The following is a 56,749-nucleotide window of genomic DNA, read 5'->3' on the forward strand; positions in this document are numbered from 1 at the left end:
GGCCGAACGGTTTGGCGATGTGGCCCTGCTCGTCAACAACGCTGGTATTGCCGAATCGAGATCGGTCTCCCAATTCGATATCGAGTCCTGGAACCGAGCAATAGCAGTGAACTTGACCGCTCCTGCCTGCCTTTCCACCTTGCTTTCGTCGACGCTACGACGAAACGAAGGCGCGATCACCAACATCGGAACAGTCGGAGCACTGACCGGGTCAATGCACAGCATCGCCTATGGCTCAAGCAAAGCAGGCTTGATCGGGCTAACTCGGACGCTTGCTCGAATGCTCGCTCCCAGCGTACGGGTGAACTGTGTCTGCCCCGGCCCGATCGCCACCGACATGCTCGAGTCATTGACCGATGCGCAGCTCGACCAGATTCGGCAGGCGACACCGCTGCAACGGATCGGCGCGCCCGAGGAGGTCGCGCAGGTCGTGCTCGACGTATCGGGGTGGCGGTACTGCAACGGACAGACGCTGGTCATCGACGGCGGCAGGGTGATGACATAGTCCCGCGATCAACCTGCGCCAGCACTCCCTGATACCCAGCCATCGAGGCGATCGGCTTCGAGTAACCCAGAAAGGAACCAGATGCGCGCTGCATTGGTAACCCCGTCCACGTCCGGCCCCGAGAGCATCGAGGCGGGGGAGATCGAAACCCCTACGCGAGGTGATGGGGAGGTCCTGATTGAGGTCAAAGCCGCCGGCGTGAACTTCCCGGATTTGCTGCTGTCGCAAGACAAGTATCAACTGAAGCCGGATCGTCCGTTCGTCCTCGGTGGTGAGCTCGCGGGCCTCGTAGTCGACGCGCCGGTGGGCTCCGAGTTCGTGCCAGGTGATCGCGTGGCCGCAACGTCGACGCTGAATGGCTTCGCCGAGTTTGCGTCGGTTCGGCTCGAAGATGTCTTTCCGCTACCCCACAACATGAGCTTCGCCGCAGGGGCGTGCGTGACGATGAATTATCTGACCATGTCATTCGCGATCACGACTCGCGGTGCCCTGAAGCCTGGCGAGACGGTCCTGGTGCAGGGCGCCGCCGGTGGCATCGGGACGGCGACGATCCAGCTGGCCGCGGCGTACGGTGCGCGGGTGATCGGTGTCGTCTCATCAGAACGCAAGGCGGATTTCATCAAGTCGGTCGGTGCTCACGAAGCGGTGCTTGTGGATGGATTTAAAGAAGCTGTGCGTGAACTGACGAACGATCAAGGAGTCGATATCGTCGCCGACCCGGTGGGTGGTGACCGTTTCACGGATTCACTACGCTGCCTGGCTCCGCAAGGCCGCATGCTCGTGGTCGGCTTCACCGCCGGCGACATCCCGACCGTGAAGGTGAATCGGCTCCTACTGAACAATCTCGACGTACGCGGGGTGGGGTGGGGCAACTTCGCATTCTCCAAGCCGGGCTATGTGCGCAAAGAATGGGACAAACTCGTTCCTTTGATGGAGAAAGGACAGATTAATCCGCCGATCAGCGCGACGTTCTCCATCGATGAGGTAGGCGCCGCCGTCGCCGGCCTCGGTACGCGAGAAGTCCTCGGTAAGAACGTGATCGTCTTTGGTGACTAGTAACCGTCAAGATAGATCTCACTCTGCGTACGCGTGGCAGGTGGCCGTCGATGGATGCCGGACTTGCGCCAGTCTATTGATAACGCTCCTCACGGGCTTGACGCCGTGTGGCTGCCGTGAACTTTGATGACTTCATGCTGCGCCAGTTCCTAGTGATGGGATCGGGGGCCGTCGCATTCTCGAAAACGAGGTGGAGGATCCGGTCGATATCAGTCCGTGAAGCGTCTCGAACGTCCACATCGGCGGCCGATGTCGGGTCGAGCAGACGAAGATTGTGGCTCAGGTCATCGATAACCACCGGCGCTACGTAGTTATCCCGGTTGAAATCGATGATCAGGCGAGACACCAGGCTCCACACTTCCCGGTCGTCCGGGCGCGGTACCGCGTGGAGTTCCTCGCGGAATTGCTGGATGCGTTCTGCGCTACGGATGCGACGCGCACGACCTGAACGTCGGTTCCTGGAAAACACGCCTAGGCCGGTCGCGGTGGCTGTCGTGATTGGGTCCATAGCGTCCGTCTTAGCAGCTGCCAGGCGTCGCCGTCGACTGCGCAGGTCGCTGAACGCGGCGCGTTACCTCTCTGATGTCTCTTGAATTGGCAAATGTTGTCGCCGGGTCCGGTTTCGCCGTGAGCACGCACCGTGCCTGTGCACTCGATCCGCCAGGGCGAACGAGAGTTCGACTCCGCGCTGTCGAAACGTTTGTTGTGACCCCTCGAACCGCCGTGGGGCCTGCTAAGGGCGCCGGTAGGTTGCGCCAAGCACTTGGGACCGATGCCAAGACCTAGGCGCCCCAAAAACGCAGGGAAAATGGCTAGGCATCGCACAGAGCGCGATGCGCCCACGATTTTCGTGCGTCTTTTGCGGGGTTCGACGGCACTCATGCGGACCTGGAGGGTGCCGCTACTGTGGGGCCATATATGCGAACAGCGGGGAGGGCCTGTGGACGAACTACTCGCGAAGGCGAGCGAAGTGGCGGCGGCGTTGCGTGAACGCGGCGAAACGATTGCGGTGACCGAGGCGTCCTCGGGAGGGCTAATCTCGGCGGCGCTATTGGGCCAAGCGGGCGCGTCTGCGTACTACGTGGGCGGCAACGTGGTCTACACGAAGGCCGCGTTGAGCAATCTGCTCGCGATAACGCCCTCGGACATGACCGGTGTGCGCCCGCTGTCCGAGCCGCATGCGAATTTGTTGGCGAGTGCAGTGCGGGACCGGCTCGGTACGACCTGGGGAATCGCCGAGTTTGGTGCAGCCGGGCCGTCGGGCACGCGGTACGGCGACCCTGCGGGAACGACGTTCCTCGGTGTGGTGGGTCCGGTCGAGTTGACCCGCACGATTGAGACGGGCTCGAACGATCGCGTAGCGAATATGCAGGCGTTCGCCGTGGCGGCGCTGGAGTTGCTGAACGAGGCGCTCGCGTAGCAGGGTCGACAGGGCACCCGAGGCACTACTCATGAGGCACTTGCGTAACGGCAGCAGCGAGCCACTGACGTGTCGAGCCACTGACGTGTCGAGCCACTGACGTGTCGAGCCACTGACGTGCCGGGGTACCTGATCGCCTCAACCGGATTGGTCTTGCCTTGTCCACTTGCCTAACTGCCACAGGGGCCGGAAGTTCTCATCCGCACATCAGTTGGCGGGGCTGAGATTCTCGCACCAATCCTCGGCGCTGAGCAGACCGTCAGAGTCCTGATTCTCAAGCAGGCAATCGCGATAGCTATCGCGTTCTGCTTCTTCCCTGTTGGCGTCCGATAGCGACAGCAGTAGCGGGATCATCGCGATCAATATGGGGATCACGATGATGCAGACGACGCGAGTCACGGTGAACTGCGTATCGCTGGGGCGGTGCGCCTCGGGGTCCTGGTACCGCCACGCGGTCGTCTTCTCCCACGCATGAGCGGGGCTGATCGCCGACCATAGACACATGACGATGGCGATGACAACGAAGACGATGGCGATACCCATTGGGCACTGAGGCTAGTTGGCCGGGTGATTCGATCGCAACGAAATATTGCGACCACTAGGGTGAATCGTGTGTATATGGCGACACCGTTGATCGAGGCGAAGACTGCCTTAGTGGCCCGATGATGATCGCGTGGTGGATCCTCATCGCGCTCTGCGCGGTAACCTGCGTGATCCGGTATGTCCGGGAACCTCGTCGGCTCAGCAACGGCGTCCTCGTGTTGTGCACCATCCTCCTCGTGCTGATTGTGCTGCCGAGAATGGGTGGTCGGGTCCAGGAGATCGTCGGCGCGTATGTCATCAATCCGCTGTTGATCATTGCGGTGCTGGGCTACCTGGCGATGATCGGATTCCTGCTGGTGAATGGTGTGATCGTGACGCGGCGCGAGGGTCGTTCGTTGGCGATGCTCCTGCCGTTGCTGGTGTCACTGGCGATGATCATCGTACCGCTCGGCGTGCTGTACGGCTTCGCGATCGAGACCAAGCAACCCGGTATCTGGCTGACCTCGGTCACTGTCTTCGTAGTGATGGTCGTCGGGTACGTCGGCTTCGTATTCGCCAGCTTCGCGACCTTCAGCCTGCTGTACCGCTTCCGACGTCCGCCCAAGGTCGCCGGGACCGTCGTGATCCTCGGATCGCGCGTCATCGACGGCGGTGTCACACCGCTACTCGCGAGCCGGATCGAGCGAGGCATTGAGCTCTACCGCACCAGCACGTCACCGGACGGCGGCAAGCCCCTGCTGATCTGTTCCGGCGGACAGGGCGCCGACGAGACGCGATCCGAGGCGTCGGCAATGGCCGACTATGTGCGCGAGCGTGCGGTGCCCGCTGAAGATGTGGTTGAAGAGAATCGCTCCACCACGACCGAGGAGAACCTCGCCTTCAGTTGGGGAATCGCGCGCGAGCACGGCCGCAGTGACGACGCGATGTTGGTATCGACCAATGACTTCCACACATTCCGTACGGCGTTGCTGACGCGCAGGCTCGGGATCGACGCGTACGTCGCCGCGGCGCCGACGGCTCGCTACTACATTCCGGCGGCTTATCTGCGCGAGTTCGTGGCCGTTGTACGTGACTACTTATGGATCCACCTCGGCGTCCTGGCATTGTTCGGTGCGATGGTTGGTTTCGCGGTCTGGGAGTCGTTCCAGCAGCATTGATCGGCGATACGCCGCTGGCTCGCGGTGCGAGCGCCCGCGCCCAATCCCAGGTCCCAGGTCCCAGGCGAGCCGACGCTCACGTGCGAACTCAACCCCAAGCGAGCTCAAGCCCAGCCCCAAGCGAGCCTTGCCCAACCTCAAGCGCGAGGTGAGCGAGCCGACACATGTGTAGTGGTCGATCCACCCGTGCCGTATTGTCCGAAATTGACCGGTATATCAACTTTCGGAGGCCATCGTGGCAGACGCATACATCATTGACGCGGTTCGTACGCCGCGCGGTATTGGCAAGGTCGGTAAGGGCGCGCTGGCGCACCTGCACCCCCAGCACCTTGGCGCGACAGTGCTGAAGGCACTCGCCGAGCGCAACAACCTCAACACCGAGGACGTCGACGACGTCGTCTGGGGCACCTCGTCGCAGGAGGGTAAGCACGGCGGCGACCTCGGTCGCATGGCGCTGCTGGCCGCCGGCTACGACACCAAGGCCTCGGGCGTCACGCTGGACCGTTTCTGCGGATCGGGTATCACCACCGTCAACATGGCCGCCGCGTCGATCATGTCCGGGATGGAAGACCTGGTCATCGCCGGCGGTACCCAGATGATGAGTGAGACGGCGACCCAGTCCCGGGAAAAGATGGAGAAGGGTGTCGCGGTCTACGGCATGGGCGCGGGTAACGCCGCGCTCGACGAGATGCACCCGCAGACTCACCAGGGCATCGGCGCCGACGCGATCGCCGCCAGCGAGGGCATCAGCCGTGAGGATCTCGAGGCCCTTGGCCTGGAGAGCCAGCGCCGCGCCGCGATCGCCATCGAAGAGGGCCGCTTCGACAACTCCGTCGTACCGGTCTACAACGAAGACGGTTCGGTTGCCCTCGACCACGAGGAGTACCCGCGTCCCAGCACCACCGCCGAGGGTCTGGCCGGCCTGAAGCCCGCGTTCGCGTCGATCATTGACGCTGATCAGGGCAACGGTCACACCCCGCGCGAGCAGGTCAAACGTCGCTACCCGGACCTCGAGTTCGAAGCCCTGCACCACGCCGGCATCTCCTCGGGTGTCGTCGACGGCGCCGCGGCGATCTTGCTGGCGTCCAAGGAGTACGCCGAGAAGCACGGGATGAAGCCGCGTGCGCGCATCGTGGCATACGCGAACATGGGTGACGACCCGACCTTCATGCTGAACGCGCCGGTCCCGGCCGCGAAGAAGGTTCTGGCGAAGGCTGGCCTGTCGAAGGACGACATCGACGTGTACGAGGTCAACGAGGCCTTCGCCGTCGTGACCGAAAAGTTCATCCGCGATATGGATGTCCCGCGTGAGAAGGTCAACCCGAACGGTGGCTCGATCGCTCTGGGTCACCCGATCGGTGCGACCGGTTCGATGTTGATCGGCACTGCCCTCGATGAGCTTGAGCGCACCGGTGGCCGCTACGGCCTGATCACCATGTGCGCCGGTGGCGGTATGGCCCCGGCCGTGATCATCGAGCGCGTCGACGCCGCGTAACGAGTTGCACGTCATCAGCGCCGCCCTCAACCATCTCGGTTGGGGGTGGCGCTGAGTTTGCGAGTCGCTATCCGCCGAGCAACGGGGCGCAGGTCGAGTGGGTCACTCGCGTTCGCCGTCGTACGGCGAGACTAAGCGGGAATGATCGACTTCGTGACGGTGGCGGCCGCGACGACGTTTCCGCCCGAGTGCGCCTCCGCGCGTAGGAATGCGAGCGACTTGCCGAGGCGCAGCACTTCCGCCTGCAGTTCGACGACCGAACCGCCCGGGACGCCTTTCATCAGTGAAATGTTCACCGCATGCGAGACGGCGATTTTGTCGGCGTCCAGTCGCGGTATCAGCGCGAGATAGCAGGTCATGTCGAGCAGCGTGTAAATGACGCCGCCGTGCAGCCACCCACCCGGTCCCTGGGTCGGCTCGTCGACAGTGAACGTTGCTCCGGCCGCCGAGTCGGTCTCCTCGATCAGCGAGACCCCGAGAAAGCGGTGTAGCGGCAGGTCCATGACGGCCGTGATGCGCGGATCAGTACTCATGCGTGTCCTTCTGACCGCGGTGCGGTCGACATGGGAAACCTGGCGCCGATCGGCGCCAGGTTGAGGTCCGTGATGGTTCAGCCGATCAGCGCAAAGACCCGCGACCACATGAGCGTGGCGAGTTCCTCGTTGTAATCCGAACCGGTCGGGTCACCGAAGACGTGTCCGCTGCCTGGGTACACGTAGTGCGCGGCTTGGGCGCCGGAGCGTGCCGCAGACCGGACCAGCTCGTCGGGGTTACCCTCGTCAATCCACGGATCGTCGACGCTGTGGTGGATCTGCAACGGCACGTGTGACTGCCACGAGGTCGGTTTCGCTACGCCGCCGGCATGGAACAGCAGCGCGGCGCTGGCGCGCGGATCGCGCTTGCCCATCGACTGCGCCATCGCAGCACCCAGCGAGAAACCGCCGAACACGAGCGGCCCCTCGAGGTCTGCGATCAAATCGGATGCGTGCTGGGCAAGATTGCCGAATCCGACCTCGTCGCGGTACGCCGTACCTTCCGTCGCGTTCGGGAACGTGTGCCCGTCGTAATAGTCGGGACGATGGACCGTGTGACCCGCGTCCACGAATAGGTCCGCCATCTTGTGGAAACCTTCATTGGCGCCAACTGCTGAGTGGAAAAGTACGACATTAGCCATGCCGTAACCCTAGATTGTGTTCCGTGAGGGGCCTACGGGAGATGCAGTCTTCAGACTGCGACCATCTCCACATGCCCTGGCATCCGACCCCACCAGCCCTCACGCGGCGTGCTAGTCGCTCTTGTTGCCGCCCTGGCGGCGGGGATCCGATTTCGCCTGGGGGAGGCGACTGGTTTTCGCAACCCGTGACGGTGGCGGTACGACGGGCCCGATGTCCCCGTCCGGCGCCTCGTCGAGGTCGACGATTACGGGCGCGTGATCACTCGGGCCCTTTCCTTTGCGAGCCTGGCGATCGACCCACGTCGCGGCTACCCGGTCGGCGATCGGATCGCTTGCCAGGATCAGGTCGATGCGCATACCGAGGTCTTTGTGGAACATGCCGGCCCGGTAGTCCCAGTAGCTGAAGATCCGTTCGTTCGGCCACCGCTCGCGTACCACGTCGCGCAACCCTGCCTCCTGTAGCCGACGCAGCGCGGCGCGCTCCGGCTCGGTGACGTGGGTCTGTCCGACGTACGCCGCGGGATCGAACACGTCGCGGTCGGTCGGCGCGATGTTGACGTCCCCGCAGACCAGTTGCGGCCCGCCGTCGGCCACGAGCGCCCGAAGCGCCTCGAGCCATTCGAGTTTGTATCGGTAGTGCTCAGAGTCCGGCTCGCGCCCGTTCGGTACGTACACGGACCGAACCGTGATACCGCCACAGACCGCGGAAACCAGTCGCGCCTCTTGGTCTGGAAACCCGGGACCGCCGGGCAGACCCGCGACGACGTCCGACAAGCCGACCCGCGACAGGATCGCGACGCCGTTCCACTGTGACTGCCCGTGCACCGCCGCCTCGTATCCGCGGGCTGCGAGGTCGGCATCGAGCAGCCTGTGGAACGCGTCGTCGGTGAGTTTGAGTTCCTGGAGACAGACGACGTCCGGCGCACGTTCGTCGAGCCACGGCAGCAGCCGGGCGACGCGTTGCTTGACCGAGTTCACATTCCACGTAGCGATCCGCACCCAACCACCGTAATCGCGACGCGCGCAACCGCGCGATGCCCTGCACCAACCAGCGCAGCAGTGCGGCGCCCGGACCGCTTGCCCAGCGGCCCGGACGCCACACCGACGAGGGCTTAGTTGTTACGCAGGGCTTCCTTGACCGATACGCGGCTGCCCATCCGCAGCAGTGAACCGCTGTAGATCTTGCCCGCGATCGCCATCACGCCGGCTGTGCACGCAACCAGTAGGCCCAGGGAGAGCAGGGGCTCCCACCACTGCGCCTCCCCGAGGAACATCCGTACCGGCATCGCCACCGGGGCGCTGAATGGCACATACGACAGGATCGTCATCACCAGCGAGTTGTCGGCGAAGAACACCACCCCGAAGTACGGGATCATGATCATCATCATCGCCGGGGTCATCACCGAACCGGTGTCTTCCTGACGTGACACCAGCGCGGCACCCGCGGCGAAGACGCTCGCCACCAGAACGAAGCCGAAGAGGAAGAACACCACGAACCAGATCATCGGCGTACTAATCAAACCGAGGATGTCGTCCTGCCCGGTGAGCAGGAGCCCGAGTGCTGCAGCGGCAGCCATCGCGATTGCGGAGGCCACGCCGATCACCGAGTTTCCGAGGATCTTGCCGGCCATCAGCGAACGTGCCTTCACTGCGGCAAGCAAAATCTCCACGACCCGAGACTGTTTCTCTTGAACCGTGTTTTGCAGGATCACCGTGCCGGAGCCAAGGGTCGCCATCATGAACACCAGCCCGAAGGCAAGCGCGATGACGCTTCGTAAGGAGTCAGACGTGTCTTGCGGCTCCAGCAACTCGACATCCGGGCTGACCGACAGCGCGGAGATCACGTCCGTCGGCTGATCGCTGAGCGCGATGACGCGCATGCCGAGTGTCGAGTCGTCCGGAACGATCAGCGCGTCGACTTCTTCGTCGCGCAGCAGTTGTTCTCCGGCCGCTTGATCGGAGACGGCAGTGACGTCCAGATCTTCTGCTTGCTGGACGACGGCCGACGTGTCACCGACCGTCGCGACCGAGACCGAATCATCACCGGAATTAACCGCATTCGCGATGATGATCCCGCCGAGGATGATGATCAGCGTGATTGCGTTAGAGATCAGGAACGACTTGGTGCGGATCTGAGTGAGAATCTCGCGTTCGGCGACCAAGAGGGTCGCCTGCCAACCGGTCAGCGCCGCGGGCTTCGTCGGAGTAGTCATTATGCGGCCTCGGTTTCGCTGGGGGATACGTCGACGACGACGTTGCGGAAGATTTCGCCGAGCGAACGCTGCGCCGGCGTGAACGAATGGACGACGCCGCGTGTCACGGCGCTCGCCAGTACCTGCTGCGCGACCTCCGGCGTACCGCTGAACACGATGCTGTCGCCGGCGAGCTCGTCCACGACGACACCCGGGATGTCACGGACCCAACCGGTGTCAGTCCCGGTACGCATCGAGTATTGGCTTCCGGAGAACCGTGCGCGCAGGCCATCGCGAGAATCGGCGGCCCGGATCTGTCCGCCGCTGATGATCACCAGGTCGTCGCACAGTCGCTCGACGACGTCCAACTGATGCGAGGAGAACAGCACCGGAATGCCGCGGGCGGCATGCTCGGAGATGACGGCGACAACCTCGTCGACGGCGAGCGGGTCGAGCCCGGAGAAGGGCTCGTCCATAACAAGTACATCCGGTTCATGCACTAGCGCTGCGGCGACCTGGACGCGTTGCTGATTACCCAACGACAGCGACTCGAGTTTGTCGCGACGGCGCTCGCCGAGCCCAAACCGCTCCAGCAAGTTGTCAGCGCGGTTGATGGCCGACTGCTTGTCGATGCCATGTAGCCGGGCTAAATAGGCGAGTTGGTCGACGATCTCCATCTTGGGGTACAGCCCGCGTTCCTCGGGCATATACCCAAAGCTGCGTAGATCGGCTCCGGTGATCGGGTGGCCATCTAGGGTGACGCTCCCGCTGTTTGGCTGCAGGACACCGAGGATGATGCGCATCGCGGTGGTCTTGCCGGCTCCGTTGCCGCCGACGAACCCGGTGAGCCTGCCGCGCGCGACATTGAAACTCACGTCTTGGAGCACGGCGCGGTCTCGGAAGGACTTGGAAATCTGATGCAAGGTCAGCATGCCACCTACGCTATGTAGGCGAGTCGCGCTGCACATCCGCCACGTGGCCGAAATCCGCCTCACCCTCCTGGCGGACCAGCTGACGCGCCGAAGACGCAGTCTGAGCGACGACATAGCCACCACTGAGAGTTATCGAGCCGCCCGGACTGCGTTTTCAGTGGAGTATCCGCCGTAGTCGTGTGCGGTCGGGCCATCGGGCCTGCGACGATAGTGGAGTTTGCGATAGTCGGAGTCAGACGGAAGGCCAGACGTGACCTCAGATCTCGCGCAGATCAAGACCTGGTGGCGCGCCCTCGGCAGCGATGGGTTCTTCGTATTGCCGCCGCCGACCCGTAGCCGCTACACGCAAAGTGACGGGCACGACGATGCCGTAGAGCTCCTCGCCGAGCGCGGACTGCCGCCGAGTACGTCGTTCGCGTACTGGCATTGGCAGTCACACGACTCGTTCGAACGCGATGGCTCATTGGCCCATCCGCTGCACCTGCATTGGGGTGGCGACTACGAGGTCGTGCAGCGCGGACTCGGTACCGGACCAGACGGCTACACGCTCGTCGACAACGGCCCGAAAGGGGCCTTCGCGCTTGACCGTGCGACCGCTCGTGATGGCGATGGCTTACCGTCGCCGGACGACGCCGCCGGGGTGCGGCAGTTCCTCGCCGAACTCGACGAACCCATCGACCGGCGGAGCGCGCGGTTCGAATACCGGCAGCTGACCGAGGCGCAGGAGACCTGGTTGCATGACGCGCTCGCCGCCAGCGGCGATCTCAGGCAGCAGGGCGAATACCTCACGACGCTGAGCCTGCGGGATTCCGATCGGCCGCAGGAGGCGGATCTGCTCTATCGCGGCTGGCACGAGCAGTACGCCGACAACCCCACGGAGTACCCGCGTTGGTGGCCTTTGCTGCGCTCGATGCTGCGGCATGAGCACGAGCGGGCGTGGGAGTTGGTTGCCGAGATCGGTCCCCGCACGGCGGGAATCGTGGCACAAGTCCCATCCGAGCGAGCGTTGGATGTGCTGCGCGACTTTGCGCTCGGCGGCGACGCGGAGGCTGCCGGTTACTGGCTGTCGGCGTACGCCGATCTGCACAACCTGACGCCGATCGACGCCGCCGTGTTCGTCGGTGGAGCGCTCGAGGACCAGAGCGGAATCGGCACGGACCTGTGGGAGGAGCTGGCGCAGCAGATCGCCCGGCTATCGCACCTCGAGTGGACACCCGCCGCGCATCAGAAAGTTCTCCTCACGCCGCTGGCGATACTGCGCACCGCGCTTGATCAGCGGCTACCTGCGCAAGTGCGCGCGGCAGCGGCGCGCAAGTATGTCGTGCCCGCCGCGCGGATGCTCGACCCGGTCGCCGAATCCGACCCGATTGACGAGGTCGTTCCTGGCTACACCGCAGGTGAGTTTCGGACCGATGTCGCGCGGTTCGCGGGAGCCACCGCTGAACTCGCCGACACTTTCGGACCTGCGCTGACCGGGTACGAAGGCGCGTTGACCAGCATCTGGCACGAGTACCGCGTGCTGACGCCGGGAAAGATCGCGTGGCTGCATGCACAAGTTGCCGACCCGGCGACCGAGATGCAGGGGCTCGGATTCTGCCTGGAGTTGCTCTATGCCCACGGCGAGGCGACAGTCGCGGACGTCGACGCGCTCCGCAAACGCTGGAAGAAAGTGCTCGCGAAGAAGTACGAAACAACGTACACCGAGTGGCGGCACCCGCTCGTCACGCTGACGTGCCTCGCGCACGACCTCGGCGATCCACTCGCGGCCGATCTCGATACGTGGTGGGCGAAGCCGACACCGAAATGGAAGATCAGAACGCGGTTGCTGACGCTGCTCGGCGCGCCGAACGAGCAGAAGGCCGCGCAACTGTGGGCGTACGTCGAGTCCGGTGAGCACGATGAAGGACACCTATTGACGTGGGTGCTGCTGCGCGCGCGGCTGGATGGCGTGCGCCCGCTCGACATCGCCGATTCGCTGATCGGGTCGGGCATTCGCGATTACGTCCTGCATCGGGTACTTTTTGCGGCGGCCGTTGGCGATCAGCCGCTGTGGCATTACAACGTCGGCGCGGGAAGTTGGCATTGGTGGCAACGGATCGTCGCGGTGGCTGAGGATTCGGGCGTGTCGGCGGCGGCCCGGAAGATCGCGCTCGCTGCGGCGCGCAAACATCGAGTGATTGCGTACCCCGACGATGTGCGTGGGGTTTCGACCGAGGACCTTGCCGCGGCTCAGAGGTGGCTAGCCGAGCGCCAGTACGGCTAGCCCGCCCCGCTAGTTATAGGTCACACCATCGGCGGGAATTTCAGCGCAACAGGCTCGGTTGAGGTCGGGTTGGACCGAAACCGAGCCGAACGGTGAGTACCGCTGTGCCAGACGTTGCTGTCGATAATCCGCTAGCGAGCGCCCCTGCAGGGGCACCGCAGGCCGGCGATCACCAACGGACGACGCAGTCGCGCGCGACAGAAGGACATCGCCGAGTCCGTGTCGGTCTAGCGATACTCGCGCTCGCCGTCGGGGGCTTCACCATCGGGCTGACCGAGTTCGTCACGATGGGCGTGCTGCCGGAGATCGCCGCAGGCGTCGGCGTCGGTACGTCGACAGCGGGACACCTGATCAGCGCGTATGCCATCGGTGTGGTGGTCGGCGTTCCGCTGCTGTCGTTCTTCGTCGCGGGTCTGCCTCGGCGCGCGCTGTTGATCGCGCTGATGGCCGTGTATGCGTTCTTCAACGCGCTCAGCGCCGCGGCAGCCGGGTTCGAGATGCTGATGGTCGCGCGATTTCTGGACGGTATTCCGCACGGCGCGTTCTTCGGCGTTGCCAGCCTCGTCGCGGCGAGCCTGGTCGAACCGAGACGCAAAGGCCGCGCCATCGCGATGGTGATGCTCGGCCTATCGGTCGCGAACGTCGCCGGCGTACCCGTCGCGACGTGGCTGGGGCAGACCTTCGGATGGCGTACGCCGTACGCCGTGTCCGCAATCCTCGCGGTCGTCACCGCGCTGCTGATCCGCCGATTCGTGCCGTACACGCCCGCCAATCCGGACGCCAAGGGACGCAATGAAGCGCGCACCTTCTTCGGTTCGGCGCAGGTCTGGTTGACGATGGCGGCCGGAGCCGTCGGTTTCGGTGGGATGTTCGCGGTCTTCAGCTATATCTCGCCCATCGTCACCGACACCGCCGGATTGTCGGCTGACAGCGTTCCGTTCTTCGTGCTGAGTCTGGGGCTAGGCATGGTATTAGGCACCTGGGTCGGCGGCGAACTCGCGCGCTGGTCGGTGTTCCGCACCCTGCTGATCGGCACGGCAGCGCTGGCGGGCGTGCTGGTGCTGCTGTGGTTGGTGGCGCCGAACGGCTGGTTGCTGTGGCCGACCGGCCTGTTGATGACCACGACCGCGACGATCGTGGTGGTGAATCTGCAGTTGCGGTTGATGGACGTCGCTGGTGACGCGGTAACCCTGGGCGCGGCGATGAACCACGCCGCGTTGAACATCGCCAATGCGCTCGGCGCGTTCGCCGGTGGCATCGCGTTGGATGCCTGGGGCGAGCGTACGACGCCGCTGGTCGGCGCGGTGCTCGCGGTTGTGGGTCTCGGCGTACTGCTGTGGAGCGCGACGCTGCACCGCCGTACGCCGCCCGCGTAGTTCGCGTGACTGCGCGGGCCCATCAGTTCCTGACTCAGGTAGCTCAGTCCGGTGTGACCACGCCGGTCCGGTAGGCGTAGGCCACCGCCTGTACCCGATCGCGCAGCCCTAGTTTCGACAGCACGTTCGACACGTGGGTCTTCACGGTGGCGCGCCCGACCACCAACTCGCTCGCGATCTCCTCGTTCGACAGCCCGGTCGCCAGCAGTCGCAGCACGGCGAGTTCGCGTTCGGTCAGCCCAGCGGGCGGTTCTGCCGGAGTCGGTTCCGTTTTCGCGGAGACGACACGTTTGATCACGGCCATCGTCACCGCTGGAGCCAGCAGCGCCTCGCCGCCGGCGATCGCACGGATCCCGTCCGCGAGTTGCTCTGGTCGGGAGTTCTTCAACAGGAAGCCGCTGGCGCCGGCCTGTAGCGCGGCCATCAGGTAGTCCTCGCGGTCAAAGGTAGTCAGCATCAGCACGCGCGCGGCGACGGTCGGGTCCGCAACGAGTTGTCGCGTGGCCTCGAGCCCGTCCATGGTCGGCATCTCGACGTCCATGCAGACGATGTCCGGCGCGGTACGACGTACCACCTCAAGGGCCTCGGCACCGTTTGCCGCCTGCCCGACCACCTCGATGTCCTCGTGCACCGACAGAATTGTGCGGATGCCTTCACGCATCAGGTGCTGATCGTCGACCAGCACGACCTGGATCGGGGTGCTCATGAGACTCCTCGTGCGCTGGCGGCGGGTGTAGGGATGTGGGCGCGGACGACGAAACCGGAACCACTACGCGGTTCCGCGAGCAGTTCACCGCCGAGACTGGCTACGCGCTCCCGCATACTCGGCAGACCAAGCCCGATGCCGTGCGGTCGTGGCAACCCCCGCCGTCGGCCGTCGTCAGCGACTTCGAGTTCGACGGCGCCGTCGAGGTAACGCACGGTGACGACGGCGCGAGCGGTCTGCCCGGCGTGCTTGGTCGTGTTTGTCAGCGCCTCCTGCGTGATGCGATACAGGTTCAGTCCGATCAGCGGCGGTACGTCGCGGCGCTCGCCTACCTCGACGATCGTGACGTCCAGCCCGGTCGCCTCCGCCTCGGCGACCAGTTGCCCGATGCCTTCGACGCCGGGCAATGGGCGTGATTCGACGGGCTCGGCGCCGTCGTCATCGCGCAGTGTGCCCAGCAGCGCATACAGTTCGGCGACCGCTGCCCGCGCGGAGTCTTCCAGGGCCGTGAGCTGCGCTTGTGCGCCGTCAATGTCACGCGGCAGGATCGCGCGCGCCGCGGCCGCCTGCACCCCCATTAGCGACACATGATGGGCGACCGCATCGTGCAATTCACGGGCGATTCGCAGGCGTTCGATCGTGACTGCTTGCCGGGTGGCGCGTGCCTTCTCCGCGGCGAGTTCTCGCGTGCGCTGTTGGAGAACTGAGCGTTGGCGGGCTGCGTTCCAGGCGTGCTCGCCGAACCAGTACGCGCCTGCGAAGTAGAGCGCGTTGATCAGCAGGTTCTGCAGCATGAAGCCGATATTCGGTGTGAGGGCACCGATACCGCTGCCGTCGGTTCCGAGGTCTTCGCCGGCAATGCGAAACATTCCGATGATGAGCCAGACCGCCATTACCGCGATACAGGCGATCCGGGCCCAGGCCGCCCGAGCGCGATCGCTTTCCCACGCACCTACCGTGTAGATGGCGCAGAACAACCCGATGTTCATCACGATGGTTTCGCCGACCACGAGTTCGCCGGCGACGATGAAGGCGATCGCGACGACTGCGAGCACCGCGGTCGGGAACCGGCGGCGTAGCCCCAGCGGCAGTGTGGTGGCCGCAACGAGGGCGACTGATACGGCCGGGGCAGCGCCGTCGTCGCCGTAAATCCCGATAGCGATGGTCAGCACCACGGACATGATGCCGAGCAAGAACAGGCCAACCGCGCCCAGTAGGTCGTTGCGGATCTGCTCTGAGTCGGCGGCCGGACGGCGCCAGATCGCGAGTTCGGCATCGGAAACGGTCATGTCACGAGCCTAACGATCCTCAGTCGCTCCCGGCGGACGTGAGTAGGTCAGCAATAGTCGCTCTGGGCGCCAGTGATTTCCCAGCAGTGGTAGCCGTAACCGCTGCCGAACTGGACGCTGACGACGGGAACGTCTGAGCCGGTCGATGGCTGCGTGATCACGACGGTCATCCGATTGCGGTCACCCTGTTCAACTCCCGCGTCCGCGGCGGCCAGGTCCACGATTTTCGCTAGTTGATCAGCCGGAATCTCGGCGGCGGAGAACGTAGCAGCGTCTGTCGTGGTCAGTGACGAATCCTGATAGATCACGGGGAACTTCCCGACCTCCACGTTGAGCATATTGACCCCGGCGTAGTCACCATCGGGAATCTTGACCTGTCCGCCGACACCCCCAGACTCCAGGAAAGTGGGTGGGCCCGGGTCGGGCGCGAACGGATCGGAGGAGCGGATAACCATTTCCTGAAAGATCACGTCGTCCTTGCTCAGCCCGACGTCTTCGAGTGCTGCGTAGAGATTCTCGGTGGTGTCAGGAAAACTTTGCGGATCGGCCATGGGCGCCAACTGCCCATCGAGGGTGCCCTGGATTTCGTCGATGCCGCTCACGCCATGAATCTGGTAGGTCACCAGTGGGGTGGATCCGCCAACGGGGATAGCGACGACGGCATCGCCGACGTCGTACTCGTCGACGTGCTCAAGCAGGTCGTCGTACATATCGTTGAGTTTCGGTAGCGACGCACGATCGATGCTGAAGGTGCCGGGAGTCGTAGCGTTGGCGCCATACGACGGTTCGGACTCGCTGTTGGTGATCTCGAAGTCTTGCCCACGCTCGGGATCGAGGGCGGTGAGAGTCCAGCCGATCGAGTCCAGTTCGAAACTGCGGATGAGATCGATGCTGCCGGGCTTGACCTCGGCGAGGTCATCGAGCGCATCCTCGAGGGAGTCCCCGAGGTCGCCCACATCACCACTGCCGGCGACGAAGTCGATGGCGTCCTCGACAGTTTCTTGCACGATCGACAAGTCAGGCAACGCAACAGAGACGCTCGCCGCGGCTATGGCGAATCCAGCGCACATCGCGATCATGGCGCGCCGTCCGCGACCGACCCGACGTGCGACCCCCGGAAGTCGCCCGCTGGTGACGAAGCCTCTAGGATCGGGGACATCGTCGTGACGTTCGGAATCGCGCGCACCGAGCAGGAGCGCACCTGGCGAAGTCCCGGGCAACAGGGCGTACGAGGTAGGCCGCTGCAGATCAGCGAGATCATCGAAGTCGATATCGCGTGCGGCCGTGCTGCGGAAGGGCAGGCCGCCTGGGCCATCCGGGATAAGGACGTCGACCTCGGCGATCAGCGGGTCTAGGTTCGCTCGCGCGGCGGCATCGTCGCTGTTCGCCTTGGCGAATGCGAAACGGGTGGTCCTGATCGCCTCGGGTATCGCAGCGGACTGGTAAACCCGAGAATCGGGGTCGCGAGTCGAGGCGCCCGCGCGTGCATGGTGTTCGATCCGAGCCAACTTGAACCGGACGCCGGAAACCCAGCCGAGGAAGCACAAGCCTGTCACGGTGCCCGCACCGACGGCGAACCAACCGGTCGAATCTGCGGCGAGCGTGATCCCGGTCATCGTTGCGCCGCCCCAGATGACGCCCATGCCGAACCGGCGCACGACGGGCATCGGCTTCGCTTGGCTCATTTCCCAAATTTACTAGAGCGAAACCGTCCGGCTGTAGGTAGTCCGATGGCTTCATTACGATCAATGCAAATACGAACTGTTGGTGAGTCGACGGGAGGCGAGGGCGATGGATCAGCCGGCAAAGATGTACCCGGATTCCTCGTCAGCATCGACGAGCCCGACGGCACCGCCCGAGCGCGATCTATATGTCGTGCGCCTATCGGTGGCAAGGCTATCGACGCCCACGGCGCTGAACGTGTTGTTTCCCCTGGCGGCCGTCGGCGGGGCGGTCGCCTTCCTGATGACACAGGGAACGGCGACCACGCAGAGGCTGGCAGCAGCGGTGTGGCTGATCCTGTGCACCGTGGCCTTCCTCGCATGGCGGATGCCCACGCGGACGATCAGCGTCGGCCTGGGGGAGCGGTCCCTGACACTGAGCCGCGACGGCGATGAGCACCGAATTGCGTTGCCCGAGATCGCGAACGTCGAGATATCGCCATTGCCATACGTGGGCGAGAATCTCGGGAATGCGGAATGCGCATTCCCGCTGAAGGGACAACATACGTTGAGCGTGACCGATAGGGCGGGCAAGCGATACTTCTGCGCTATCGATCTCGCGAATCCCTATGGTAAGCGGATCGTCGATTCCCTGCGAGAGCGGTCGATGCCGATGACGCCCTGGGAAGCACATCGTAAGGACGTACGAGAGCAGGCAGCGAAGCGTCTGGCGATGGAGCATGAGGCGGAGCAACGAACACGCGAGCCACGAGCGTCGCGGGATCGAGATCCGCAGCCGCACGCCGAGACACACGCGAGCCTATGGGCGCAGGCCATTGGTGAGCATGATCGGGTGCTGCTCGCGTATGGCGCGTACGAGACTGATCCGCTGTTATTACTACGATTCCCAGGAATCGTCGACGTCACGATCGATGAGACGGCGGACTTCTTTCACGCACTGGGCGAAGCGGGAGCGCTACGGCTGGACGAGTTCCCCGGCGCAGGTTCCGCGTTCGAGAGTTATCGCGGCTCCGTGCGTACGTTGACCAAAGCGTGGGCCAAGGCAGAGAAGAACGCCCGGGGAATGGGGATATCCGCGCTATCGGATCCGGACCAGCGGCGAATCTCGCAGGCAGCCAAGTTACTGCGGCACGCAGAGGGTGCACAGTCGCAATTGGAGCGTGGCGCCTATCTGCAGCAGGCGCGAAACATCTTGGACAAACTCGTCGAGTCCGGGGCGATCACGCCGCCACCGAAGATGCTGTTCGAGATTCAGCGCGCTGCCGGGGTCGCTCTGGAAGCCGGCCAGTCCGAGTCCTCCTGAAGTCCCGCGTACATCCGGCGGTTACGCCTTCTGCGGAGGTTCGAGGCCGTAGATCGCGTGTGTGACGCTGCGTGCGGTCGCCCGCACCGTGAGGCCGATCGTGTGCACCTCGGCGGCGCTCAGCGGCGCCCGGAAGTCGTACGCGCACACTGCGAGGACGGCGACAGCAGAGTCGTCGAACACCGGGGCATTGATCGAGAACGGCATGTACTGCCGCTCGGGGTCCAGTTCCGCGATGGCCATGTGGGGGCGCATCATCTTGCTATAGACGGATTCGAGGATGCTCTCACGTGCCCCGCCGCGGACATCCTGCAGTTCCTTCTCGACGTGCGAGCCAAGCGCTTCCTCACCCGGAAGGGTGCATTCCACGCCGTATCCCCGTGCCCGTACAGCAGCTAGAACCTCACGATAGTGCGATTCCACAGCTTTGCTCGGCTTGCCCATCACATCTTGGTCCAGCCAGTTGCGGACTGCTCGATCGTCCTGCCAGGCCAGGAAAATTCCCGCGAGTGGCGGCCGAAACTGGATCCTGTCGCCGATCTGCTGGCCCATGGTTCCACGCCGTACGCCTCGGGGCTGCACAAGTTCGGCTACGACCAGGTCGGCACTTGAGGTGACCAAGGCGGCGCATGCGACGCCGAGTTCGTCGGCGAGGCCCGCCAGCGATGGCCGTGCGATATCGACAACGTTGGTCGCACCTCGTGCGGCGTCGCCGATCGGGACCAGCCGAGGTCCGAGTTGATAGGTCTTGCGGTGTGGATGACGTACCAGCCAGCCTCGGCGAGTGAGTTCGATCAGCATCGGGTGGCAGGTGGCTTTGTCGACCTGCAGCATCCTGGCTATGTCGGCGAGCGAGCGCTGCTGCGATGTGTCGGCGGCGAGGAACTCCAAGACCTCTACTAGGCGCGCTGTCTGAGGTGACGGCCTCGGCAATTCGATCACCCCTGTGGTCTTGGTCGGACAACTCCGGGCACTACTCTGCCGAATCGTTTACGAATTGTAAATGTTGACAGGCAATGTGCCACTTCATAGATTGACTCGCATCACACTTCGCCACATGATCGGACGTGCAGTTATGGATCTGGGTCTCCGCGATACCGTCGCGCTGATAGTCGGGGGCGCCTCGGGCATCGGGTGGGCAAGCGCCCAAGCCTTTGCCGCGGAAGGCGCGAAGGTCGTGATCGCCGACCTCAACGGAGAGACTGCTGCCGACCGCGCCGCATCGCTACCACAGGCATGGTCACGGCGCGTCGACGTGACGAGCGAGGACGACATCCAGGCGCTGTTCGCGGCAGTTATCGAACGCGAAGGCCGGCTTGATTCGGTGGTCAGCTGCGCCGGCATAGGACACCTAGGTGCGATTCGGGACATCGAGCTCGCTGACTGGCAGAACGTCATCGACATCTGTCTCACCGGGTCGTTCCTGGTGATGAAGCACGCGGCGCGGGTCATGACAGGCGGCGGATCGATCGTGAACATCGCCTCGCTGAACGCGCGCCAGACAGCCGCGGGGTACGGCGTATACAGCGCTGCTAAGCGTGGGTTGACTGCGCTTGCTGAGGTCGCCGCTCTCGAGTTAGCCGCGGACGGGGTTCGGGTCAATACGATCTCTCCCGGGCTGATTGATACCCCGCTGACGAACACGCTGCGTGCGATCCCCGGCGTGCAGGAGGAGTTCACCGATAACACGCCGCTTAGGCGTAACGGGCGCCCCGAGGATATCGCCGCAACCGCGCTCTTCTTGTGCTCGTCAATGGCCGACTGGACGACCGGCGACACGCTGGATGTCAACGGTGGCGGTCATCTACAGCGCTATCCGAACGTGATGGCAGCCGCCGCCGCGCTGACACCCGAAGAGTTCGAAAAGTTGCAGTCGCTGTGAAGGCGCTGCAGTACTTCGGAGTCAAAGACCTGCGCCTCCAAGAGGTCGCCGAGCCAGAGGTTCGTCCCGGCTGGATCAAGCTGGCGGTCACGTACTGCGGGATCTGTGGCTCGGATCTGCATCAGTACGTCGGCGGCACGGCTCGGCCGATAGATGAACCCCATCCCCACACGGGGATGAGCGGTGCGGTCACGATGGGGCATGAGAATCTTGGGACCATCACCGAACTCGGTGAGGGGGTCACCGGTTTCGAGGTCGGACAGCGCATCGTCGTCGAGGCTTTGCGGGGTTGCGGACAGTGCCATTCGTGCCGCGAAGGCATGCGGAATGTCTGCCATGTGCTGAGCATCCTGGGGGCGGCGCTGCACGGTGGAATGGCGCCGTACATGGTGGTCCCCGAAGACCTCTGTCACGTCGTCCCCAACGGCATCCCCGACGAGGTCGCGGCGCTGACCGAACCGCTGGCGGTCGGCATTCACGCTGTCGCCCAAGGAAACGTCCGTTCGGGTGACGACGTCGTGGTGTTCGGCGCCGGGCCGATCGGCCTGATGACGATCCTGGCGCTCAAGGTCGCCGGCGTACGACGACTCATCGTCGTTGAGCCGAACGCGCTGCGTCGCTCGTCTGCCGAGCGTGTCGGTGCAGACGTTGTCATCGACCCCACGGACCTCGATGTGGTGGTGCACATTCTCGAGCGAACTGATGGCCGCGGCGCGGATGTGTCCTTCGACGCTGCCGGTGCCGATGCCTCGTTTGCCGCCGCGTACTCGGTTATCCGCCGTGGCGGAACTTTCGTCAGCGTGTCTGCCTGGGAGCGGCCGACCGAATTCAACCCGATGGTTTTGCTCGGTACCGAAGCGACGTTTACCGGCGCACTTGGCTACGGTCCACGGGACTTCGGGTTCGCACTGCAGTTGCTGGCCGACGGCACGCTCGGCGACTTGTCCTGGATGGTCTCCTCGGTCGTCGCGCTGGATGACGCTGTCACTGGCGGATTCGAGGAGTTGTTGGCCAACCGGGATGCACACATCAAAATTTTGGTCCGCCCGCAGGGCTGATACACCAGGCCGCTGAGCGGCCGTTGTCGATCACGTAAGGAATCTGCATGTCACGTTTGAAGTTTGGCGCATTCTTGGCCCCGATCCACGATCCGGGAATCAACCCGACGTTGGCGCTCGAGCAGGATCTCGAGTTGATGGTGCATCTGGACCGCCTCGGATTTGATGAGGCGTGGATCGGTGAACACCACAGCGCCGGCAGCGAAATCATCGCCTCGCCGGAAATCTTTATCGCCGCAGCGGCGGAACGTACGAAGCACATCCGCTTCGGCACCGGCGTCACGTCGGTGTCGTACCACAACCCGCTCTGGGTGGCTGAGCGAATGATCCAGCTTGATCACCAGACCCGCGGGCGTGTGATCCTGGGCCTCGGCCCGGGGTCGTTGCCGTCGGATTCGGCGATGATCGGATTGACGCCGACCGATACCCGTGAGCTGCTGGGCGAGAACGTCGAAATCCTCGCGAGGCTGCTGCGCGGGGAGAGTGTCACGAAGCAGACGAAGACCCACAACTTGGTGAACGCACACGTGCACCTGCGTCCGTACTCCGACCAGCTGGAGATGGTCGTTGCCGCGATGGTCTCGCCGACGGGCCCGCGCCTCGCCGGCACCCACGGCCTCGGCATGATCTCGGTCGGCGCCACGCTGACCCAGGACGGGTTCGATGCACTGGCGCACCACTGGAACGTCGTGGAGGAGCGCGCCGCTGCCCATAACCAGACTGTGAGCCGTGACGCGTGGCGCCTGGTCGGCGTGTTCCATCTCGCCGAGACCGAAGAGCAGGCTCGCAAGGACGTGCGCCTGGGCATCAAGCACTGGTTCAACTACTTCCAGCAGATCGCTGCCTTCCCACAGCAGGGAATCGGTACCGAGAGCGAGGTAGACGACATGGTCGACACGATCCTCGCCTCGACGTCCTCGGTGATTGGTACGCCGGAGCAGGCCCGTGCGCAGATCGAGGCGCTACAGAAGCAGTCCGGCGGGTTCGGCACGCTGCTGCTGAACGCGACGGACTGGGCCGATCGCGCTGCGACGTTCAAGTCGTACGAGTTGTTCGCGCGCGAGGTGATGCCCCACTTCCAGGGACAGGCTCAGGCTACGACCGAGGCCGCGGAGCGCGCAGCCGCGCTGCGGGACGTCGGTACTCAGGGCCAGCTTGACGCGATCGCACACATGCAAGCGAAGTACGACGCTGAGGTAGCCGAGGCGAAGGCCGCCAAAGACAAGTAACAAACAGCAGGAAGTTCGAGGGGGACCGGGATATGAGCGAGATGGCAACAGGGCTGAGTCTGCCCGAGCCGACGAGCGATCTGAGGCAGGCAGAACGTGACTTACAGACGCACGGGATCTGCCTGGTCGCTCAGGCGCTCCCCGGTCCCGAACTCGAGCGCGTCCGGGATCGCCTCGTGCAAGCGATGGAGGACGATCACCAGAGTGGATTCACGCGTAGCGACTTCGGGCTAGACAAGGATACGACGAACCAGCGCGTCTGGGGCTTGCTTTCACGTGGTGCCCCATTCGTCGAACTGGTGCAACACCCGACGTCGCTGCGTTTGCTGCGCAGCGTCTTGGGCGCCGACATCGCGCTGTCGAGTATCTCCTCGAATATCACTTTCTCCGGTGGCGGTGAGTCACTGTTGCACGCAGATATGACATATATGCCTGAACCGTGGGCGGGTCCGGAGGGAGCGAATGCGATTTGGCTGGTCGACGACTTCACCGAGGAGAACGGCGCGACGATCGTCATCCCCGGTTCGCACCTGTGGAATCGAATGCCCACGGCTGATGATCAGCAAGCGCAGGGCGTCCCACTTGAGGCCCCGGCCGGCACCCTGGTCGTCATGGAAGGGCGGGTGTGGCACAAGACAGGTTCGAACCGCACCGATGGGCAGCGCCGCGCGGGTATCTTCAGTTGGTACACCAAGCCGATCTATCGGACTCAGGAGAACTTCTTCCTGAGCTTGAACCCGCAGACGCTGCAAACCGCGAGCGACGAACTGTTGCAACTGCTCGGTTACGACATGTCCGGATTAGGCCGCGTGAACGGTGAACCGGCGCGATCTTTCCTGCGCGGCGAAAGCGCGTAGTTCTCGCCTGCGAGGCGGAGAGCGTAGCCCAAGGCTCAAAGCCCAAAGCCGCGGAGCCGACGCTCGACGACCTTGAGGTCGGAGCGATACGTTAACGCCATGCAGATCACCCACCTCGGACATTCCGCCGTACTCGTCGAGAGCGCGGGCGCTCGCATCCTCATCGATCCCGGTGCGTTCAGTGCCGACTGGCATTCGCTCGAGGGTTTGGACGCCGTGCTCGTCACGCACCAACACCCCGACCACGTTGATCCCGCCCACGTGCCGGCTCTGCTAGAGGCGAACCCGGACGCCCGGGTCATCGTCGAGCCGAGCGTGTCCGGCGTCGTGGATTTGGCACGCAGCGAGCCGCTGTCGGCGGGCGGAACGACGACGATCGGCTCGGTCACCATCGAGGCTGTCGGGGGAGATCACGCCGTTATCCATCGCGACATTCCTACTATCGGGAACATCGGGCTGTTGGTGAAAGCCGAAGGCGAGCCGACCTTCTTTCATCCAGGGGACTCGCTCGCCGCTTGCCCGCCCGGTGTCGACGTCGTCGCGATGCCCGCGATGGGTCCCTGGGCTGCACTCAAGGAGCACATCGACTTCGCGCGAGTACTCGCAGCACCGCTTGGCTTCGGCATTCACGACGCCTTGCTCAGTGAACGTGGCTGGGGATTGATGACCGAGCGGGTGGACGCAATGAGCCCTACCGCGGTCCACGACCTGCGCGACCACCGCCCGCGGACGGTGACCGCAGATGGCTTCTCGGCGTGAGAGCCACCCTCGACGCGAGGAGATCGCTCACTCTAGTCGGGCTGGTAGCCTGAAACTGAACGATTGATCATTGACCTCGGGTCGTATGCCGCTCCGGGCCGCGTGAAGTCAGAGTGAACGTGATTGCGCGCCTGTCTTGGGAGCCCCCGTGGGTCCTGATCAATCGTTCACAGCGCGTTCGTGCGTCCACGCAGACGATTTCTCGCGTCGGTGACCCGGGTGGTCGTCTGGCTTCGCCGCGGGACTTGCCGCGGCTGATCCGAACGCGGTGGTACGGAAGTCGATCGAGTTTGGAGACGAAAATGTCTGATATAGAGGCGATCGCCGGATCGCGTCGCATGTCCTTAGGTGAGCAGTTGGCCCGATGGGCACGCAAAGCACCCGAGCGCCCGGCTCTTACGTATCAGGACTCCGACTTGACGTATGGGGAGCTGGACGCGCGCGTGTCGCGCCTCGCGCGCGGACTGCGCGACCTTGGCGTGCAGCCCGGTGACCGCGTCGCCGTATTCATGCAGAACCGCGCAGAAGTGATCGAGTCGTACTTCGCCGTCGTGCGTTTGGGTGCTATCGCCGTACCGGTCAACTTCCGCCTTGCTGCCCCTGAAGCGCAGTACGTCGTAGAAAACTCCGGCTCAAGCGTGCTGCTCGCCGATGACCCGCTCGTCGAAGATGCCGCGAAAGTCCGCGCGTCACTGGAATCGAACGTTACGTTCGTCGTCTGCGGAGGCCGTCACGCCGAGTTCGATGCTCTCGCGTACGAAGACATCTTGTCCGATGACGGCAGCGACCTCGGCGTAGATGTCAACGAACACGAGCCCGCGTTCTTGATGTATACATCGGGAACCACGGGCCGGCCCAAGGGCGCAGTCATTACGCACTTCAACCTCATGATGAACTCCATGAATTCGATGGTGGGCCAACGCATCGAGCCCGAGGGTGAGGTCTGGCTCTCCGGTCTCCCGCTGTTCCACATCGGCGGACTGAACGGCATTCTGAACTACGTCATGGCTGGCGGCCACACGATCCTGATGGCGTCGGGAAACTTCTCAGCCGAGGACGTCGTCCAGCATTTCGAGAAGGATCACGTCACCTCCTGCTACTTCGTGCCGACGCAGTGGAAGGAAATCTGCGAGGTCCCGAACGTGACCGAGCGTTCTAAGTCGCTGCGCCGGATTTCCTGGGGTGCCTCAATAGCACCGCCATCGGTGCTCCAGGCGATGGCCGATGCCTTTCCAGGCGTACCGAACTTCAATATGTTCGGGCAGACCGAGATGAGCTCGGTGACCTGCGTGTTGCGCGGCGAGGATGCCGTCCGCAAGATGGGCACCGTGGGTCAGCCCGTCCCCATGGTCGAAGCGCGCCTCGTGGACGAGCAGATGAACGACGTACCTCAGGGCGAGGTGGGGGAGATCGTCTACCGCGGACCCACCGTCATGCGGGAGTACTGGCGCAATCCTGAGGCGACCGCGGAGGCGTTCCGTGGTGGCTGGTTCCACTCCGGCGACTTGTGTGTGATGGATGAGGACGGGTTCATCAAGGTCGTTGATCGCGCGAAGGACATGATCATCTCCGGAGGCGAGAACATCTACTGCGCCGAGGTTGAGGCGGCCATCGATGCGCACCCGAAGGTATCCGAAGTGACGGTCGTGGCCCGCCCGCACCCGAAGTGGGTGGAGACGCCGGTGGCATACATCGTGCCGGTCGATCAGGACGACGCGCCGAGCGAGGACGAGATCATCGACTGGTGTCGCCAGCGCATCGCCTCCTATAAGAAGCCGTCCGCGGTGGTGATCACCGACGGGTTCCCCCGTAACGCGAGTGGCAAGGTGCAGAAGTTCATCCTGCGCGAAGAACAACGCAAGGCATTCGGCTAGGCGGATCCGATTCTCGCGTACCCGAAGCGGGGAGGAGCTGCGGGAGCGGGGAACCGATTCGAGCGTGGGAAAGTCCCCCACTCTCGATGCTTACATCCGGCGTCGAGGCTGGTCGGCGTTCTCGATCATGAATCCCGCGCCGGTGGAAGTTCGGGCAGCTCAGGTGGCGACGTCGTTGCTCGATTCCGCGGGCGCTGTTGGTGAATCAGCCCTGCGGTATGCCCGCGCTAGGCCGTCGACGGTGATCGCGACGCGAGCGCCCACCGCGGGCAACTGACAGCTCGCGCCGCGGGCGAGTATCGTGCCGCCACCATCTAGTTCGACGCTCACCAGACAGTCATGGCCGAAATAGCGGGTTGATCGCACGGTCGCCCCGTCTGAGCCGACGGCCAGACTGACCTGCTCGGGGCGAATCAGCACCGTGACGGGTCCACCTTCGGTCGGCTGGTGACGGAGCGGACCGATCGCGGTCTGCGCGATGGTGCCGTCGCTGACGGCAGCGAGGGTATTGGCATCGCCGAGGAACTGTCCGGTCCACAGGTCGGCGGGATGCGCGTAGACCTCGTCTGGGGCGCCGGTCTGCCGCACCCGACCGGCATCGATGACGATGAGTTGACGCGACAGCGACAGTGCTTCACTTTGATCGTGGGTGACGAGCAGGGCAGTGGTTCCCGTGTCGGCCAGCGCATTGCGTACGCCGTCCCCCACCTCGCTGCGTAGCGCTGCGTCGAGTGCGGAGAATGGCTCGTCCAGTAATACGAGCCGTGGTCCGGGAGCCAGCGCGCGGGCGACCGCCACGCGTTGTGCCTGCCCGCCGGAAAGCTGGTGCGGCAGCCGGTCGGCGTACGGACGCAAACTCAGCAGATCGAGCATGTCAGCGGTGCGTCGGCCGCGCCGTTGCGCGCGTGGCAGGCCGAATTCAATGTTCTGTACGACGCTCAAATGTGGGAATAGTGCGCCGTCCTGGGGAACCAGGCCGATCTTTCGATGCTGCGGGGCTCTCCCGTCGAGGCGGTTGTCGCCTAGTTGGATGCTGCCGGATGCGTCGCGGTGCAGGCCGGCGATGACGCGCAGCAGGGTGGTCTTCCCGCTGCCGCTGGGCCCGAGCACCGCGCCCAGTTCGCCGGCCGGAATGCTGAAGGCGACGTCCATCAAGGTCGCCGCTCGTTGCCCGCGGGCAGTGTGCCAGGCGTTGAGGTTCTCAATCTCGAGATCCATTGTGCTCCGCTCGGGATAGGAAATAGGCAGGGATGCTGGCGACCAGCACAAGGGCTATGGCGTACGGCGCGGCAGCGGCATAGGCGGACATGGTGGTGTGGCCCCACAGTTCGGTAGCGAGTGTGTTGGACCCGATGGGCAGCAACATGAGGGTCGCGGGCAGTTCCTTCATCGCGGTGACCGCGACCAACAGGCCGCCCGCAGCGATCCCCGGCGCCGACAATCGGGCAGTTACTGTCGCCCAGGTCCGCCCCGGGCCTCTACCGAGGCTGCGTGAGACATCCTCGAGCGCCGGCGGAACCTGTGCGATCGCCGACCTCGCCGAGCCGATCGCCTTGGGTAAGAAGATCACCGCGTACGCCAGAGAAAGTGCGAGTGCCGTCTGATACAGGGCGGGAATGACGTTGAGCGTGAAAAACACCAGTGACAGACCGACGATGAGACCGGGCATTCCGTTTCCCAGGTAGGACACGGACTCCAAGACCGCCGTCGCCTTGGACCGGTACCGGGCGGCGAGTGCGGCGATCGGTAGGCCGAGGGCCACAGCGAGGGCCGCGCCGCCCAGACTAAGGCCCAGTGTGGTGCCGGTGCTTTCGGCGAGGCGGTGCCAATCGATTTCGGCGGCTCGACTTTCCAGACCGCGCCGCGTCAAGGCGAATGCTGGGATACCCAGTCCCAGTACCGCAACGACCAGCATTCCGGTTATTGCGGCGATCCGCGCGCCGAGCGTGGATATCTGTGGCGGCCGGACCAGCTGCGCCGCAGGACTGATACCGCGCCGCGCGCGTGAGCGCACCAGACGCTCAGCGATCACCAGCAGCAGAGCGAGCACCACCAGCACGGCCGCGGTGGCAGCCGCGAGGGTCCGGTTCAAGCCGCCCTCGTACGCGGCGTATACCGCCCAGGTGAGCGTTTGCACGCGCATCAGCGAGGGGGAACCGAAATCGGAGAGGGTGTAAAGCGCTGCCAGTAAGGCGCCGGCGAGGGCAGCGGGCGCGATCTGCGGGAGCATCGCTGCACGAAATGCGCTGGCAGGGCCGCGGCCGAGCGTACGGGCGACATCAACGCCGCGACGATCGGCGAGGCGGAAGGCCGCAGCCACCGGCAGCGTGACGTACGGCGTGCAGGCGAACACCATGACTGCGACCAGCGGCCAGAAGCCGTTCAACCCCGGCCAGGTTGACAGCCAGGTGAATGCGGTGACGTACGAGGGAATCGCCAGCGGAAGTGCCGCGAGCACGCTCCATAATCCCCGGGCGGGAAGCTTGACCCGCACCAGTGCCCAGGCGATCGGGATTCCGAGCAGCAGGCAACCGATCGCAACCAGGACCGACAACGCGAGCGAGGTCAGAACGAGGGTGAGAGTGCGCTCGCGCAACAGCGCGTCGGTGACGTTGGAGCCGTCCGCCTCGACGAGCCGCACGATGAGGTACACCAGCGGTAATGCGCCGATCCCGGCGGTGATGGTCCCAGTAAACAACAGGGACCGGGGAGGTCGCGCGCCGCGCGACCTCCCCGTCGTTAGCTGAAGTAGCCGGTTCAGATCAATCCGACCTTCTGCAGTAGCGCCACGGTGCCTTCGAGGTCTGCCAACTCGGAGTAGTCGAGTTCTGGACCCTGTAGTTCCTCAAGCGTCGGCACGTTGGCCGGTGAGGTGGCGTCGGGCAACAGCGAGTACTCGCCGGTCTCCTCGACGAAGTATTCCTGCGCTTGCTCGCTGACGAGGAACTCCACGAATTCCTGCGCTTCCTCGGAATCCTCGGCTCCGTTGAGGATTCCGGCGCCGGTCACGTTCACCAGCGCGCTGACCGTGCCCGGCTCGCCGAACTGCAGTTGTGCGCGCATCGACTCCGGTCCACCTGCTTCGTTGGCGGCGATGACCCAGTAGTAGTGATTGAGCAGACCGATGTCGAGTGCACCGGTGTTGACGGCTTCGAGGATCGCGCTATTGCCGGTGAAGATCTCCGCGTCGTTCGCGATCATGGCGTTGAGCCATTCTTCGGCCGCCTCATCGCCTTCCAGAACCCGCATCGCGGTCAGGAACGACTGGAACGAGGCGTTGGTCGGGGCGATTCCCACTCGCCCCTTCCACTTCGGATCGGTCAGGTCGTGGACGTCCGTGGGGACCTCGTCGGCCGAAAGTTCCTCCGAGTCGTAGAGGATCACTCGGGCGCGGCCGGTCAGCGCCACCCACGAGTCGTCGGAGGCGTTGTACGCGGACTCGACAGCACCGGTGATGTCGTCGGGCAACGACGTCAGCATGTCTGCATCGCGAAGCGCACCCAGCGCGCCCGCTTCCTGAGAAAGGAACACCTGCGCCGGCGTGCGGTCGCCTTCTTCCAGCAGTTGTGCGGCCATTTCGATGCTGTTCGCGTAGCGGACCTTGACCGTGATCCCGGAGGCTTCCTCGAACTGGTCGATGATCGGTCCAACGAGGCTTTCGGAGCGTCCGGAGTAGACAGTGACGGTCCGTTCGCCGTCCGGTTCCTCGGAGTCCGATGAGCAGGCAGTGAGCAGCATTGCGGGCGCGATCAATGCAGCAAGCAAGGCGGTGCCGGAACGCGGAGAGCGCATGGTTATTCGATGTCCTTCGTGAGGGAGTTCGTGCAGTATTAGTGCGGCCAGATCGGCCAAGTAAGCCTAACCTTGGTCGTGAATCTGAAGATCCCTAGAATTAGGGAATGCCTACCTCGGTCCTCGTCGTCGACGATCATCAGACGTTCGCCGACCTGATGCGTCTGGGGCTCGACGCGCAGCGCGATATTCAATGTGTCGCCGTCGCGCATTCGGTCGCCGCAGCGCGTCGAATCGCCGCGACTGTTGAGTTTTCGGCGGCAATCGTCGATCTGGGTCTGCCCGATGGCGACGGAGCGCAACTCGTCGCCGAGCTCCGCCGGATGGCCCCTGATGCGCGGATCATCGTGTTGACCGCGCACCCTCGATCGGATCTCGCACGCCGCGCGATGGCCGGCGGCGCCGATCGGATACTGCCCAAGCACGGTCGCCTCGACGAGTTGCTGATCGCGTTGCGTGAGCGCAAACCCCGACCGGCGCCCCCGCCGAGCGACAGCGTGCTGTCGCCGCGGGAGCAGGAGATCCTGCGGCTGCTCAGCCAGGGTATGGATGTGCGCGGTGTCGCGAGCCATCTGACGCTGTCGGTCTATACGGTGCGCGACCACGTAAAGTCGATCCTTGCAAAGCTCGGGGCGCGTACCCAACTCGAAGCCGTCGTTATGGCGGCGCGGGCGGGCATGGTGCTGATGGAGCCTCAATGAGTCGTCGTGAGATGAGCCGGTCGGTCAGGCGGGCACTCACGATCCATGCCGTCTCTACCGTCCTCGTCTCACTCATCGTCGCTGCGCTGGCTTCGTTGATCTCGACGGCGATTGCCGTTGAAGCCGCGCGGGACGAGGCTTCCGCCGTTGCTCGTACGGTGGCGCTCGCGGTCGTCGCGCCGCTGACCCTTCTCGATCTCAGCGCGGACAGTCCGGATGTGCGTGAGGCGGCGCTGCTGGAGATCCAAGCATTCATCGACGGAGGCGTGATCGACCGCGCCAAGATCTGGCAAGTCGATGGGGACGAAGTCGTCGTGCTGTACTCCGACGAGCCGCGGAATGAAGGCGCACGCCGTCCGTTTGATCCTGTTATGGGCGAACGCCTGGATGCCGGCGAGGTGGTCATCCTCGACGTCCCCAATGATGACGAGCACCAGTACGAGTACGGCGAGGCTGGGCTACTCGAAGCCTTCATCGGATTCGACGACGCATCCGGGCAGGCGATGCGATTGGAGATCTACCTGCCATCCGTGGCGGATCGGGCGCTGTCGGATCTGCTCAGCATCGTGCTGCCGGTCGCCGTCCTGGGCCCGCTCGTACTCGGTGCCGCGACGTTGCCACTAGCGTTGCGTCTCGCGCGCCGGATGGATGCACGAGAGACAGAACGGCGAGCTTTGCTGCAGACCGCGCTCGCTGCCTCAGATCGCGAGCGCCGCCGCTTGGCCGCACGGTTGCACGACGGTCTGATCCAAGACCTGGCGAGCGTCGGGTTGGTACTCGACTCGCTTGAACAATCGGTGCAGCGAGACCCTGACCGGTCGGCCCAACTAATGCGCGCGATCAACCTGCTCGACTCCGACGTCGCCGGGCTGCGGAATGTGCTGACCGAACTCGCGCCCCCAGAATTCGATGGTTCACTGGTCAATGCGATGCAGGATCTGGCTGACGACATCGGGCGCGGCATGCTCGAACTCGACGTGCACGAACCCGCCGACACGACGCCGGAAGCGGCCGCTCTCGCGTACCGAGTAGCGCGCGAACTCGTTCGAAACGCGATCCTGCATGGTGATCCGAACACGGTACGCGTGCGGCTTCGCGGCGACGAGCACTACGTCACCCTTGACGTCATTGATGACGGCGGCGGGTTCGATCCGACCGCGCCGGCGCCGGAAGGACACTTGGGACTGAGCCTGATTCGACAGGCCGTCGTCGACTCCGCCGGAACCTTCCGAATCACGACGGGAACGTCGGGGACCTCGGCCCACGTACGAATCCCGACGACCCTCTCAGCTTAGTGACGTCGAACTACAGGTTCGAGAGGTCCAGCTTCTCGCGCTCGGCGGCGGGCATGGAGTAGCAGTGCTCGGGCGCCGGGTACTGCTTTTCGCGCACTTCGGTCGCATACGAGCGAAGCGCGTCGACCAGCGGATCGTGTAGCTCCGCGAACCGCTTGACGAACTTGGCCTTACCGCCAGATCCCATTCCGGCGAGGTCCTGCAGCACAAGCACCTGACCGTCGGTCGCCGGACCAGCGCCGATACCGATCACGACAGTGCTGTCCATCAGCGGCATCAGCGCTTCGGTCAATTCGTTGGGCACCGCTTCGAACACAACAGAGAAACAGCCGGCGTTCTGCAGGGCACGAGCCTCTGCCGCTACACGACGAGCAGACTCCGCCGTACGGCCCTGCGCCTTGAATCCCCCGAGGGCTACTGCCGTTTGCGGAGTCAACCCGACGTGCCCCATCACCGGGATTCCCGCGGCGAGGATCGCTTTGGCGCGGGCCAGCGGCACATTGCTGCCGCCTTCGAGTTTGACGGCGTCCACGCCGCCTTCTTTCACGAACCGCATCGCGGTCTGCACCGCGAGTTCATCACTGGACTCGTACGAACCAAACGGCAGGTCTCCGACCAGTACGGGTGTCTTCAGACCACGTCGTACTGCTTTGGTCAACGTCAGCATTTCGTCCACCGATACCGGCACGGTGCTTTCGTAGCCGAGCACCGTCATCGCGCCGGAATCGCCGACGAGCACGATATCGACGCCTGCTTCTTCAGCAGCGAGCGCCGACGGGAAGTCGTATGCCGTGATCATCGCGATAGGCGTACCAGCTTCCTTGAGCGCAAACAGGCTCGGAATCGACAGGGGACGGCGCTGCGTGGCGGCGCCCTCGGCGGGGCGGGGACGAGTCGACATGAGTCAGTTCTTCCTCTCGGGGTCGATTGGAACATGAAGATTGTCGATGAGCCGTACGGCGCCCACGTGGGCAGCAACCACGGCAAGTGCAGACTGGCCCGACTCGACGGGCGCGAAGGTGGCTTCGTCTACCAGCGCGAGGTACTCCGGCTCGACGCCCTCGGCACGCATTGCGTTCGCACCGGCGCGTTCGGCGCCATTGCGGTCCAGCGAATCAAGGTATATCTGCGAAGCAGTTTCCAGTCCGCGCTTCAGCGCCAACGCGAGCGTCCGTTCGTCGTCGCTGAGCCGCACATTGCGCGATGACATCGCCAGGCCGCTGTCTTCGCGCACGGTCGAGACACCCTTGATCTGGACACGCAGTCGAAGGTCGCGCACTAGGCGTTTGACGACGGCGAGTTGCTGCGCGTCCTTCTCCCCGAAGTAAGCGAAATCGGGTTCGGCAGCGATGAACAACTTGGTGACGACGGTGGCAACCCCGTCGAAGTGCACGGCGCCGCGATGGGCACCTTCCAGCGGTTCGCTCACCCCGACGACGCGCAGCGAGGTCGAGTGCCCCTCCGGGTACATTTCCGCCGCGCTCGGTGCGAACAGCACGTCGGCGCCCGCGTCCGCAGCGAGGTCGCTGTCGCGCTGCTCATCGCGCGGGTACGCTTCCAGGTCCTTCGCGTCGTTGAACTGTGTCGGGTTCACGAACACGGATACGACGACGATGTCGCAGTCAGCCTTCGCCGCGCGCACCAACGTCAAGTGGCCTTCGTGCAGCGCCCCCATGGTCGGAACGAGGCCGACGCGAGCGTCGCGTGAACCGCCGAGCGCGGCGATAGTGGCCCGTAGCTCATCGACGGTACGAACGATTTCCATGCAACTCCTCGAATTCCGTACCGTCCAGACTGGCCCGAGTTCACGGCGCAGGTAACACCAAGTGGCCGGTATCACCCGGATCCAGTCGGTTACTCGCGCGTATCGGCGGGCGGCTGTTCGGATGACGCGGACGCCGCGAGCCGCCGGGTCGCTTCGAGCAGCGCATCAAACAGCGATGCGTCATCCGCGACGCGTTCACGCACGGCCTCACGGTGACCGTGCAGCGTCTGCTCATCCCCGCGCACCACCGGACCGGTCAGTGCCCGCGCCGCGCCGGTGGCTAGCCAGTTGTCGACCGTCGCGTGCACGATCGGGCCAAGGTATTTGCGTTCCACGCCCACGGACGAGGCCAACTGCGCCGACAGGTCCAGCACCGCGAGCAACTGGTTGGAGGCCACCGCGGCCGCAGCGTGATAGGCGATCCGGTCGCCGTCCGGCACCTGGACCGCCGTCATTCCGAGGAGCCCGGCGAGGTCGGTAGCGGTCCTGAGCGCCCTGGGTGTGCGCCCGGCGACGGCCGCAGCGGCTCCGGCAAACCGAGCGCCAGTGCGTGGGACCGTCATCAGTGGGTGCAGGCTGAACCCCTCGTGCGGACCGATCGGTGCAAGCGTGGTCGCTCCCGAGCAGTGCCCCACGAGCATGCTTTCACGAGGGTGCAGCGCCGACGCAGCGGCCTCGATCTCGCGGTCGGGCACACACAACAGCACGACTGCGGGGCGGTCATCAGCACCGTCGTACCCTCGGCCGAATGGGCCGAGCACCTCCAGACCGCTGGCACCCAGCGCAGCGGTGAGCGCATGACCGAGTCGTCCCGCGCCCACGATGGCGAGGGGACTGGTAACAGGCAGTGCTGATTCGGGGCCATTCACGGCCGGTCCTTCCGGCGAAGTTCGAGGGCGATCGCATCCAGCGTAACCGCGCACCCACCCGGGCAATCGGTGCACGCCACGGCACCCGTTAATGTCGAGCCGAGCACATTTTCACGGAGGACACATGGCAATGATTCCGCGCACCGGCTACCGCGCGCTGTCCGCGATCGACACCGAAAGCTTGGGCAATGGGCAAGCGCGCGGCACCGTCATCGTCACCGAAGATCACCTCAACCGCAGCGGGATCATGCACGGTGGTGCCCTGGCAACCCTCGCCGACAGCGCCCTCGGACGGGCGGTCGCGACCGCTCTCGAGCCGGGGCAAGCGCCATCGACGGCGTCGATGACGATGAGTTACATGGCGTCGGCGAACCCAGGCGACGCGCTCACCTGCATGGCCACGGTCCGCAAACGGGGCCGACAGACCGCGGTGGTTGAGGCCGATGTCGTTCGGGACTCGGACGGACGTCTGATCGCCCACGCGGTGGCGACCTTCGTCATCGTTACCCGCCGCAGCGATGTCATCGTGGATGCGGAGAAGGAACTGTCGCCGGTCGCCGACCCTGCCTAGAGCCGCCGGCGCAGCGTCAGGTCATGCGCGGCGGTAGCGCCCGTTCTCGAGTACGACACGACCTTCTTCATACAGTTCGTCGAGGTGCAGTTGGGTCATCGCGCGCTCAGAAGTTACGGCGTACGACGGGACGTTCCCAGGACGATAGACGACGCCTTTGCCGACGAGTTCGGACGCGCTCTGCGGCGACGCGAGCAAGTCGAGGACCCGTTCCGAGCGCTCGTCGATCACGTTAGTGAACGCGGCCAGCAACCGCTGGTAGGTCGCTGTATCGCGGACCTCACGCTTGTGGTGGTACGTCGAGTAGACGGCGGCCTCGATTTCCGCGCTGCGGCGCAGTGACTCGCGGAAGTCGATCAACGACGACGAGTGCACGTCGCCGTAGAACGGCCCGAAACTCGACAGGTCGACGTCCGCGGTGAAGAAGACGCCGTCCGGTTCGATCAGGTATCCGCAGTGTCCTGCGGTGTGACCGGGGAGGTGGACTGGCGTGACGATGACGCCGCCGCCGAGGTCGATCGGTTTCATGGCGAGCGCGGTGGCCTGCGGGATCGGGCCGTGCTGATACTTCTCCTGTAGTTCCTTGCGGAACCGCGGCTCGTCAAATCCGCCCGTTTCGAAGAACGCATCGACGTCGCTGACCGGTTTGAGGTCGGCTTCGTGGATCTGGACCTTCAGATCGGGGCGACTGGGCAGGCCGGCGGTGTGGTCTTCGTGGTAATGGCTAAGCACAACGAGGTCTACATCTGGGATCGGGACCGACAGCGCCGAGTCGATCACCAACCGACCCTCGGGACCCTCGACCAGGATGGGATTGCCCGTGGGGTACTTGCCGTTGTCATCGCCGCACAGCATCTGGGTGTGATCACCCAACCGAATCCGCTCAGTACTCATCCCCGGATCCTACGTGCGCCACACAATTCCGTCGGGCGGGGTGATCGACTCTTCGAAGTCGTCGATCACGAACCGGCCACTAGTGGATACGTGCGCGGGTGGTCAGCGCGATACCGGGCCGGAGGGCTTACGGGTCACCGACACGCCGCCCATCAGCGCCAAACCGTTGACGGTCACCGTCGGAGCGGACGGGTCGGGCTGCGGTACTCCGCGCTCCCATTGCCGCGAGTCGTCGAAGGCGCCCATGAACCCAAAGCCTTCGACGTTGACATTGATGTCGTCCGGCACGATGATCTCGACGCCGCCCATGATCGCCGTGACGGTGATCGTCACCTTGTCGGCGCCCAAATTCGCATGCCGCAGATCCAGCACCCCGCCGCCCATCACCGCCACCGCGGTGAACTTCGACGGCACAGTCCACACGCCTTTGCGCTCGAAGCCGGAGAAGATCGCGACTGACGTCGACGGCCCGCCATCACCGGTCACGCGCGAGGATGCTGGCGGTTGAATGTCACGCGACGGTGTATGTGCCGCGGCGTCCAGCCCGGGCCGCGACGGAATCAGGTCGCGAGTCAACACGTCGAGTTCATCGATGTACGTCGCGCCCCACGCCGACGCCGTCCGGTCATCGAACTCGTCGATCGTCAACTGCCCTTTGCCGAGGGCATCGTGCAGCACGGACGCCACGCGCCGGCGGTCCATATCGCCGGCGCGCAAACGGACCTCGGCGGCAGGGGCCGAATCGACAGGTTGCGCTGCCGCGGCCGGCTCGGGCGTGCTCGAAGACTGCGCTGCGTCTACCTCGGCAGCATCGCCGGTCTGCGCAGTCACGTCCGCCGGTGGGGTCGACGGCGCGGCAGTTTCGGCAGGATGAGCTGGGGGCGTAGCGGCCTCAGACGAGGATGATGCGGGTTTTGCCGCGCGATCGGGTGCAGGGGTCGCCGTCCAGCCTGGGCTGATTGGTGCGGGTTTATCCGCGGCCGGTCGCTTAGCGGAGCGTTCGCTCGCGGTCTCGTCCATGCGTTTCAGCCTAGGTGCTGTACCGGCGAACCCTCCAGTGACAAACGTCCTTGATGCGGCGGGAGACCGAAATCCTGGCCTCCGTCGGGGCGCATCAGATCACGATGATCAGGCGGACGACGCCCACTGTTGGAGTTTCTGCAGCGGCCAGGTGTTCACGATCCGCTCGAGGGGTACGCCGAGGTCCTCTGCTCGCTGGGCGCCGTACGCCTTGAATGCCAATTGCCCGGGCGCATGGGCATCCGAATCGATCGAGAATAGACAACCGGCGTCCAACGCCATTGAGATCAACTCATCGGGCGGATCCTGCCGCTCGAGGCGCGAGTTGATCTCCACGGCGACATCATGTTCCGCGCACGCGGCGAACACTTCGGCAGCGTCGAAACTCGACTGCGGACGCGTGCCCCTGCCACCCTGCACGAGCCGTCCGGTGCAATGCCCCAGCACGTTGACGCGCGGATTCTGCACCGCGGCGATCATCCGGCGTGTCATCGGGCGCGAGTCCATCCGCAACTTTGAATGCACGCTCGCCACCACGAGGTCGAGTTTCGCGAGCATCGCCGGCGTCTGGTCCAGCGCGCCGTCGTCCAGGATGTCGACCTCGATTCCCTTCAGCAACCGGAAGTGCGGCGCTACCACCCCGTTGATCTGGTCGATCAGGGTGAGTTGCTGCATCAACCGCGCCGCACTCAATCCGTTAGCGATCCTCAACCGCGGCGAATGATCGGTGAGTACGGCGTACTCGTGCTCGAGGTCGATCGCTGTCATCACCATCTCCTGGATCGGCGCGCCCCCGTCCGACCAGTTGCTGTGCAGGTGCAGGTCCCCGCGTAAGTGCGCCGTGTACGTACTGTCCGTCAGTTCGCCCGAGTCGGTTTGTAGATCAGCGAGGTACGTCGGCACCGAACCGTCGACGGCCTCCGCGATGACCTCGGCGGTCCGTGCGCCGATGCCGTCGAGTTCGCGCAACGTCCCGGCGTCGACACGCTGCGACAACTCGTGGTCGGACAGACCCAGCACGACCTTCAGCGCTGAGCGGAACGCCTCGACTCGATACGTACTTTCCATCTGACGTTCCAGCAGGAACGCGATTCGGCGTAGCGCGGCCTCGGCGGTCATCGGCGCTGTCAACGGCGGCAAGCTGGAACGCATACGGCCAGTCTGCCACCGGGCTGCGGGCGCTTGATGCCAGTACCGCGCCGCCGAAGTGGGAGGCGGGCTGGCAGGTGTACGACGAAGGTGACAGGGTAAGTACATGACTGACGTGTCACCTGCCGCTGTGTCACCTGCCGCGCACGAGGTTGATTTTCACTTCGACCCGATGTGCCCATTCGCGTACCAGACGTCGGTCTGGATCCGCGAGGTTCGCCGCCAGAACAACCTGCAGATCAACTGGAAGTTCTTCAGCCTCGAGGAAGTCAACCTCCGCGAGGACCAGAAGCACCCGTGGGAGCGCGAGTGGTCCTACGGCTGGTCACTGATGCGGATAGGGGCGTGGTTACGCCGCCAGGACCCCGCCCTGCTGGACGCTTGGTACGAGCGGATCGGCCGCGAACTACATATCAACGGCGGTCAGCCACATAATCCAGAAGTCGCGCGAAGGTTGCTCGCCGAGATCGGCGCACCCGAGAGTGCGCTGGACGACGCGCTCGCCGACCCGACCACTCACGACGACGTACACCGCGAGCACCAGCGGGTCATCGACTCCGGCGGCTTCGGCGTACCGACGCTGTTCTTCGGCGAGCAGGTGCTGTTCGGGCCCGTGCTGATCGACCCACCCAGCGGTGCGGACGCGCTCAGGCTGTGGGACCTCACGACGGGTTGGTTACAGTTCCCACACGTCTTCGAGTTGCAGCGGCCCAAATCGCCGGATGACCAGAAGCAGATTCGGCACACGCTGGAGCCGTACCTCGCCGGACGCGACTGGATCAGTATCAACCGTGGCAAAGAGATCAAGTTCGAGGAGCAGGGATGACCAATCGCGATCAGATCGTCGACGCGTACCAGACCCAGTTCGCGGCCACTGCGGCCCTGATGGCCGGGCTCACCGACGAGCAGTGGACCGCGCCGAGCATCCTGCCGGGTTGGCGCGTTACTGATGTTCTCGCGCACTGCCTCGGCACCGAGTACATGCTCCTCGGCGAGCAGCCCCCCGCACTCGACGGCGAACCGCCCGCGCATGTGCACAACGAGATCGCGCGGCGAAACGAAGAATGGGTGCACTTGATGCGCGAGGACACTCCGCAGCAGATGCGCGACCGCTGGGCCGATGTCGCCAAGCGCCGCAACGGGATCATGTCCGCGCAGACGCAGGAAGACTTCGACGCGGAGTCGTGGACACCCATCGGCAAGGGCACGCTAGGCGACTTCATGCGCATTCGCGTCTACGACATCTGGCTGCACGAACTGGACATCCGCGACTCGCTCGGCATGCCGCCGGCCGAGAACAATGCTCCCGCCGAGATTGCCGTCGCAGAGGTTGAGCGCGCGCTCGGCTACATGATCGGCAAGAAGGCCGCTGCGCCGGACGGATCGCGAGTGCGGTTCGAGTTGACCGGACCGGTGCAGCGCGCCTACGGCATCACTGTTGACGGCGGACGCGCCAAGTCCGGCGAACCGATGGACGATCCCACGGTGACCGTGCGGATGAGCAGCACCGATTTCGCTCGCCTCACCGGAAACCGCGGTGATATCGAAACCGTCGCGCAGCGTGTAGACGTCAGCGGCGATACCGAGTTGGGGCAGCGGATCGCTCGCAGTCTCGGCTACACAATGTAACGAAACCTCCCAACCGTTCAACCGAAAGGCAATCCACGTGTACGCAGCCGAATTCGCCCGTACGACGCCGGACAAACTGGCGATCGCGATGGCGTCCTCGGGTGAAAGTTTCACCTTCCGCGAGTACGAGCAGCACGCGAACCAAGTCGCGCACCTGTTCCGTGAAATCGGCCTGCAGAACACCGACACGATCGCGCTCGTGCTCAGCAACACCCCTACCTACATCTTCGCTAAAGCCGCCGCAGAACGCGCCGGATTGCGATTCGTCTGCATCAATACGCATTTGCAGGCCGACGAACTGCAATACATCGTCGCCGACGCAGAAGCATCCGTGGTGGTCTGCGACGACACCACTCTGGAGTCGATGCTGTCGTTGCCCGAACGGTGCCCCGGCGTACGACGCTGGCTGGTGGCCGGTGCGCCGTCCAGCGGAGTGTTCGAGAACTTCGAGGAGCTGGTCGACGGTAAGCCCACCGAGCCGATCGCTGACGAACGCCTCGGCGGCGGGATGCTCTACAGCTCGGGCACAACCGGGCGCCCGAAGGGCATCATCCGGCCGATTCCGGACGGCGAACCGCAGTACAACCTGCCCGTCTACCAGTTCACCAACGAAATCTTCCAGCTCAAGCCCGGGATGGTGTACTTGAGTTCGGCGCCCCTGTATCACTCGGCGCCGCACAGCTCGTTGCTCGGCGCGGTCCGCCTCGGCGCGACCTCCATCGTGATGGAGAAGTTCGATGCCGAGCAGTTGCTGGAGCTCGTCGATAAGTACAAGGTGACCACGATGCAGGTCGTGCCGACGATGCTGAATCGGATCATGCGACTGCCCAAGGAAACCCGAGACAAGTACGACATTTCCTCGCTGACCCATGTGGTGCACGGCGCCGCGCCCATGCCGCCGCAGCTCAAGCGGCAGATCATCGACGAGTGGGGGCCGGTGCTGTACGAGTACTACGGCGCCACCGAAGGCAACGGGTTCTGCTACTCGACATCGCAGGAGTGGCTCGAGCGCCCGGGCACGGTCGGCCGCGCGATCCTTGGCGAACTGGTGATCCGCGATGCGGAGGGCAACGAGCTCGGCCCGAACGAAGAGGGCACGATCTGGTTCCGCGGCGCCACCAACTTCACGTATAAGGGCGATCCGGAGCGGACGGCGGAGCAGCAGAGTGCAGATGGGACGATGTCGACCGTCGACGATGTCGGTTACGTCGATGAGGACGGCTACCTGTTCCTCACCGACCGCAAGTCGCACATGATCATCTCCGGCGGCGTGAACATCTACCCGCAGGAGATCGAAGACCTGCTGGCGGTGCACCCGGACGTACTCGACGTCGGCGTGATCGGCGTGCCGAACGAGGACTTCGGCGAGGAGGTGAAGGCCGTGGTGATTCGCGCGGAGTCCGATAAGTCGGACGACGACCTCGCGCGCGAACTCATCGACTATGCGCGCGACAACCTCGCGCACTTCAAGGCGCCCCGGTCGATCGACTTCGTCGACGAACTGCCGCGTAACCCCGCGGGCAAGTTACAGAAGAAATTGTTGCGGATGCAGTACGCCGAGAAGGCCACAAAGTAGCAACGGAACCGATCGTCCCGGCGACCCATCAGGAAGAATCGTCGGGGCGATCGTCTGTGTTACGGAGAGTGAAGCCATGGGTGCCAGAAGTGTCATCGCGGGGATCTTGTTGGTACTCAGCGTGCTGGTGGCGCCAGTAGCGGCGGTCGGCGCATGGGCGCGCGCGGAAATCCTCGACACCGACAACTTCGTAGCGACCATGGATCCGTTGATCGAGGAGCCTGAGGTCCGGGAACTGCTGCTGGATGAGACCCTCGCGGCGATACAGCAGCAAATCGACATCGAGTCACTGCCCGGTGACGGGATCGAAGAGCTGCTCTCTGAGGGCATCGACAAAGCGATCGCGTCGGACGCGTTCGCCGATGTGTGGACGACGATGCTGCAGCAAGCGCACACGCGCACCGTCGACTTGTTTGAGGAGAACCCGGACAGCGCGGCCTCCCTGGCCGAAGACGGCACGCTCGCTCTGGATCTCGGGATCGTCGTTGAGCAGATCAAACAAGCGCTCGTCGATCAGGGCCTGACTTTCGCGGCCGACCTGCCGGAGGTGACCGGAAGCGTCACCATCGTCACCAATGACTCGCTGAATACGGCGCGAACGGCGTACAACCTGACGGATTCCTTCGGGTTCTGGCTGCCGTTCATCGCCGGCGCGCTGCTGCTCATCGGGCTGGCGCTGTCGGTGGCTCGCTTCGCGTCGTTGGCGCGCACCGCGGGCGCATACGTGTTCATGTTCTTGACCGTGTTGGCGGCCGTCGTACTCGGTGAGGAGGTTCTCTCCCGCAGCATGACCCCGGACCGCATGTCACCCGAAGCCGCTTCGACCATCTATGGCCACGTGTTCGCCAGCCTGCGGACGCTACTGATCGTGTTGTCGATTGCCGCCGCGGTGGTGTGTATCGCGGGTGCGATCACCAGCACCGTGCTCGGTCGGCGGGCGCAGCGCCCGCAGCCGTACAAACCGGACGCCGCCGCTGCCGGTCCGTACCCGGCGGCCGCGCCGTCCACTCCGTCGATGTCCGCGCGGTCCGCCCCGCCGACGGCGCCTGCTGGACCATCGAGCCCCTACGGACCGACCGGCCCCTCTGGGCCATCCGGCCCCTCTGGGGCGGCCACGCCTCCGACGAGTTGGCCGTCGGGACCGTCCGCGCAATATCCGCCGACGTCGCCGTACGGCCGCTAGCGGCCGTACGGCGTCTGGCTATTTGCGCTTCAAGTTGCGCACTTACGCCCCGTAGTCGAGGTGTAAGTGCGCCACTTAATGCGCGAACAAGGACCTGACCTACGGATAATGAGCCGATACGTGGTTAGTCGTCGGACACGGTGACGGTCACCGGAATGTTGCCGCGGGTGGCGTTCGAGTAGGGGCAGACCTGGTGTGCCTTATCGGCGAGGGCTTGCGCCTCGTCGTTCGGCAGGTTCGGTATGACGACCTCTAACTCGACTTCGAGGGCGAAACCGCCAGTATCGGTCTTGCCGAGGCTCACCCGCGCGCCGACACTTGAGTCGCCGAGATCAGCTTTCGCGTTGCGCGCTACGAGCTGCAAGGCGGAATGGAAGCAGGCTGCGTACCCGGCAGCGAACAACTGTTCCGGGTTGCTGCCGTTACCGGAGCCACCCAGTTCGACCGGAAACGCGAGATCCAGGTCAACGCGGCCGTCGCTGGATCGCGTGTGGCCGTTGCGGCCGGCACCGGTGGCGATGGCTTCGGCGGTGTACTTGTCGCTCATGGTTCTCCCTTTTCGATGGTGTCGCCTAGTGGAACGTCGCTCGGATCTAGACGTCGCTTGGTGGAACTCGTTCGGGGCCGTCCGCATTCCTGCTGAAAGCGCAGCGCAGGCGGGCACTTGTCGATGTATGGCGGACAACTACCCGCTCACGCTGCGTTTTCATCAGCGCACGCGGCCTAGACAGGGGCGATGGAGTGCGCCGCTTCGGTGAGGAACTGGTCGGCGAACTCATTGATCGCTTCGACGTCGGCCGCCCCTAGGCTCATCGTCGGCAGGATGAACTCATCGAGTCCGGCCTCGGCGTACTGCCCGAGGATGTCCGCGAGCTGTTCAGGCGTACCGCCGATCGCCGCCCGGGTCTTGTTGACGTGCTCAGCCTTCGCAGCGCCGTCGGGACCGATGAACACCAGGGCTTGGGTGGAGCGGTGCAACGTCTTCGGATCGCGCCCGCGTGCCTCGCACGCCGCCGACATCACGGCGGTCTTGTGCGCGAACACCTCCGGCGTCGACCAGGTGTTCCACTCCTCGGCGTACTCGGCGACGATCTTCGGCATCACCTTCTCACCGCTCGCGCCAATCAGGATCGGCAGCGGGCCGACCGGCTTCGGGTTCAGCGAGGCGTCACGTAACTGGTAACGCTCGCCGTCGAAGGTGGTGAGTTCCTCATCGCGCAGCGACTGGAAGATCTGACACGCTTCGCGGAACCAGGACAGGCGTTCGCGGACGGTGCCGAGTTCAAGCCCGAACGCTTCGTGCTCGTTGACCTGCCAGCCGGCGCCAATGCCCAGGACGAACCGGCCGCCGCTGATCTCGTCGATAGCGGCCGCGGTCTTCGCGACGACGGCGGGGTGACGGTAGGTGTTGCCGAGCACCAGCGGGCCGATCCGCACGCGCGGTACGACGGCGGCAAGTGCAGCGAGTTGGGCGAGAGCCTCGCCGGTTGGGTCGGTGTTGGGCTCTGGCGTGTTGGGCATGAAGTGGTCGGCGAGCCATATGCCGCTCCAGCCGGATTGTTCGGCGTGGGTGGCGAGGTCGCGCAGTTCGGACCAGGGACGATTGGCGGGGAGCCACAGGCTAAAACGCATACCGCGAGCCTAGCCCTGCTGTATCCCACGTCACCCCCGGACAGTCGCTGACGGCGTACTGACGTTCCCGCGGGGCATTGCGGCCACGGCCTGTGGGTTGTCGCGTCGCCCAGGCCGGGGGGACCTAGGCAGTGGCGACCTAGGGCGCGAGATTAGCTCGCCACGAAGCCGGCGAAGCTGCCGTTGAGGTAATTGACGAAGGTGTCCGAGACGAACTCGGACTTCAGGTGATCGACAGCCACCGGCGTGGGCACCGACGCGAACGCCGGATCGGCTATCGCGCGTCGCGGGAAGTCATGGTGCAGGATCGCCGCACGACCGATGAACGCGAAGTCTGCTCCGACGTCCAGCGCCCACTGGGCCTGTTCAGCGTTCCGGATCATGCCGGCGATGCCGAGCTTCGTTGTCCCGCGCGGGATGTCGGTGAAGTGCTCGGCGAGCGGCTTCTGCTCGTGTGCCGCGTCGTGCGGCAACTTCGCGATGTCCCACAGCGACATGTCCAGGTAATCGAGCCGTCCGTCGGCCATCACCTCGCGCGCGAACTGGCGCATCTCGATTAAATCGACGCCGTGGCGCTCGCCGGACAGCCGCAGCCCGACGCTGAACGAATCAGAGGTAGCGTCCGTGACGGCGTCGATGAGTTCGCGGATGACCCGAGTGCGGTTCTCGTACGACCCGCCGTACTGATCGGTGCGGTCGTTGTGGGCAGCGTCCAGGAAGGCGCATGGCAGGTAACCGTGGGCGCCGTGGATTTCCACCCCGTCGAACCCGGACTGCTCGGCGCGGACAGCGGCCTTCGCGAAGTCTTCGATGACGCGCTGTACCTCGCCGGTGCTGAGCGCGCGAGCGTTGTGCTTTTCGTCGTCCCACGGCGCGACGGCCTGCAGTCCGGAGTGCTCCTGCTGTGCGCGGCGTCCGCCGTGATGGAGCTGGACGACGGACATGGTGTCCTCGTTGTTCAGCGCGGTCGCGAGCCGGGTGAGGCCGGCGAGGTGATCATCGGAGTAGATGCCGAGTTGGCCGGCGAACGCCTGGCCCTCGGGTGAGACATGCGCGGCGCAGGTCATGGTCATGCCGAATCCGCCGCGGGCGCGGGCGACGAGCCAGCGGAACTCGTCCTCGCCGAGAGTGCCGTCGGGGTTGCTCTGCGAGTTGGTCAGCGGCGCGAGGGCGAACCTGTTCGACATCGAGTGGCCGCTGGCAAAAGTCACGGATTCGTTGAACATTCCAACAGGGTAGTCCGCCCTCGCTCAGGCCCTACTTCTGGTACGGCGTCTTATACGATGTCGCCTCATCACTGCTGAACAAGTCTCCGGTCTTGACCAATCCTGTCGGCTTCGACGGGTCCACCTTCAGGATGTACGCCTCGCGGCTGGTGGGCTCCCCGTACTTCGACAGGTCCAGGTTCCCAGTGAGGTGCTTGGTGTCGACGTCCGTGATCTGTTCACGAGCCGCAAGTACTCCGGCCCTGCTCATATCGCCGTTCTCGCAGGCTTTTTTCAGGATCTGCTCGAATGCCATGCCGAACACGTAGCCCGACGGAATCGCTTTCTCCGGTTCTTCGTCGTACTTCGCGTCGTACTTCTCAGTGATATCCACCATCGCGGGATTGTCGGTGTCGCTGTAGGCAGCGACCGAGTTCACGAAATAGTAGTTCTCCTGTAGCGCCGAGGACATTGTCTCGTCTTTGAGGAGCGTGACAGAGTACGTCGGGTTGTTGCCGACCAACGGCACATTCAGGTTCTGCGTTTTGTTCTGCAGTGCGATCGAGCCCAGCGCGCCAGGGGTGACGGCGAGCGCGATCGCTTTGACGCCCGCGTCTTTGAGTTTGGTGATAGTCGCCGTCATGTCCGTATCGCTGGCAGACACGGAAGCCTCGACGACCTCCATATCGTGCTCTTTGGCGTAGTACTTCGAGCCCAGCAACGAGTTCTGGCCGTATTCGGAGTCGACGTAAATGTGCCCGACTTTGTCGCCATCAGAGATCAGGCCTTGCTCCTGTAGGTAGGCCAACCCGTTGACCATCTCGACGTCGTAGGTCTGCCCGATCATCAGTATCGCGTCAGAATCTAGGTTTTGCGAGGCCGTGGCCGACGGGATGCTCAGCATATGGTCGGTCGTGAGTTTCTGCTTGAGCGCGGCCAGCGGTGGCGACCCATTCACCTGGATCATCGCGACCACGCTGTCCTTCATCTGCGCGTAGAGGGGTACGGCGTTGTCCGCTTTATACCCATGATCTTGCACGTTGAGTTCGACCTGTCGACCACAGATTCCACCGTCGGCGTTGATGTCGTCCACCCAGAGCTGATTCCCTTGCGTATTGGCGATGCCAGTCGCTTTGAACACGCCTGACGAATCCGTGAGTACACCGAGGGTAATGGTGAGAGTCACGATGCCCAGGCGGGCGGGATTCAAGCGCATCGGTAGGCCTCCAGGTGTAGTGGTGGGCTACTTTCCTCCTATGCCGAGCGTCTGCGCAAGGAATACCGCAACAACTTTCGCAAAGTTAACGAGTGTTGCGGCGAGTGAAGGCGAGGGCGAACTCGTTGCGGGTGTCGTCGATAGCCTCGCGTTCGTGCAGATTGCGCCACCGGTTGTTCATCCGCTTTTGCTGCGCGATCACATGTCGACTCGACAGCGACACCTTGGCGAGCAGTTCGCGCGCTGCCGACTCCGGGTCGGCGTCGACGCGATTGAGGTAGCCGCGTTGCAACATCAGGTTGGCGTCGTACTTCTCGCCGGTCAGCACGATCTCGGTGGCGAGGGTCCACCCCATCACCCGGTGTAGGTTAACCGTCTCGAGGACGGACGGAATGTCGATGCGGACCTCAGGCATCTGGAAGAACGTGTCGGGCGCGCAGGTGCGGAACTCGGCTGCAGCGGCGATCTCCAGCGCGCCGCCGATCACGTATTTGCGCATGGCAACCGCGACGGGAACGGGACAGTCCTTGACTGCCTGACAGACGTCGCCGAGTCGGGTTATCACCTCGTACGCGCGATTCGGGTCATCCGTCTCGAAGAGCGTGGTGTTCATCCCCGCCGAGAATCCGGCTGCGGGATCGGCGCGCAGCAGCACTCCACGGACCGACTCATCGGCCGCGGCCTCGGCGAATGCGGCAATCAGCGCATCGAGCATCTCGATGGTGAGGCTGTTGGCCTGCCTCGCATTGGCGAGCGTGATGATCCGTACGTCGCCGTCATTGCTGGTCTCCACTGACATAGTCGCTCCTCGTTGCCGATCGTGCCTGTGAGCATGACAGAGGGGCGTTAGGTGAGACCAAGGGTGCCGCATTGCCGCGCGATCAGGGCGGCGTACAGCGCGTCAGCGGGATCGGCGGTGCCGACGAGATGCCCCCCGAGCTCCAGTGAGATCAGGCCGGTGAGCGCGGCAAGTTCGGCGAGTACGGCGGCAGCGCCGGAGGGGTCGTGTGCAAAACCCTGGTCCACGAGCGTCGCGGTTTGGGCGGTGAGTTCGGAAGCGTCGAAGCCAGCGACCCGAGCGCGGGCGCCCGCCGCCAGGAAGTGGCGGGCGACGTCGGCGGCTGCTGGAACCGTCTCTGGGGGTGCGACGTATCCGGGCAGCGGTGTGCCGTAGATGAGTTGGAACTCGTTGGGGCTGCGCAGCGCCCAGGCGCGCAGCGCGTGTGAGAGTGCCGCCCAATCCTCGGGAGCCGTGGCTAGTTCCTTGGCCAGCCGGCCGTAGCTCTCGATGATCATCGCGGTGATCAGTGTTTCTTTGGTCGGGAAGTAGCGGTGGATCGCCGAGGACACGATGCCGACGTCACGCGCCACAGCTCGCATGGAGAGCGCGGCCCCGTGAGCGGCGACCTGTTCGCGCGCGGCGGCAAGGATATTCGCGGTTGTTTCCGCGCGGTGCTGTTCTCGTACTCCGGTCATGTTTGCATCTTGCCACAAAGTGAGAGCACTGCTCTTGCGACGACGAGAGCAGTGCTCTACATTCGAGGTATCGAAAACAAGAGCAGTGCTCTCTATTGATGAGGTGGAAGCTATGTCTGATCCCCGTTCCTCCCGACACCTGATCGCGCCGACCGTAGGCACCGGCGCGCTCATGGCCGCCTATCTCTGGCTCCGCCCCTACGGTGACGCCGATGGAGCAACGGCGTCCGCTGAAGCCTTCGCCTCGGACGCGTGGGTGATCGCCCATGTCTGCGGCTTGTTGGCGCTCGCGTCGCTCGCGAGGCTCGCCGCCCGCGTAGCCGACGTACATGGCGGCGTTCGCGCGCGGGCCGCACGGACGTTGGGTCTGGCGGGCGCCGTGCTGGTGCTGCCTTACTACGGGGCAGAGACGTTCGCGCTGCACGAGATTGCGCGCCATGACGCCGCCGAGCCCGCCCTGGTCGAGGCCGTACGTGGCAACCCGGTGGCGATGACGATGTTCGGGATCGGCCTCATCTTTCTCGCGGCCTCCGCACTGCTCGTGGCTAGCGTGTGGGCGCGCAACAACGCCGTACGCCCACTGGCTGCGGTGCCGCTGGGTGTGCTCGCTGCGCTGTTCCTGCCACAGTTCTTCCTGGCTCCAGGCTTGCGTATCGCGTACGGCGCGCTGTACCTCGTCGCCGCCGCAGTATTCCTGGTCGCGATCGTGCGGACGTCGGAGCCGGCGGTGGCCCCGGACGCCGCCCCGGCGGTGCTCTGATAACCGCGAACTGGACTCCCGCCCGCGCAGCTTCCCGAGGGCGGGCGGACACTGAGAAGCGGCGAAACCCACGGTGCACCATGTGCGCCGGGTGAGCCCACAAAACTGTCGGTGCGCGTCGCGATGATGGCGACCCGAGATCAACAACGGCCGAGGGGTAGGAGTGCGATGGTGACCGAGACTCGGGCAGAGGCAGGGCCCCCGCATAACAACGCCGACACTCCGGGCATCGACGCGGCCGACGATCCCGTCAGCACCGCGCGGCGGTCGCAGACCGACGCCGGTGGGCTCGCCGCAGCGACGTCCACCAAGGGCGCTTGGCCGGCGCTATGGGCGCTCGTCATCGGCTTCTTCATGATCCTGGTCGATTCCACCATCGTTTCGGTGGCGACCGACTCGATCATGGTCGGACTGCAGACCGACCTCAACAGCGTGGTGTGGGTGACCAGCGCCTACCTGCTCGCGTACGTCGTCCCGCTGCTGGTCAGCGGCCGGCTCGGTGATCAGTTCGGTCCCAAGCGGATTTATCTCATCGGTCTCGTTGTGTTCACCGTTGCCTCGGCGCTGTGTGGGTTCTCCGGAACTGTCGAGATGCTGATCGCCGCGCGCGTGCTGCAGGGGTTGGGCGCCGCGCTGATGACGCCGCAGACGATGGCGGTGATCACCCGCACCTTCCCGCCGGAGAAGCGCGGCAAGGCGATGGCGCTGTGGGGTTCGGTGGCCGGCGTGGCCATGTTGGTCGGTCCACTTGCCGGCGGGGTGCTCACCCAGCAACTCGGCTGGGAGTGGATCTTCTTTATCAATGTGCCCGTTGGCGTGATCGCGTTCATCGCCGCGGTGCGACTGGTGCCCAGGTTGCAGACGCACGCGCACCGCTTTGATATCCCTGGAATCCTGCTGAACACGATCGGGCTGTTCGTGCTCACCTTCGGCCTGCAGGAGGGCCAGAAACACGACTGGGGAACCATCGCCGGACCGATTTCGGTGTGGTCGCTAATCATCACCGGGATCGTGCTGCTCGCGATCTTCGTGTACTGGCAGTCGGTCAACAAGGCCGAACCGTTGATGAGCCTCGAGCTGTTCCGCGACCGTAACTTCACACTGGCAAATATCGGTATCTGCACCATGGGGTTCGCCATCACGGGTCTGGCGATTCCGTTAATGCTCTATGCGCAGAAGACGCTGGGGTACGACGTGATCGGCTCAGCGTTGCTGATGGTGCCGATGGCGGTGCTGTCGATCATCACCGCGCCGATCGTTGGCCAGTGGACCGATCGCGTGCACCCGAGGCTCCTCGCCGGATTCGGGTTCGCCGGGCAGGCGGCTGGCCTGTGGTGGTTGGGTGCGGTGATGCGCGAGGACGCCACGGTGTGGCAACTCGCGCTCCCGATCGGGCTGCTCGGACTCAGTGGATCATTCATTTGGGCGCCGCTGTCAGCGACCGCGAACCGGAACCTGCCGATGCGACTCGCGGGCGCTGGATCCGGCGTATACAACATGACTCGGCAGGTCGGCGCCGTCCTCGGCAGTGCCGCTGTCGGCGTGCTGATGCAGGCGCGGATTTCAGCGCACCTCAGCGGATTGGTCGGTGGTTCAAGCGACTCGTTTAACACGAGCACCGGGGCCCTGCCGCCTCCGCTGAAGGAGCCGTTCGCGCGGGCGATGGGCGAAAGCCTGTGGCTGCCGGCAGCAGTTCTGCTGATCGGCCTCATCGTCGTGCTTTTCTTCGAGCGACCGACGCATGCCGGTATGCGCCCAGTGCAACGGGCCAAGGCGCGCTAGGGAAGTCTAGAGCCGCGCGTCTAGAGATAGGCGTCTAGAGCCAATGATGGAACTGGCCGTGCGGTGCTGTGCGGGCGAGCGGCTGGCCATCCAGCGATAGCACGAAGGAGGGCGGACCGTCCCAGCTCGGAATCCGTTCGGCAACGCCCGGCAGCACCCGATCGGCCTCGTTCGCCAGCCAGCGGACCGGCAGGTCCGCCATCATCGCCTCGAACTCGATGCGGCGCTCACGCTGGAAGTACGCGAGTACGACGGTATGCATGACCACGACCGTGGCATCCTGCGGCGCCCGCGCGATGAGCGACGGGAGCTGCTCGATCGCGTCGCCTCGTACCCGCACGACGTCTTCAGCGGCAGCCATCTGTAGGGCGCTCGCCAGCCGGCGCTCGCGGGTTGCCTGTCCTGGCCAGACGAGCGAACGCAGCCACTTCGCGTCGTCCGGATCGCTCGGATTCAGCGGATTCAGGTCGATCCCGGCGCGCCACACGACATTCGGAAGTTCGTATGGCACCGGCGAACGCCCGGTCACGGCGCACTCGATCACGGCCACGTCGTCCTGGCCGCGAGCGACGGTGCTGCCGTCCTCGAGCGACCAGCGGTATCCGTAGCGGTCCGGAAACAGGCAGAGTCCGGCTGACATGCCGACCTCGATGAGCGCGATCTTTTCGCCGAGGCTCGACAGCACCGGAGCAAGGTTGGCGCAGCGTCCGGGCTCGTTGGTTTGGGTATCACGGGCGAGGACGACGGCGCGTATTTCCGGCCAATGTTGCTGGACCCAGGCGAGGAAGTCCGCCCCGGGAGCCGTGGGCCCCTCCAGGTAGCGCAGGGTCGCCAGGAACACGTTCGGTTGCCGCTTCTTGCCGGGCAGCGAGTCCAACAGTGGCCAGATGTCTTCGGTCTGGGCGATCCAGGTGCTCAGTTGTTGCCAGGTTGGTGAGGACGCGGTCTCCGTCGCGAACCAGCGATAGAGATCCGGGATCGAGGTATCGGAGTAGAAATGGCCGCCAGTCATGTGGGCATTCTCCCAGCAGTTGTGCGGGCACGATCTCTGCGGCGTTGATCGCCGCCCGCGGGTCGGTCTGGTCGCGAACAGAAGGTGCGGGATGATCTGTGGTGAGGACCGAGACGAATGAAGGTGGACTGTGGCCGAGGAGGGTTCGGGCGCGCCGGGTCAACGGCGCACAGAACGTTCCCCAACCCAGCGACGAGCGGACTCAGTCGGAATGTTGGTCATCGCCGTGTTGGCGATCGGGCTGCTCAGCCTGAACTTGCGCATACCGACCTCGGCGACCGGGCCGCTGCTGCCGACAATCGGCGCCGACACCGGCCATGGCGAAACCGTGCTGTCCTTGCTGACCACGATCCCACTGATCCTGGTGTTCGTGATCGCGCCCATCACGCCGCGCATCACCGGTCGGTTCGGTCGCTCCCGCGTTATCGGGTTTGTGCTCGTGCTCGTCATCATCGGCACTCTCGTTCGCTCTGTTCCAGGGGATCTTGGGTTGTTTGCGGGCACGATCATCCTGGGTATCGGGATCGCGCTGGGTACGGTGCTCGGACCGGCTGCGGTGGCCGCATCGCGCCGAGCGTGGCGTGGCTGGTTGACGGCGACGTACACGATGACGCTGAGCCTCGGACCGGCATTGGCCCTCGGGCTGACGATCCCGATGATGACCGGGTTCGGTCTCGAGTGGCGCGGCACGCTACTGCTGTGGGGCCTCGTCGGTGTATTCGGTCTTGCGTTCTGGATCGCGTATACCCGAATGACGGTGGCTCGCGAGGCGACCGCTGCTGCTGTGGGAGACGGCGTGACGGACGTGGCGAATGTGCCTTGTCCAGTGCCGGACGTGGTGGGCGCGGTGGACCCGGTCGCGGGCGTGGAAGACCCGATAGTTCGGGCCGTGCCGGTGGTGCGGGATCCGCGGGTCTGGGGTTTGGCGGTCTACCTGGGCACGACCTCACTGATCTTCTACGTGTCGTCGACCTGGCTGCCGACCGCGTTCGCGCAGATGGGGCTTGATGCCGACGCTGCCGGCGGGTATACGTCGCTGATCAGCATCATCGCGATTCCGTGCGCTTTCCTCGCGCCGCTAGCGCTTCGGCGAGGGTGGGGAGCGCTGATCGTTCCGCTAGGTCCGGTCATCGCGTGCGTCGGCGTCGTACTGCTGTTGGCCGCCGAAGCTGGCGGCGTACTCGGCTCGAGTGTGCTGCTGGGGATCGCGCAGGGCATCTGTCTCGGGGTGTCGTACGGGCTGGTGGTCGAGTTCGCGACGTCCCCGGAACACGCGGCGTCGGTGTCGGCGGTGACGTCGACGGTCGGGATTGCGCTTGCTGCCGGTGGGCCGCTCGCCTTCGGCTTAGGGCTGGAATTGACCGGGTCGTACGTCGTGCCGATGGTCGGCCTGGGGAGCATCGCATTGCTACAGGCGGCTCTGGGGTTGTGGACCGGCCGCCTCGGTCCCGCACGTCGCGGGCGTTAGGCCTCGCTCGTCGCTAGCGGTGAAGGCTGGTGTCGCGATGAGTCGTCGGTTTCCTCGAATCGGTTTCCTCGAATCGGGTCCTCCGTCTGGGAGCATTATTGTTATGGCCCGATTGCTCACAGACGATGATGTCGAACCTGTCCTGACTCCTGCGTTGGCCTTGGATGCAGTCCGCGGGGTCCTGCGTGATCACGCGGCCGGCCGGGCCAGCGGCGGACCCCGTGTGTCTGCCGACCTGGGTGCCGGCGAACTCACCTTCACCGCGGGTGCGACCGCCGAGGTGTACGGCTACCGAAGTTATGACAGCCTCGGACCGGGCAAGGTCGATCAGATCGTCGCGTGCCTGGATCGTCGTACCCGTCGGGTGAAGTACGTACATGTCGGCAGTCTCGTCGGGATACCGCGGACTGGCGCAATCGGTGGTGTCGCAGTCGATGCGATGGCTGCGACCGATGCGCACGTACTGGCGGTGCTCGGCTCCGGAGTGCAGGCCTATTGGCAGGTGTGGGCGATCAACGCGGTGCGGCCGCTGAGCGAGGTCCGCGTGTACTCGCCACGAATGGATCGGCGCGCAGGCTTCGAATCGCGGGTGCGCGAACGTATCGGTGCTCCGATCACCGCGGTGGATTCGGCCCGTGCTGCTGTCGATGGCGCTCAGATCGTAGTGCTGGCCACGGACGCCACGGAACCGGTTATCGACACGTCCTGGCTGGCAGATGGCGCTCACGTGAACGCGCTCGGGCGTAAGCGGCCCGGTGCCGCCGAGTATGACCCACAGCTACTGGAGCAGTCTTTCATCACGGCGGACTCGGTGGCCCAATTGACGGAGTTGACCGGAGTGTCGGCACCGATTGATCCGCTCGGGCTCCATCTGGAGCCTGACGGCGACCGGCTGCACGGCAAGCGGCTCACCCTGTTTCAGTCGTGTGGTCTCGCCGGTACGGAGGTAGCGATGCTGAACGCATTAGGTGACGCCCTCGGCTCCTAGAGTGGATGTCGGGAGGTATACCGATGCTGTCCGAGGTGCGCAACAGGTTGCGGGACGCGATGCGGGCGCGTATCGCCGGCGAGAATGCTGATGCGCGCGCAGCAGATATTTGGCTCAAGCCAGGCGAGCGGCGGTTTACCGAGTCCGATCCGATCTGGCGGGTGCACTCGGACGCCGCGATGTTTGCTGGCGGAATTAGAGCGTTGCTGCTGCAGTCGCTGCACCCATTGGCGATGGCAGGGGTGGCGGAGCATTCAGGGTTTCGCGGCGATCCGTTCGGGCGGTTGCAGCGCACCAGCGACTTCATCGCGAAGACTACGTTCGCCGTACGCGAGGATGCCGATCGCGCGATCCGCATCGTGAGAGCTGTGCACAAGCACGTGAACGGGATAGCACCAGACGGCCGGGCGTACGACGCGAACGATCCGCACCTACTGCTGTGGGTGCACGTTGCCGAAGTCGAAAGCTTCCTGGTCTCTTATCAACGATTCGGCGCTGGCCGGCTTGATGCCGATGAGGCTGACGAATATGTCGCGCAAACAGGCGTCGCGGCCGAAGCCCTCGGCGTACGACGCGCGCCGCGTACCGCCGCCGAACTGGTTGAGGTGCTGGCGTCGTACCGCGGTGAATTGGAGTCGACCCCGGCCGCGCGCGACGTTGCGCGGTTTCTGATGCTGCAGGCGCCAGTGCCAATACCGGCGCGGCCTGGGTACATGCTGCTGGCAGGTGCTGCGGCATCGAGTCTGCCGCGCTGGGCGCTGTCGATGCTCGCTATACCCCGGTTCCCGCTCATCACACCGACCGCGGGGTACCTCGCGGGTGGCGCGATGGTGCGGACGATCCGGTGGATCATGCAAGCCCCACCACGGGACGATGCGTCCGCGACACTTGCCGAAGCTCGTGCTCCGCGGCCAGGCGCGCACCGTAGCGCCTGATCGGTGTAGCCAGACCGGTCACGTGAACGGGCGCGTAACAGCAGCGTAAGTCCACGACGAGACAGTCGAATCGCTGTTTCGTGGCTGGCTGAGGAGGGCTACGCTCGTCGAGCACAGTTGCGTAGTAACGCTGCGGAGTCGCGTCGAGGGTTGGCGCGCCGACGAAAGGAACCAGCCACCTATGATCCAGCTCGGCATCCTGCTCATCATCCTCGGCTTCGGGTCGCTGATCCTCGAAACCATGGATATGGAGTTCCGGATTCTATCGTGGGCGACTGATATGCAGCCCGGAATCGGAATTGTGGTCGGCATCGTCGGCGTCGCGATCATCGGCGTCGCAATCTATCTGCAGCAGAAGAAAAAGGGCGACCAGACGTCCGGTAGCACAGGCTTTGGCGCGCAACCTCAGCCGGGATTTGGTGATCAGCAGAACTCAGCGCAGGCCGGTCTCGGTGGCCAGCAGCCCCAGTTTGGACAGCCGCAGCAGCCGCAAGCCCAATTCGGCCAGGCGCCGGCTCAGCCGCAGGGTGCGTCAGGTCAGACAGGTGTGCCGGGTCAGCCGGGTGCGCCGGTCTCGGGTCAGCCTGGCCAGCCGCAGCAGTGGGCGCCAGGTCAGTCCGCGCCAGGGTCCGCGGCGCCCGGTCAGGCGGGCGCTGGACCGTCGGCACCGGGTCACATGCCGGGTCAGTCGGGGCCGTCAGCCGCACCGCAGGGTCCGACCGCACCGGGGCAGCCGCAAGCAGGGCCTGGATTCGGCGCTCCGCAGAACTAAATCGCTACTCGAACGGTGTGGGGTCTCCCGCGCCCACGCGGCGTAGTTCGGGTTCGTCGCCGGTGAAGTCCACGACGGTGGTGGGCGTGAAACCGGATTCGCCCTCGATCACGGCGTCCAGCACGTGATCAAGTTCGTCCTTGATCTCCCAACCCATCAGTAGTGGCGAGTCATGCTCGGGCAGTAGGAGCGTGCTGGACACGATCGGCGTGCCGAGTTCCTGGCACAACGCCTGCGCGACCTTATGGTCGGGGATGCGGACGCCGACCGTCTTCTTCTTGGCGTTCTGCATGACGCGTGGAGTTTC

54 protein-coding genes (2 of these 54 cut by a window edge) are annotated in these 56,749 nt (G+C 64.6%); 27 read left to right on the forward strand and 27 right to left on the reverse strand.

From position 1 onward, the window contains the following. The 3 genes from E1H16_RS12505 to E1H16_RS12520 form a co-directional block, all read left to right on the forward strand. A protein-coding gene (locus E1H16_RS12505; RefSeq protein WP_134324208.1) for an SDR family NAD(P)-dependent oxidoreductase crosses the window boundary here: on the forward strand, nt 1-505 show its 3' portion. It extends 218 nt beyond the left edge of the window; only the last 505 of its 723 coding nucleotides appear in the window; its start codon lies off the left edge, out of view; the stop codon is at nt 503-505. A gap of 81 nt (nt 506-586) precedes the next feature. Then, complete coding sequence (locus E1H16_RS12510) at nt 587-1,561, forward strand: NADPH:quinone oxidoreductase family protein (RefSeq protein WP_134324209.1); 975 nt, start codon at nt 587-589, stop codon at nt 1,559-1,561. A gap of 940 nt (nt 1,562-2,501) precedes the next feature. After that, entirely contained in the window at nt 2,502-2,981 is a 480-nt protein-coding gene (locus tag E1H16_RS12520) for a CinA family protein (RefSeq protein WP_208379035.1), read from the forward strand. A 207-nt stretch (nt 2,982-3,188) separates the two neighbouring features. Here the strand turns inward: E1H16_RS12520 and E1H16_RS12525 are convergent, their stop codons facing one another. After that, nucleotides 3,189-3,524 carry a DUF6199 family natural product biosynthesis protein gene (locus E1H16_RS12525; RefSeq protein WP_134324212.1) on the reverse strand — a complete coding sequence of 112 codons (336 nt, stop codon included), beginning with the start codon at nt 3,522-3,524 and terminating at the stop codon, nt 3,189-3,191. A gap of 119 nt (nt 3,525-3,643) precedes the next feature. Here E1H16_RS12525 and E1H16_RS12530 point away from each other — a divergent pair, with 119 nt between their 5' ends. Both E1H16_RS12530 and E1H16_RS12535 read left to right on the forward strand, forming a co-directional pair. After that, nucleotides 3,644-4,681 carry a YdcF family protein gene (locus E1H16_RS12530; protein WP_134324213.1) on the forward strand — a complete coding sequence of 346 codons (1,038 nt, stop codon included), beginning with the start codon at nt 3,644-3,646 and terminating at the stop codon, nt 4,679-4,681. Between the two features lie 235 nt (nt 4,682-4,916). Then, complete coding sequence (locus tag E1H16_RS12535) at nt 4,917-6,176, forward strand: acetyl-CoA C-acetyltransferase (RefSeq protein ID WP_134324214.1); 1,260 nt, start codon at nt 4,917-4,919, stop codon at nt 6,174-6,176. A gap of 131 nt (nt 6,177-6,307) precedes the next feature. Here E1H16_RS12535 and E1H16_RS12540 read toward each other — a convergent pair whose 3' ends face one another. The 5 genes from E1H16_RS12540 to E1H16_RS12560 form a co-directional block, all read right to left on the reverse strand. After that, nucleotides 6,308-6,709, reverse strand: coding sequence for a PaaI family thioesterase (locus E1H16_RS12540; protein WP_134324215.1), 402 nt, complete (start codon nt 6,707-6,709; stop codon nt 6,308-6,310). Between the two features lie 77 nt (nt 6,710-6,786). Beyond that, complete coding sequence (locus tag E1H16_RS12545) at nt 6,787-7,350, reverse strand: dienelactone hydrolase family protein (protein ID WP_134324216.1); 564 nt, start codon at nt 7,348-7,350, stop codon at nt 6,787-6,789. A gap of 111 nt (nt 7,351-7,461) precedes the next feature. Next, nucleotides 7,462-8,349 carry an exodeoxyribonuclease III gene (locus tag E1H16_RS12550; RefSeq protein ID WP_134324217.1) on the reverse strand — a complete coding sequence of 296 codons (888 nt, stop codon included), beginning with the start codon at nt 8,347-8,349 and terminating at the stop codon, nt 7,462-7,464. Between the two features lie 113 nt (nt 8,350-8,462). Beyond that, complete coding sequence (locus E1H16_RS12555) at nt 8,463-9,563, reverse strand: ABC transporter permease (protein ID WP_134324218.1); 1,101 nt, start codon at nt 9,561-9,563, stop codon at nt 8,463-8,465. Continuing rightward, nucleotides 9,563-10,474, reverse strand: coding sequence for an ABC transporter ATP-binding protein (locus E1H16_RS12560; RefSeq protein WP_134324219.1), 912 nt, complete (start codon nt 10,472-10,474; stop codon nt 9,563-9,565). Before E1H16_RS12560 ends, E1H16_RS12555 begins: the two co-directional genes overlap by 1 nt. Before the next feature lie 250 nt (nt 10,475-10,724). On the opposite strand from E1H16_RS12560, the gene E1H16_RS12565 reads away from it, so the two are divergent. Both E1H16_RS12565 and E1H16_RS12570 read left to right on the forward strand, forming a co-directional pair. Further along, complete coding sequence (locus tag E1H16_RS12565) at nt 10,725-12,737, forward strand: hypothetical protein (protein ID WP_134324220.1); 2,013 nt, start codon at nt 10,725-10,727, stop codon at nt 12,735-12,737. 92 nt (nt 12,738-12,829) lie between these two features. After that, nucleotides 12,830-14,113, forward strand: coding sequence for an MFS transporter (locus E1H16_RS12570; RefSeq protein WP_243837844.1), 1,284 nt, complete (start codon nt 12,830-12,832; stop codon nt 14,111-14,113). A gap of 43 nt (nt 14,114-14,156) precedes the next feature. Here E1H16_RS12570 and E1H16_RS12575 read toward each other — a convergent pair whose 3' ends face one another. Genes E1H16_RS12575 through E1H16_RS12585 form a run of 3 tightly spaced genes read right to left on the reverse strand, consistent with a single transcriptional unit; the run spans nt 14,157 to nt 17,793 of the window. Beyond that, a complete protein-coding gene (locus E1H16_RS12575; protein ID WP_134324221.1) occupies nt 14,157-14,819 on the reverse strand; it encodes a response regulator in 663 nt (220 codons plus the stop codon). After that, nucleotides 14,816-16,108: a sensor histidine kinase gene (locus tag E1H16_RS12580; protein ID WP_134324222.1), complete on the reverse strand. Its 1,293-nt coding sequence runs from the start codon at nt 16,106-16,108 to the stop codon at nt 14,816-14,818. The genes E1H16_RS12575 and E1H16_RS12580 overlap by 4 nt, the downstream gene beginning before the upstream one ends. A 47-nt stretch (nt 16,109-16,155) precedes the next feature. Continuing rightward, nucleotides 16,156-17,793, reverse strand: coding sequence for a hypothetical protein (locus E1H16_RS12585; RefSeq protein WP_134324223.1), 1,638 nt, complete (start codon nt 17,791-17,793; stop codon nt 16,156-16,158). 106 nt (nt 17,794-17,899) lie between these two features. On the opposite strand from E1H16_RS12585, the gene E1H16_RS12590 reads away from it, so the two are divergent. Then, a complete protein-coding gene (locus E1H16_RS12590) occupies nt 17,900-19,093 on the forward strand; it encodes a hypothetical protein (RefSeq protein WP_134324224.1) in 1,194 nt (397 codons plus the stop codon). 21 nt (nt 19,094-19,114) lie between these two features. Here E1H16_RS12590 and E1H16_RS12595 read toward each other — a convergent pair whose 3' ends face one another. Continuing rightward, complete coding sequence (locus E1H16_RS12595; protein WP_279586369.1) at nt 19,115-20,035, reverse strand: IclR family transcriptional regulator; 921 nt, start codon at nt 20,033-20,035, stop codon at nt 19,115-19,117. 115 nt (nt 20,036-20,150) lie between these two features. Here E1H16_RS12595 and E1H16_RS12600 point away from each other — a divergent pair, with 115 nt between their 5' ends. From E1H16_RS12600 to E1H16_RS12625, 6 genes are all read left to right on the forward strand, one after another. Beyond that, nucleotides 20,151-20,975, forward strand: coding sequence for an SDR family NAD(P)-dependent oxidoreductase (locus E1H16_RS12600; protein ID WP_243837845.1), 825 nt, complete (start codon nt 20,151-20,153; stop codon nt 20,973-20,975). Continuing rightward, a complete protein-coding gene (locus E1H16_RS12605; RefSeq protein ID WP_166741751.1) occupies nt 20,972-22,033 on the forward strand; it encodes a 2,3-butanediol dehydrogenase in 1,062 nt (353 codons plus the stop codon). The genes E1H16_RS12600 and E1H16_RS12605 overlap by 4 nt, the downstream gene beginning before the upstream one ends. Nucleotides 22,034-22,080: 47 nt before the next feature. Next, entirely contained in the window at nt 22,081-23,262 is a 1,182-nt protein-coding gene (locus tag E1H16_RS12610) for an LLM class flavin-dependent oxidoreductase (protein WP_134324227.1), read from the forward strand. Between the two features lie 32 nt (nt 23,263-23,294). Continuing rightward, nucleotides 23,295-24,119: a phytanoyl-CoA dioxygenase family protein gene (locus E1H16_RS12615; protein WP_134324228.1), complete on the forward strand. Its 825-nt coding sequence runs from the start codon at nt 23,295-23,297 to the stop codon at nt 24,117-24,119. 99 nt (nt 24,120-24,218) lie between these two features. Continuing rightward, nucleotides 24,219-24,878, forward strand: coding sequence for an MBL fold metallo-hydrolase (locus E1H16_RS12620; RefSeq protein WP_134324229.1), 660 nt, complete (start codon nt 24,219-24,221; stop codon nt 24,876-24,878). Nucleotides 24,879-25,180: 302 nt separating this feature from the next. After that, on the forward strand, nt 25,181-26,752 hold the full coding sequence (locus tag E1H16_RS12625) for a long-chain-fatty-acid--CoA ligase (protein ID WP_208379036.1): 1,572 nt from the start codon (nt 25,181-25,183) through the stop codon (nt 26,750-26,752). Between the two features lie 159 nt (nt 26,753-26,911). On the opposite strand, the gene E1H16_RS12630 is transcribed toward E1H16_RS12625, so the two are convergent. Genes E1H16_RS12630 through E1H16_RS12640 form a run of 3 tightly spaced genes read right to left on the reverse strand, consistent with a single transcriptional unit; the run spans nt 26,912 to nt 30,544 of the window. After that, on the reverse strand, nt 26,912-27,970 hold the full coding sequence (locus E1H16_RS12630) for an ABC transporter ATP-binding protein (RefSeq protein WP_208379037.1): 1,059 nt from the start codon (nt 27,968-27,970) through the stop codon (nt 26,912-26,914). Further along, a complete protein-coding gene (locus tag E1H16_RS12635) occupies nt 27,954-29,450 on the reverse strand; it encodes an ABC transporter permease (RefSeq protein WP_208379038.1) in 1,497 nt (498 codons plus the stop codon). The genes E1H16_RS12630 and E1H16_RS12635 overlap by 17 nt, the downstream gene beginning before the upstream one ends. A 59-nt stretch (nt 29,451-29,509) precedes the next feature. Beyond that, nucleotides 29,510-30,544, reverse strand: coding sequence for an iron ABC transporter substrate-binding protein (locus tag E1H16_RS12640; protein WP_134324231.1), 1,035 nt, complete (start codon nt 30,542-30,544; stop codon nt 29,510-29,512). 107 nt (nt 30,545-30,651) lie between these two features. Here E1H16_RS12640 and E1H16_RS12645 point away from each other — a divergent pair, with 107 nt between their 5' ends. Beyond that, on the forward strand, nt 30,652-31,245 hold the full coding sequence (locus E1H16_RS12645) for a response regulator (RefSeq protein ID WP_134324232.1): 594 nt from the start codon (nt 30,652-30,654) through the stop codon (nt 31,243-31,245). Next, nucleotides 31,242-32,540 (forward strand): sensor histidine kinase, encoded by a 1,299-nt coding sequence (locus E1H16_RS12650; protein WP_134324233.1) that lies wholly within the window; start codon nt 31,242-31,244, stop codon nt 32,538-32,540. The genes E1H16_RS12645 and E1H16_RS12650 overlap by 4 nt, the downstream gene beginning before the upstream one ends. A 10-nt stretch (nt 32,541-32,550) precedes the next feature. Here the strand turns inward: E1H16_RS12650 and panB are convergent, their stop codons facing one another. From panB to E1H16_RS12665, 3 genes are all read right to left on the reverse strand, one after another. Continuing rightward, nucleotides 32,551-33,441: a 3-methyl-2-oxobutanoate hydroxymethyltransferase gene (gene panB / locus E1H16_RS12655; RefSeq protein WP_134324234.1), complete on the reverse strand. Its 891-nt coding sequence runs from the start codon at nt 33,439-33,441 to the stop codon at nt 32,551-32,553. Between the two features lie 3 nt (nt 33,442-33,444). Beyond that, the gene (gene panC, locus E1H16_RS12660) at nt 33,445-34,305 is read right to left on the reverse strand and encodes a pantoate--beta-alanine ligase (RefSeq protein ID WP_134324235.1); all 861 of its coding nucleotides are present in this window, start codon (nt 34,303-34,305) and stop codon (nt 33,445-33,447) included. 89 nt (nt 34,306-34,394) lie between these two features. Continuing rightward, nucleotides 34,395-35,174 carry a Rossmann-like and DUF2520 domain-containing protein gene (locus E1H16_RS12665; RefSeq protein WP_208379039.1) on the reverse strand — a complete coding sequence of 260 codons (780 nt, stop codon included), beginning with the start codon at nt 35,172-35,174 and terminating at the stop codon, nt 34,395-34,397. A 124-nt stretch (nt 35,175-35,298) separates the two neighbouring features. Here E1H16_RS12665 and E1H16_RS12670 point away from each other — a divergent pair, with 124 nt between their 5' ends. Continuing rightward, the gene (locus tag E1H16_RS12670; RefSeq protein ID WP_166741752.1) at nt 35,299-35,745 is read left to right on the forward strand and encodes a PaaI family thioesterase; all 447 of its coding nucleotides are present in this window, start codon (nt 35,299-35,301) and stop codon (nt 35,743-35,745) included. 21 nt (nt 35,746-35,766) lie between these two features. Here the strand turns inward: E1H16_RS12670 and E1H16_RS12675 are convergent, their stop codons facing one another. The 3 genes from E1H16_RS12675 to E1H16_RS12685 form a co-directional block, all read right to left on the reverse strand. After that, nucleotides 35,767-36,639 (reverse strand): MBL fold metallo-hydrolase, encoded by an 873-nt coding sequence (locus tag E1H16_RS12675; RefSeq protein ID WP_134324237.1) that lies wholly within the window; start codon nt 36,637-36,639, stop codon nt 35,767-35,769. A 102-nt stretch (nt 36,640-36,741) separates the two neighbouring features. Then, nucleotides 36,742-37,659, reverse strand: a complete 918-nt coding sequence (locus tag E1H16_RS12680) for a DUF1707 SHOCT-like domain-containing protein (RefSeq protein WP_134324238.1) — start codon at nt 37,657-37,659, stop codon at nt 36,742-36,744. A gap of 108 nt (nt 37,660-37,767) precedes the next feature. Then, on the reverse strand, nt 37,768-38,811 hold the full coding sequence (locus E1H16_RS12685; RefSeq protein WP_134324239.1) for a PHP domain-containing protein: 1,044 nt from the start codon (nt 38,809-38,811) through the stop codon (nt 37,768-37,770). A 103-nt stretch (nt 38,812-38,914) separates the two neighbouring features. On the opposite strand from E1H16_RS12685, the gene E1H16_RS12690 reads away from it, so the two are divergent. The 4 genes from E1H16_RS12690 to E1H16_RS12705 all read left to right on the forward strand — a co-directional run bounded on the left by E1H16_RS12690 (nt 38,915) and on the right by E1H16_RS12705 (nt 43,196). After that, the gene (locus tag E1H16_RS12690) at nt 38,915-39,634 is read left to right on the forward strand and encodes a mycothiol-dependent nitroreductase Rv2466c family protein (protein WP_134324240.1); all 720 of its coding nucleotides are present in this window, start codon (nt 38,915-38,917) and stop codon (nt 39,632-39,634) included. After that, complete coding sequence (locus E1H16_RS12695) at nt 39,631-40,437, forward strand: maleylpyruvate isomerase family mycothiol-dependent enzyme (protein WP_134324241.1); 807 nt, start codon at nt 39,631-39,633, stop codon at nt 40,435-40,437. Before E1H16_RS12690 ends, E1H16_RS12695 begins: the two co-directional genes overlap by 4 nt. 37 nt (nt 40,438-40,474) lie before the next feature. Then, on the forward strand, nt 40,475-42,013 hold the full coding sequence (locus E1H16_RS12700; RefSeq protein WP_134324242.1) for an AMP-binding protein: 1,539 nt from the start codon (nt 40,475-40,477) through the stop codon (nt 42,011-42,013). 76 nt (nt 42,014-42,089) lie between these two features. Beyond that, entirely contained in the window at nt 42,090-43,196 is a 1,107-nt protein-coding gene (locus tag E1H16_RS12705; protein WP_134324243.1) for a hypothetical protein, read from the forward strand. Between the two features lie 124 nt (nt 43,197-43,320). Here the strand turns inward: E1H16_RS12705 and E1H16_RS12710 are convergent, their stop codons facing one another. The 6 genes from E1H16_RS12710 to E1H16_RS12735 form a co-directional block, all read right to left on the reverse strand. Continuing rightward, nucleotides 43,321-43,743 carry an organic hydroperoxide resistance protein gene (locus tag E1H16_RS12710; RefSeq protein ID WP_134324244.1) on the reverse strand — a complete coding sequence of 141 codons (423 nt, stop codon included), beginning with the start codon at nt 43,741-43,743 and terminating at the stop codon, nt 43,321-43,323. A 176-nt stretch (nt 43,744-43,919) separates the two neighbouring features. Then, on the reverse strand, nt 43,920-44,828 hold the full coding sequence (locus E1H16_RS12715) for an LLM class flavin-dependent oxidoreductase (RefSeq protein ID WP_134324245.1): 909 nt from the start codon (nt 44,826-44,828) through the stop codon (nt 43,920-43,922). A gap of 152 nt (nt 44,829-44,980) precedes the next feature. After that, the gene (locus tag E1H16_RS12720) at nt 44,981-46,054 is read right to left on the reverse strand and encodes an NADH:flavin oxidoreductase (RefSeq protein WP_134324246.1); all 1,074 of its coding nucleotides are present in this window, start codon (nt 46,052-46,054) and stop codon (nt 44,981-44,983) included. A gap of 31 nt (nt 46,055-46,085) precedes the next feature. After that, the gene (locus tag E1H16_RS12725; protein WP_134324247.1) at nt 46,086-47,249 is read right to left on the reverse strand and encodes an ABC transporter substrate-binding protein; all 1,164 of its coding nucleotides are present in this window, start codon (nt 47,247-47,249) and stop codon (nt 46,086-46,088) included. 85 nt (nt 47,250-47,334) lie between these two features. Beyond that, the gene (locus tag E1H16_RS12730; RefSeq protein ID WP_134324248.1) at nt 47,335-48,048 is read right to left on the reverse strand and encodes an enoyl-CoA hydratase/isomerase family protein; all 714 of its coding nucleotides are present in this window, start codon (nt 48,046-48,048) and stop codon (nt 47,335-47,337) included. A gap of 47 nt (nt 48,049-48,095) precedes the next feature. Further along, nucleotides 48,096-48,725, reverse strand: coding sequence for a TetR/AcrR family transcriptional regulator (locus E1H16_RS12735; RefSeq protein WP_134324249.1), 630 nt, complete (start codon nt 48,723-48,725; stop codon nt 48,096-48,098). Nucleotides 48,726-48,837: 112 nt separating this feature from the next. Between E1H16_RS12735 and E1H16_RS12740 the strand changes: the two genes are divergently transcribed. Continuing rightward, a complete protein-coding gene (locus tag E1H16_RS12740) occupies nt 48,838-49,485 on the forward strand; it encodes a hypothetical protein (RefSeq protein ID WP_134324250.1) in 648 nt (215 codons plus the stop codon). Between the two features lie 168 nt (nt 49,486-49,653). Further along, a complete protein-coding gene (locus tag E1H16_RS12745) occupies nt 49,654-51,267 on the forward strand; it encodes a DHA2 family efflux MFS transporter permease subunit (RefSeq protein ID WP_134324251.1) in 1,614 nt (537 codons plus the stop codon). Nucleotides 51,268-51,301: 34 nt separating this feature from the next. Here the strand turns inward: E1H16_RS12745 and E1H16_RS12750 are convergent, their stop codons facing one another. Next, complete coding sequence (locus E1H16_RS12750; RefSeq protein WP_134324252.1) at nt 51,302-52,279, reverse strand: DUF2332 domain-containing protein; 978 nt, start codon at nt 52,277-52,279, stop codon at nt 51,302-51,304. Between the two features lie 211 nt (nt 52,280-52,490). Here E1H16_RS12750 and E1H16_RS12755 point away from each other — a divergent pair, with 211 nt between their 5' ends. The 4 genes from E1H16_RS12755 (at nt 52,491) to E1H16_RS18615 (ending at nt 56,442) form a co-directional block, all read left to right on the forward strand. After that, a complete protein-coding gene (locus E1H16_RS12755; RefSeq protein ID WP_134324253.1) occupies nt 52,491-53,747 on the forward strand; it encodes an MFS transporter in 1,257 nt (418 codons plus the stop codon). Nucleotides 53,748-53,850: 103 nt separating this feature from the next. Then, complete coding sequence (locus E1H16_RS12760) at nt 53,851-54,735, forward strand: ornithine cyclodeaminase family protein (protein WP_166741753.1); 885 nt, start codon at nt 53,851-53,853, stop codon at nt 54,733-54,735. A 23-nt stretch (nt 54,736-54,758) separates the two neighbouring features. After that, entirely contained in the window at nt 54,759-55,670 is a 912-nt protein-coding gene (locus E1H16_RS12765) for an oxygenase MpaB family protein (RefSeq protein WP_134324255.1), read from the forward strand. 181 nt (nt 55,671-55,851) lie between these two features. Further along, a complete protein-coding gene (locus tag E1H16_RS18615) occupies nt 55,852-56,442 on the forward strand; it encodes a hypothetical protein (protein WP_208379040.1) in 591 nt (196 codons plus the stop codon). A 4-nt stretch (nt 56,443-56,446) separates the two neighbouring features. Here E1H16_RS18615 and E1H16_RS12775 read toward each other — a convergent pair whose 3' ends face one another. Then, nucleotides 56,447-56,749, reverse strand: partial view of an L-threonylcarbamoyladenylate synthase gene (locus E1H16_RS12775; RefSeq protein WP_134324256.1) — the final stretch only. The gene runs 315 nt beyond the window's last position; the window shows 303 of its 618 coding nt (coding positions 316-618); its start codon lies off the right edge, out of view; its stop codon occupies nt 56,447-56,449.

Origin of the sequence: Cumulibacter soli (genome assembly GCF_004382795.1) — a bacterium.
Taxonomy (GTDB): domain Bacteria; phylum Actinomycetota; class Actinomycetes; order Mycobacteriales; family Antricoccaceae; genus Cumulibacter; species Cumulibacter soli.

Coding starts and splice junctions, on each gene's coding strand:
- E1H16_RS12510 (WP_134324209.1), top strand. CDS start 587: ATGCGCGCTGCATTGGTAACCCCGTCCACGTCCGGCCCCGAGAGCATC.
- E1H16_RS12525 (WP_134324212.1), bottom strand. CDS start 3,524: ATGGGTATCGCCATCGTCTTCGTTGTCATCGCCATCGTCATGTGTCTA.
- E1H16_RS12530 (WP_134324213.1), top strand. CDS start 3,644: ATGATGATCGCGTGGTGGATCCTCATCGCGCTCTGCGCGGTAACCTGC.
- E1H16_RS12540 (WP_134324215.1), bottom strand. CDS start 6,709: ATGAGTACTGATCCGCGCATCACGGCCGTCATGGACCTGCCGCTACAC.
- E1H16_RS12545 (WP_134324216.1), bottom strand. CDS start 7,350: ATGGCTAATGTCGTACTTTTCCACTCAGCAGTTGGCGCCAATGAAGGT.
- E1H16_RS12555 (WP_134324218.1), bottom strand. CDS start 9,563: ATGACTACTCCGACGAAGCCCGCGGCGCTGACCGGTTGGCAGGCGACC.
- E1H16_RS12560 (WP_134324219.1), bottom strand. CDS start 10,474: ATGCTGACCTTGCATCAGATTTCCAAGTCCTTCCGAGACCGCGCCGTG.
- E1H16_RS12575 (WP_134324221.1), bottom strand. CDS start 14,819: ATGAGCACCCCGATCCAGGTCGTGCTGGTCGACGATCAGCACCTGATG.
- E1H16_RS12580 (WP_134324222.1), bottom strand. CDS start 16,108: ATGACCGTTTCCGATGCCGAACTCGCGATCTGGCGCCGTCCGGCCGCC.
- E1H16_RS12585 (WP_134324223.1), bottom strand. CDS start 17,793: ATGAGCCAAGCGAAGCCGATGCCCGTCGTGCGCCGGTTCGGCATGGGC.
- E1H16_RS12590 (WP_134324224.1), top strand. CDS start 17,900: ATGGATCAGCCGGCAAAGATGTACCCGGATTCCTCGTCAGCATCGACG.
- E1H16_RS12600 (WP_243837845.1), top strand. CDS start 20,151: ATGATCGGACGTGCAGTTATGGATCTGGGTCTCCGCGATACCGTCGCG.
- E1H16_RS12610 (WP_134324227.1), top strand. CDS start 22,081: ATGTCACGTTTGAAGTTTGGCGCATTCTTGGCCCCGATCCACGATCCG.
- E1H16_RS12615 (WP_134324228.1), top strand. CDS start 23,295: ATGAGCGAGATGGCAACAGGGCTGAGTCTGCCCGAGCCGACGAGCGAT.
- E1H16_RS12620 (WP_134324229.1), top strand. CDS start 24,219: ATGCAGATCACCCACCTCGGACATTCCGCCGTACTCGTCGAGAGCGCG.
- E1H16_RS12625 (WP_208379036.1), top strand. CDS start 25,181: ATGTCTGATATAGAGGCGATCGCCGGATCGCGTCGCATGTCCTTAGGT.
- E1H16_RS12630 (WP_208379037.1), bottom strand. CDS start 27,970: ATGGATCTCGAGATTGAGAACCTCAACGCCTGGCACACTGCCCGCGGG.
- E1H16_RS12640 (WP_134324231.1), bottom strand. CDS start 30,544: ATGCGCTCTCCGCGTTCCGGCACCGCCTTGCTTGCTGCATTGATCGCG.
- E1H16_RS12645 (WP_134324232.1), top strand. CDS start 30,652: ATGCCTACCTCGGTCCTCGTCGTCGACGATCATCAGACGTTCGCCGAC.
- E1H16_RS12650 (WP_134324233.1), top strand. CDS start 31,242: ATGAGTCGTCGTGAGATGAGCCGGTCGGTCAGGCGGGCACTCACGATC.
- panB (WP_134324234.1), bottom strand. CDS start 33,441: ATGTCGACTCGTCCCCGCCCCGCCGAGGGCGCCGCCACGCAGCGCCGT.
- panC (WP_134324235.1), bottom strand. CDS start 34,305: ATGGAAATCGTTCGTACCGTCGATGAGCTACGGGCCACTATCGCCGCG.
- E1H16_RS12670 (WP_166741752.1), top strand. CDS start 35,299: ATGGCAATGATTCCGCGCACCGGCTACCGCGCGCTGTCCGCGATCGAC.
- E1H16_RS12675 (WP_134324237.1), bottom strand. CDS start 36,639: ATGAGTACTGAGCGGATTCGGTTGGGTGATCACACCCAGATGCTGTGC.
- E1H16_RS12680 (WP_134324238.1), bottom strand. CDS start 37,659: ATGGACGAGACCGCGAGCGAACGCTCCGCTAAGCGACCGGCCGCGGAT.
- E1H16_RS12685 (WP_134324239.1), bottom strand. CDS start 38,811: ATGCGTTCCAGCTTGCCGCCGTTGACAGCGCCGATGACCGCCGAGGCC.
- E1H16_RS12690 (WP_134324240.1), top strand. CDS start 38,915: ATGACTGACGTGTCACCTGCCGCTGTGTCACCTGCCGCGCACGAGGTT.
- E1H16_RS12695 (WP_134324241.1), top strand. CDS start 39,631: ATGACCAATCGCGATCAGATCGTCGACGCGTACCAGACCCAGTTCGCG.
- E1H16_RS12705 (WP_134324243.1), top strand. CDS start 42,090: ATGGGTGCCAGAAGTGTCATCGCGGGGATCTTGTTGGTACTCAGCGTG.
- E1H16_RS12710 (WP_134324244.1), bottom strand. CDS start 43,743: ATGAGCGACAAGTACACCGCCGAAGCCATCGCCACCGGTGCCGGCCGC.
- E1H16_RS12715 (WP_134324245.1), bottom strand. CDS start 44,828: ATGCGTTTTAGCCTGTGGCTCCCCGCCAATCGTCCCTGGTCCGAACTG.
- E1H16_RS12720 (WP_134324246.1), bottom strand. CDS start 46,054: ATGTTCAACGAATCCGTGACTTTTGCCAGCGGCCACTCGATGTCGAAC.
- E1H16_RS12725 (WP_134324247.1), bottom strand. CDS start 47,249: ATGCGCTTGAATCCCGCCCGCCTGGGCATCGTGACTCTCACCATTACC.
- E1H16_RS12730 (WP_134324248.1), bottom strand. CDS start 48,048: ATGTCAGTGGAGACCAGCAATGACGGCGACGTACGGATCATCACGCTC.
- E1H16_RS12735 (WP_134324249.1), bottom strand. CDS start 48,725: ATGACCGGAGTACGAGAACAGCACCGCGCGGAAACAACCGCGAATATC.
- E1H16_RS12740 (WP_134324250.1), top strand. CDS start 48,838: ATGTCTGATCCCCGTTCCTCCCGACACCTGATCGCGCCGACCGTAGGC.
- E1H16_RS12745 (WP_134324251.1), top strand. CDS start 49,654: ATGGTGACCGAGACTCGGGCAGAGGCAGGGCCCCCGCATAACAACGCC.
- E1H16_RS12750 (WP_134324252.1), bottom strand. CDS start 52,279: ATGACTGGCGGCCATTTCTACTCCGATACCTCGATCCCGGATCTCTAT.
- E1H16_RS12755 (WP_134324253.1), top strand. CDS start 52,491: ATGTTGGTCATCGCCGTGTTGGCGATCGGGCTGCTCAGCCTGAACTTG.
- E1H16_RS12760 (WP_166741753.1), top strand. CDS start 53,851: ATGGCCCGATTGCTCACAGACGATGATGTCGAACCTGTCCTGACTCCT.
- E1H16_RS12765 (WP_134324255.1), top strand. CDS start 54,759: ATGCTGTCCGAGGTGCGCAACAGGTTGCGGGACGCGATGCGGGCGCGT.
- E1H16_RS18615 (WP_208379040.1), top strand. CDS start 55,852: ATGATCCAGCTCGGCATCCTGCTCATCATCCTCGGCTTCGGGTCGCTG.